Origin of the sequence: Fischerella thermalis PCC 7521 (assembly GCF_000317225.1) — a bacterium.
Taxonomy (GTDB): Bacteria; Cyanobacteriota; Cyanobacteriia; order Cyanobacteriales; family Nostocaceae; genus Fischerella; species Fischerella thermalis.
The window spans coordinates 1-52,193 of the sequence record NZ_AJLL01000104.1; the positions used below are offsets into that span (position 1 = coordinate 1).

Sequence of the window (52,193 nt, forward strand, 5' to 3'; positions counted from 1 at the left end):
TGGAGTGCGTAGGTAGTTCATAGAAAGCCGTGTCACCTGTGGGAATGGAAAATTCTTGAAAGTTATGGAATAAGTTGCTACCCGCTTGGGTTCCGCCTGTGATGTTGAAGGTGTTACCGTCTTTGGTGACGTTGGAGTTGTTTGGTAAAGTGCGATCGCCAGTAATTTGACCAAGGGCATAATTTGCAGAGAAAAGGTGGGTAATAGCGATCGCTACACCCAAAAACTGATTCCAACGACTACTCCCAAAACCAGTCATTTTCTCTCCCTAGCTCCATAGCAGTAGTATCAGTATTGAGTACTATCTAGGATATCAAAGTCAAAGTATTGATTTTATAGGATAGTAAACTATGGAAAAGCCTGCTAATTCCCAATATCCAATTCATCAGTTGCTACAAAAACGCTGGAGTCCTCTGGCATTTTCTCAACAACCAGTTGAAAAAGAAAAGCTTTGTAGTTTACTAGAAGCTGCGCGCTGGGCTGCTTCTTCTTATAATGAACAACCTTGGCATTTTATTGTGGCGACTCAAGAAAATCCCGAAGAATTTAAACGTTTGCTGAGTTGTCTAGCGGAAGGAAATCAAGTCTGGGCGCAACATGCACCTGTGTTGATGCTGTCGGTAGCAAAACTTTACTTTGAGAAAAATCACACTGAAAACCGTCATGCATTTCACGATGTCGGTGCAGCAGCTTGTAGTTTAGCAATTGAAGCAACTTCTCTCGGTTTATTCATCCACCAAATGGCAGGATTTGATGTGTCTAAGGCACGGGAGTTGTACAATATCCCTGAAGGCTATGAACCAGTAGCAGCGATCGCAATTGGGTATCCAGGTGAACCGGAAGCGCTGCCTGAAAAGTACCAACAGCGTGAGTTTGCTCCCCGTCAGCGCAAGCCTTTAGAAACTTTTGTGTTCACTGGTAGTTGGGGAAAGACTTCGCCTGTGATTTCGCTTGATGAAGCAAAGTAATGTCTGATGTGAATTGTTGCTATGGCAATAATACCTATCAGAGATTATACTTTGGTATTAGGGGTTGCAATAATTGCAATTCACTGGTTCGGCGTATTCACTTCCATCTGGAAATAATTCTTCTTGAGTGAAACCACATTTTTGACATTGATATATGACTGCGCGAGTTAGAGAAGTTGGCATGTAGCATAAAGCACAGGGCAACCCCCTAATTCTGCTTGTAATTGTAAAACCTGGCATAGAACATTCTGGACAGCAGCTATTAATTTTTCTTAATAAATCGCGCGTGGCTTTTTCAATATTTTTCATGCGTGTAGGGTTATGCATTGCCCGCATATCTGTTTCTAGATGTGCTTTGCCAGTGGGTGAATTTTTCAAAACAAAATTTACAGCTTCTATGAGTTTTTCTTCTGAAGTAATTCCTTTAATTACTTCAGTTTTATCATTTGGTAATTCGTCAAACATGACCACTAAACCATGTTCAGGAAAACCAACTTTTTGAGCAAATTGAAAAGCTTGCTCAACACTCTCCACAACTAAATGATTATGATTAGTGTTTGCAGATAATTCTTCACCAACAATTTCTAAATTATGTATTTGATCCAATAAAAGAACAACTTCGCGATTGCTAGAAATAAAAGGAATTTCAGGGTGAGGGCCAAAACTACCTTCACTCGCGATCGCTAAACTTTCACCAGTTAATTCTAAAGCTTTTTTTGCTTTCAATCTCGCAGCTTCAACTTGATTTCCTGGACGTTTCACTTCTCTAGTAAACGTACCAAAAACATCAGTATCAAAATCCTCCGGTACTACCACCTTCATTCGTAATTCTGCTTCCAAAATTGGAGCAATTACTCTTTCTTTTTGATGTTTAGTAGCAAGTACAGCAATTCTGTTGTTAAATAACGCCTGCTTTAACATTGCTTACCCCATAATCATAAATCAAGGTGCGTCACCTTGCCTCAAGGCACGCCAGAAAATGCAAAAATCACCAATTACCACTCAGTCTCCAACGGAAGATTTCTCTGTGTCCCCTGAAAAAGCTACCATAGATCTCCTGCCTGAATCCTAAAATCTACGCCTGATTTTTAATTCCTTGCCCTTGAAAGCCACGTCCCCATCTCTGTTGTCCTACTTTCGGGGTAGACACAGTTGTTGCACTCTTTGGGGAAGTCGTCTACACATTTGCTGCAACGTTTGTGGCTGCAATTGTTGCCAAGCAAATAATCCTACTGTTGCACCTCCTAGCAACAAAGCCAGTAATCTCAGCAGTAAAACCAAAGGTTTACGCTGACGTTGGGTTGTATTAGAAGTTTCGCTGATTGGTGAAATGTCTAACTCCAGCAATACTTGCGAACTTTCTGCTAACTCAGATTCTTCTAGTTGTGGTTCTTCTGGGACAATTTCTACTTGTTTTTCTTCGACAAGTTCTATTTGCAATTTCTTTTGAGTAACTGGAACCAAATAATCTGGAGAAAGGCGATAATGGGCAAGCACTACAGATACATTGTCACGACCATTTTTCTGATTTGCCAGTTTAATCCAAGCATGAACTGCCTCTTCTAAAGTCAGTTCCCCTGTGAATACTGGTGCAGAGTAATCTCGCCAAGCTTGTTCTACTAAATTATTGTCACTCAAGCCATCGGAACACAACAATAATATACCGTCTTCTTCCAAAATAAAGCGCTGAACCAAAGGACGAAGTAATTCACCATGTTTTGTTCCTAAAGCTTGGGTGAGGGCAGTAGCATCTGGGCGTTGCAACGCCTGGCGATAGAGACTGCGAGCATGGCATACTTCCCGTGTTGCTACATCATCATCAACTGTGAGTAGCTGGCAGTAGTTACGGGTAATCCAGTAAGCACGACTATCACCCACATTAACTAAATAAAGTTCGTGGGCATTGTCTGATTGCCACCCAGCAGTAGTTTGAATGCGTTGCGGGATTTGGGCAGCCATAACAATGGTTGTAGCCATGCGTTGAGTGCCTGTACGTTTTTGTTCGTCATTACAATTGCAAATAATGTTGTTGATTACCCGTAAACTCGCTTCTAACTGTTGTTGCAATAAATCTGGCGGTACAATCTCGGCTTGTTCGGTAACTTCTTGTAATAAAGCCCGAATTTGCAGTTTCACTGACTGTACTGCTAATTGACTGGCAACTTCACCGCCTTCATGCCCGCCAATACCATCGCAAACGATCGCTACTCGTGGTAATAATGAATCGGCGATCGCATTGTTGTTATGAGGATAGCAAGTATCTTCATTTTGTATCAGTGCTTCTGGCCCTTTATCGGTTGCACCTGCTACTTTGATGCTTAAAGGTAATTCCGCCGCAGACGCCAATAATAAACCATTCAGTTGAGCAGCAATATCTTTTAACTCTGCCTCACCACTACACATTTGTTGGACTATTTTTTGCAAGTCTCTTGCAACTTGGCTTTTGGCAGTAACTACCAAAGGCTGCCAACACTCTCCCAAATGCTTTATACTTGGCTGCCCTGACTGTTGAAGTTGTAACAACCGCACACACCAACCTTGCACCCTTAAATTATTTGGTATTAGCAAACTAGTTGCTACTCCCAGTTCTGACAAAGGCTGCCACAATTGCAGAATTTGCCATAGCCAATAAACTTGTCTAACTGCCGTTGCTTGCTGCCATGCTTTTGTTAATGCTGAGTAAAGGTTTCCTGCTTCATCTATAGGCACATTTTCCAGCAAGAGAATATCATCTGCTGCTTCTGTTTGAGAACGAACAAATCCATAAACCTGAGGTAGGTGTAACCGTTGTTGATGTAACCGCAGGTAAGGAATAATTTCTTTTGGTATTGTGCCAGGTATGTCTGGTAACTTTCCTGGTTGAGTATCCAGCCAAATCCGAGGTGCAATCACCTCATATCTATCAGCTACTTTTTCTCCTTGCAAAATTGTACCTGCTGATGAGCCAATTACCCAAAGATAACGGTGAATGAGGGGAGTTTGACAATTTGCACAAACACGGTTACCCACAGGGTTGGTTGGGTGAGTACAGATAGGATTAGGACAATTAATGATCCGTTGAGTCGAAATCATGCAAGTGTAAATATCTAGGTAAATTGATAGGTGAAGTTCGATTAAATTGAGCTGCCAAAAATTGAAATGTTAGACTAGACTAGATTTATTGGTTTACTTTTAACACTAGTTAATTAAAAGTTGAAAATTTTTACGTAAAAAATTTTAGTACATCACAAGAAATAATTAAATAAATATAATGTTTAGGATGGCGCTATGCCAATTTCTACCGCAATGTGGTTGTCGAGTTCTACCCTCATCTGGCTGCTGGTAGGAGCAGGTTTGTGCTTAATAGAACTGTTTTTGCCAACGGCTTTTGTAGCTTTGATGATGGGAATTGGCGCCTTTGTAGTGGCGCTACTATCTCCAGTGATTTTAGGAAAATTATGGCTGCAATTAGTGGTTTGGCTACTGCTTTCTGTGGTGCTAATTGTGCTTTGTCGTCGTTTAGTGACACCAGTGCGAGGCAAGTCCAAACTTCAGGATGCAACCACTGCTGAAACTTTAACAGAAATACCACCTGGAAAAGCAGGAAGAGTATTATACGAAGGCAACTCTTGGCGGGCGCGGTGTTACGATGACCATTTAGCGATCGCACCTAATCAAAGAGTATATGTAGTCAGGCGCGAAGGGACAACTCTAATTGTCATGCCGGAATATTCTTCAATTCAATAGTTAGTGGTTGTTAGTTGTTTGTTGGTGGTTAGTAATCACTGAACATTTAACAGTAGTTAATAAAATTTGATAACTGATAACTGATTTATTCATGCCAACTTACTTAAAATTTAGGAGATAAATCATGGAACCTTTGTTTTTTATTATAAGTTTAGTTTTAGGTGGTTCTGTAGTTGCAAGCTCTGTGAAAGTAGTCAATCAGGGCAACGAAGCTTTGGTAGAACGTTTAGGTAGCTATAATAAAAAGTTAGAACCAGGACTGAACTTTGTTGTTCCTTTCATGGATAGAATCGTCTTCCGTGAAACTATCCGAGAAAAAGTTTTAGACATTCCCCCACAACAATGCATTACTCGCGATAACGTCAAAATTACCGTTGATGCAGTAGTTTATTGGCGCATCGTCGATATGGAAAAAGCTTATTACAAAGTGGAAAATCTCCAAGCCGCGATGGTGAATTTGGTGATGACACAAATTCGTGCGGAAATGGGCAAACTAGAACTAGATGAAACCTTTACCGCTCGTTCAGAAGTAAATGAGCTTTTATTGCGAGATTTGGATATTGCTACCGATCCTTGGGGCGTAAAGGTAACGCGGGTAGAACTAAGAGACATTCTTCCATCCCAAGAAGTGCAGCAGTCGATGGAATTGCAAATGTCGGCGGAAAGACGTAAAAGAGCAGCAATTTTAACTTCTGAAGGTGAACGAGAATCAGCTATTAACAGCGCCAGAGGTAAAGCAGAAGCACAAGTTTTAGAGGCTGAAGCCCGTCAAAAAGCAGTGATTTTGGAAGCAGAAGCTCAACAAAAAGCCCTAATTCTCAAAGCCCAAGCCGAACGCCAGCAACAAGTTCTCAAAGCCCAAGCTATTGCTGAGTCTGCGGAATTGATCGCCCAAAAAATTAAAACCAACCCCACAGCGCCCAAAGCCTTAGAAGTTCTGTTTGCTTTGGGCTATTTAGATATGGGCACAATTATCGGTAAAAGCGATAGTAGCAAAGTTATGTTTATAGATCCACGCACAATTCCTGCTACCCTAGAAGGCATACGCTCCATTGTTTCAGATGTCCCAACAGATTCTAACCAAATTTTAGATAACCAAACGTCAAACATAAATACTAATGGTCTTGGCTGAGATAATTCCGAACAAGGTACAACTGGCCAGATTCCCCAATCCAAAATCCAAAATCGGATAACTATTCCATCGCAGCTTGAGCCATATGGCATTGTTTACACAAACCAAAAAACTCTAAGGTATGGTAAAAGATTTTAAAATTATGGGTGACTTGCAATTGTGTTTCTAGTTCATGGACTGGACACTGATTAATGGGAATCGAAGTACCACATTGCAGACAGGTGAGATGATGCTTATCTTGCTGCGCTAAGCTATAAAGAGCTTCACCGTTAGCCAATGTCCGCACTTGCACCATACCTTCCAGTTTTAAGGCTTCTAGAGAGCGGTAAACTGTTGCCAGACCCATACTTTGGTCGCGGTTACGCAGTTCGACGTAAATATCTTGGGCAGAAATACCTTGTTTGATGGATTTGAGAAGATTCAGAATCCGCTCTTGGCTGCGGGTACGTATAACTTTCATAGACACTATCTTGAAAATAGGAGCAAGGGTAAAGCTATGTCTTGGCTAACTTATAGCTTAACGTCGATAACTTGTAATCTTTATTGTCGCTGAAGTGCAACATAAAGATATAGTATGAGCGTAGCAGCATTCAGCGAAAGTCAGTGCAAAGAAAGTATCGAGCCAAAATTTTTGTCACACTCCGTCCTTCAGTTTTAGATCCTGCTGGTGTAGCAGTGCAATCTGGGCTGAAACAGTTGGGATACAAGAACGTGGAACAAGTGCGGATTGGTAAGTATATAGAAGTCACCCTGATTTCACCAGATGAAAATTCTGCGCGTCAAAATCTGGATCAGATATGTGATCAAATGTTAGCAAATCCAGTAATTGAAAATTATCGCTTTGAGTTGATAGAAGTGGAATCACAGACGGGAGTGATTTAACAGTAATCAGTTATCAAATTATATTAATCCTTGTGGCTGGTATTGTTCACTGTTTCCTCATGGCTAATACCTTTTCAGAAAATTTTGATACAAATCTTCCTCAAATCTCCCCATTCTGTTTGTTTCCTACCGCCGCCAAATGTATCAAACTTGTAGTGAAACGGTATAACTATTAACCTCTATCTACCAACTCTTGACTAAAAATGAAATTTGGTATTGTTGTTTTTCCAGGTTCTAATTGCGATCGCGATGTTGCTTACGTTACCAGGGACATCTTAGAGCAACCAACTCGCATGGTTTGGCATCAAGATAGGGATATCGCTGATTTAGATGTGATTATTCTCCCTGGTGGATTTAGCTATGGTGATTATCTGCGCTGTGGTGCGATCGCTCGTTTCTCACCCGTGATGCAGCAAGTCATCGAACATGCACAAAAAGGTAAATTTGTCCTCGGTATTTGTAATGGTTTTCAAGTATTAACTGAAGCAGGACTCTTACCAGGAGCCTTGACAAGAAATCGGGATTTGCATTTTATTTGCGATCGTTCTCCCTTGAAAGTCGAACGCAATGATTTAGCTTGGACACAAGCTTACTCTAGTGGTGAAATTATCACTTTACCGATTGCCCACGGAGAAGGACGATTTTATGCAGATAGACCGACATTAGCAGAACTAGAAGATAACGGTCAAATAGTGTTCCGTTACCAGGGTGAGAACCCGAACGGCTCGCTGAAAAACATCGCCGGTATTTGCAATGCTACAGGTAATGTCTTAGGGATGATGCCCCACCCAGAAAGGGCAGCAGATCCCGCCCTTGGTGGTACAGATGGGTTGAAGTTGTTTGCTGGTTTGTTAGAAAAAGCAGTCGTAGCAGCAGGAGTTTAGTACATTAGTACAAATTTAAGCCTGTGGATAGGGTATTCCTCGTGTTTGCGAATCTAAGCTGAGGTGTATTCAGTTACGCAAATCTAGGAAATTATAATGTCCAGTGGACACGCCAGCCATAAAGGCACTGCTGCTAAACCCAACATCAACGCCAGTGGACTCACAAATGCTGCTGACGATGCTACGGAAAATCCTCAAGAAGTTGTAGGAAATCGTACCGATTCTTCGAGTAGAACGGATGAAGCGACGGTAAATCCTGCTGCTATTGAGCGTCCGCAAGAATCGGATGAGCAAGAATAGGATTTGGTAAATTTTCGGTAGGGGCGCACAGCTGGCTGTGCGCTATTACACAACAGTTATTCTCAAAAAAATATTCAGATCCAAATTATTTTTTACACATAGGCGCAGCCTTTCCTAAGTAAATTGTCTTGTCAGCCGGATGAAGGATAATCCAATTTAGCTGTTTTAGACGAGTTGTCAGATTAGATATTGTTACACCTAAATCCTTTTGCATTGCATAAAGGTGAGACCATTTAGTTAAATCACGTTCTGCTACCATTTGTTCCAGAATATAACGAGGCATTAGCAAATAACTAGCAAAACTTTGAGCTTGCCGTTCCATTTTTTGTAATTGACCAGTAACAGCACGACACAAAAAAGGTTGCATATCTATTTCAATACTCTGTTCTATTCGTTCTTCAAACTTACCAGCAGCCTTCTGATCAATATGTAGTTCCCAATGTCCTAATTCATGCGCTACTGTCTAACGCTCTTGCATCATGGAGCCTTGAAAGAACCTCGCTTACCTATGCCACTCTATGGATCTGACCGTATGGCTTATCTGCGGTTACAAGGTATTCGTCCTAGCGTGATGGAAGGCGATCGCCAATTTTGGTTATAGTTCAATATATTTAACGCTAAATTGCATCTGGATCGATATTTAACTCTCGCAATTTAGCAGCCAATCTTTCTACTCTACTGAGTGCTAATTCTTTCTGTTGGCGTTCAAATTCAGCCTCTTCTTCAGGTGTTGGAACTAACTTGCTTTCAGGGGTAAAAAAACGCAATAAACCTTGATGAATACCTAGATATAAACCTAGCTGCTGACTCCATAAATGCCCTTGATTATTTGCTTTTAAGGGTTGATACTTGCCGTCTACTAAATGAAAACCAGCGAATTCTAATGTGTATGGATCGAACCAAAAATAATCGGGTGTGCGGAAGGTATCTTGGTAAAGTTTTTTCTTGAATTCTTTATCAGTATTGGCTGTGGATTCAGAGAGAATTTCCAGGATTACATTTGGATATTTGCCGTCTTCTTCCCAAACTACCCAACTTTTACGAGTTTTGCGTTCAGTGTCTAGCACAACAAAAAAATCTGGCCCCCGGAAGTCTTCTAATTTACTTTTATTGAGGCTGTAGTAAATAGTCAGATTGCCAGCAGCATAGAAATCAGTTCTGTCTCGCCACAACCATTTTAGACATTTAAGTAAGAGCATGATTTGCTCTAGATGCAGTTCACTTTCCAAAGGAGGCTCATCGCTGTATAAATCACTTGGGGGAAGGATAACATCTTCTGGGATGCCTTGAGGAGAGTCTAATTCTTTGGCGAGGGACATGGTTTGGGCATCAGGTATTTATGGATTTATTTTATCGTTGTCACGGTGGAGCGATCGCATTTGCTGCTCTAGTAGGTTGGAAAGCCACCCATAACTAAAGTTTTCATTGATATAGTATCACCTTCTGCCCTCTGCCTTTTTTTGTAAGAGTTTTGACATCAAAACAGTATTGTAAAATAGAAAGAGTAGGATTCGGAGGACCAGTTCACTGGTCAAAGACGCTTATCGAGACTATTTTCGGTAATCTTCAGGGTTTAAAGTCCAGCCAGCTCAAGCAACTGCAGCGGCTGTATCACCAACGCATTCCGAGCGATCGCATCACTACGCCGGAGTTTGCCCAGCGTTTGGCAGCTATTAGTACAGAAATCAATCAACCTGTATGTACCTATCTCAATCGTCGCGGACAAGTAATCCGTGTCGGGGTAGGTACTCCGCGTCAAACGCAAATTCCACCGTTGGAATTGCCCCGTTACGGTGCGGAACGACTCAGCGGTATCCGTTGTATCGCCACGCACCTCAAATCAGAACCGCCTAATGAAGCGGCACTGACATCGATGGCATTACAACGGCTTGATGCATTAGTTGTAATAAATATTACAGGAACAGGATTTCAAAAACGGGGTGGTGGGGCTACAGGATACGTCAAAGAAGCATATGTAGCACACCTGACATCACAAGAGTCCCGCGCCTTAATTACCAGTCCTTCTTTGAAGGTAGCAAATGGCAATGTCCCATCCCCAAGTTGGAACGTATCACCACCAATGAGTCTGGATGCACTGGCAAAACAGGATTTAATTGATTTAGTAGAAGGACTGGAAGAAGATTTCCGGCGGGAATTTGTCGCCCAAGAAGTAGACACTGACCACGATCGCGCGGTGATAGTTGGAGTGATGACCGATGATCTGTCATCCCAACAATTCCATGACATCGTGGCAGAATTAGGACGATTAGTGGATACTGCTGGTGGGGAGGTATTGCAGACTTTATGGCAAAAGCGATCGCGCATTCATCCCCAAACAGTAGTTGGTGAAGGTAAAGTACAAGAAATAGCCCTCACAGCCCAAACTTTGGGAGCTAATCTTGTAGTCTTTGATCGCGACCTTTCACCTTCCCAAGTCCGCAACCTAGAGACTCAAATTGGTGTCCGAGTCGTTGACCGCACAGAAGTAATTTTGGATATCTTTGCTCAACGCGCCCAATCTCGTGCTGGTAAATTACAAGTAGAACTAGCACAGTTGGAATACATGCTGCCACGGCTAAGTGGCCGAGGACAAGCCATGTCTCGACTCGGTGGTGGTATCGGTACTCGCGGTCCTGGTGAAACTAAATTGGAAACCGAACGACGTGCGATTAGTCGTCGTATTTCTCGTTTACAGCAAGAAGTTAACCAGTTACAGGCCCATCGAGAACGGTTGCGACAACGGCGACAAAATCGAGAAATTCCTTCTGTAGCTTTGGTTGGTTATACAAACGCAGGTAAGTCTACTTTACTGAATGCCTTAACAAATGCCGAAGTTTACACCGCCGACCAATTATTTGCTACCCTTGACCCTACCACACGCCGCTTAGTTGTTCCCCATGCAGCAACTAATGAACCCCAAGAAATTCTCATTACAGATACCGTAGGTTTCATCCACGAATTACCAGCATCGTTAATGGATGCTTTTCGTGCCACTTTAGAAGAAGTTACAGAAGCAGATGCCTTAATACATTTAGTAGATTTGTCGCATCCAGCTTGGTTAAGTCATATTCGTTCAGTAAGGGAAATCTTGGCTCAAATGCCAGTCACCCCTGGCCCAGCACTGGTTGTTTTTAACAAAATTGACCAAGTTAGTAGTGAAACTCTAGCTCAAGCAAGGGAAGAATTTCCTCTAGCAGTATTTATTTCTGCAAGCAAGCGCTTGGGATTAGAAACTCTGCGTCAGCGTCTTGGTCAATTGGTGCAATACGCTACTTCCTCTCGGTAAATATATAACTTTATCCCATGTTCAAAATTCTCACTGCTTTAAAACAAAGCTCAGGAGCCATATCATTTCACGTTGCTTATGTAAATGCTCTAGATGTAGAGCGGTTTTATTCGCGTCTCTACAAAACTTAATTTGTATCAACCATTTTGTGAACCCAAATTAGGCTAGGTCGAATATAAATATCTACTTTAAAAAAGTCCGCTGATGTGGACTTTTTTTATTAGTGTGAGTACTGAATTTTGCAATATTAACGGACTTGATATCAACTGATAATTTTTAATCTCGAATTTTTCTTGATATTTATTTGCTTTGTATCTTTATTAATTAAGTACTTTCACGGGAAGTAAATAATTGAAATATAAATTTTTTATATTTGCATTCATATCTATCAAATTTAAACAACTTTCAAATATATGAATTTGTCAACAAAATGTGGAAAAAACGGAAGCCAAAAGAACTAATAAACAAGATAATTGATTACGCCATAAAAATGGGGTGCATATGAACAAAGGGATTATTCATTGAAAAACTTGCAAGGAATATATACGATGCACAAGCTTTGGGGAAAAATAGTTTTTGGAATATCTACAGCATCACTAGTGGGACTTTATTGTTTAAGCTTTATGCCTTCAGCCTTAGCAAAAGGCAACGGTAATGGCAACAGTCAAAACAACACTACCACTAGTTCTAATAACGGAGGTGGTAACGGCAACGGTAACAATAACAACCAAAGCAACAATACCTCAACTACTACTAGTTCCACTACCACTAGTTCTAATAGTGGTTCTACTCAGTCTCCCAGTAGTACTTCCACTGCTTCCTCTGACTTTAGTTCTATAGTTTTTAACCTAGATTGCGTTATTTCTGGGACAGTGGGTAATAATAGCTATTCTGGCAGCAACTGTACTAACGCTGGTGTATCTTTTGGAACGTTAACTATTAAGCAAAACCCTTTTGATTCTACTAAAGTCGATGTAGTGATCGATTTAGCAGGAAATAACGTCCACAAGATTTTGGATGTTAGTTTAAATTACGACGATAGCAAGTTTCAGAACAATGCTTTTGAGGTGTCGTCATCTTCACCTTATGATGTAAAAAGTTTTAATGTTGCTGAAAACAGTATCAAGGCTGGCCCCTATAGTGGGTTAGACTTGAAGATTAGCCCAAAAGCAACTGGCCCAAGCAATGATGGCTTTACAGCTACTATCTCGCTAGATGCTTTTGATCTCAACCCGGAAGACTTCAATTTTCAAGATCAGCTCAATAAAATATTTGCGGCAGTTCATATAGGTAATTATGGGAATGACCCTGGAGTTTCCGGTGGTAATTCTATTTGGGTAGGGGCAAGTTCTTATTACAAAGCTCCACCTCCACCAGTAAAAGTACCTGAACCTGGTGTGACAGGCGCTTTAGGTTTATTTGCTGTAACTACTTTGGGACTGATGAAGAAAAACAAACAGTTTCGTCACCAAAATTAAATTACACTGTTTAATTTTGATGGTTTTAAATAACGTGAGTTGGATAGATTTCATGAGACTAACATCCCGCTCTCAAAAAAACTTGGGACGCAGGATGAAAACCCAATTTCACAGTGATCAGTGGTTGAAGCAGTTTACTTACAGACAAGTTGATTGCTTATTCTGAGAATATTTATCGAACTCATATTCAATATAGGCTTAGATATGCATTAGCATTTTTAAGCCTATTTTATTTTGTATAATTACACCTACTAGATAGTAATATTTCTTGGCTCAGTTTGATTTGTCTACTCTTACATTTGGACAAGTACTATATTTTATAATCCTTATTACTTTCATAAAGCTGATGTTGTGGATTACAAAAAAAATCATATTTGCAAGTTCTCTCTGCTAAGAGGCTCAAATGTAAGATGCTAAAGGCTAGCTTAGCTCATTACCTCTAGATTTATCTAGCGGTAAATACTGAAAATATTTTTTGTGGCTCATAAATTTATATCGGTGCAATTGCTGAGGTTGACTGTACTGAAACTCGAATATTATCAGTTTGTTACGCTACTAGATGCAATTCAATATAAGTTTTACGGGCTAAGTGTTTGGATGAGCTTGTTACTATTGTTTTAGCAATAAACTCACCAGCAAATGCCCTTATATAAATTATAAACTATAATGTAAGTTAAATATTTATAGCTATATTTTTAGTTAAATAGTCTTTTGAATTAAGAATATTCGTAGGTATTTGTCGATTAAGTTTTACTAAATTGAGAAATCAGATACCCAGATAAAACATTAATTAATTTCATGTATTAAGTTTCTACGATTCACAAAGTCTAAAATTCAAAATATTAGCCTTGCATCTGCTCTGAATTGACAAAAAACATGATGAAGCACCCAGAGCCAGCAATAACATTCTAAAATTTAAGAATTATTAAATAAAGTTGAGGACTTATGGCTGCAAAAGTAGAAATTTACACTTGGAGTACTTGCCCATTTTGCATCCGTGCTAAAAGCTTACTGAAGAGGAAGGGGGTCGACTTCACAGAGTACAACATTGATGGAGATGAGGCTGCACGGGATAAAATGGCTCAAAGAGCTAATGGAAGACGCTCTTTACCACAAATTTTCATCGATAATGTTCACGTTGGTGGTTGTGATGACATATACGCTTTAGATGCCCGAGGACAGCTAGATAATTTATTAGCTTCCGGCAATAGCGTATAGATGTAAGAGTTCGATGGTGTTTTGCTGGGGGCGATCGCAAAACTTGTTTAACCATCAGGGGATAGTCTAAATTAAGTGACTGTGGAATTTGCTGGCAATTGAGGCAGAAAGTGTGAAACTGGCTTTTATTATTGATCCCATCCAGACTCTTGACCCTTGTCACGACACAAGCGTCGCATTAATGGAAGCAGCCCATGTCATGGGACATGAAGTCTGGATAACTCAAGCGAATTTACTAAGTGTAGTAGCAGGAAAAGCTTGGGCCATTTTAGAACGAGTGGAACTCATGCCTATTGAATTAGTGGAAGGACGCTGGGTAGCAGCAAGTCCTTGGTACAAAATAGGCAAACGCATTTATGTTTCTTTAGAAACAATGGATGCCGTGTTTATGCGGACAGATCCACCTGTAACAGCTTCCTACCTCTATGCCACCTATATTCTGGACTACATTGACCAAAACAAAACCTTGGTAATCAATAGTCCCAGTGGCATCCGAGGGGCAAACGAAAAAATGTATGCCCTCCAATTTACTAAGGTAATACCAGAAACCATTGTCACTGCTGATAAACAAACTATCCGAGACTTTGTGGAAGCAAAAGGCACAGCAGTTCTCAAACCACTAGGTAATAAAGCTGGTGAGGGAATTTTAATTTTGCAACCGAGCGATCGCAACCTCAATTCCATCATCGAACTCAGTACTCTTCAAGGTCGAGTACCCGTCATGGTACAAAATTTTATCCCAGAGGCGAAAGAAGGAGACAAACGGATTATCCTCCTAGATGGCAAACCAATTGGAGCAGTTAATCGTCTTTCTGCTAGTGGTGAATTTCGTAATAACATGGCGACTGGGGGTACAGTTGCCAAAACCGAAATTACCCCAAAAGAATACGAAATCTGCTCCGAAGTTGCCAAAATATTACGTAAAGATGGCTTAGTTTTTGTCGGTATCGATGTAATTGGTGGCTATCTGACCGAAGTCAACGTCACTAGTCCTACTGGAATACGTGAAATTGACCGATTAGACGACACTCGTCTTGGTCATTTGGTTATTCGCTGGGTCGAACAGACAAAAAATTTATAAATTATTAATATGAATTATGAAATTTTTTAACGTTCATAATTCATCCTTCCTCTGTAATTTCCCTTGCACCCTGGTAAACCGAAACAATAATTACAAATAATATAGGGATTTACAGTAGCATTCGGTACTAAAATTCAGACTGCCAGTTAAAAATAGTTGTGTGCTGAAAGACTACAAAAGTTAAACAAGTCTACCATCAACAATAATTATCCCAACTCAAGACGATATTAAGAGACATTGATCGACAACCAAAACAAGTGCGATCGCTTTCGTTTTTGACAAACACACTGGGTATTTTAAACAAGCTGACTCTAGCCGAAGCTAATTTCAGTCTTTGGGATGGGTAGATGAATTGAGTGACTAATTGGCTGTAACAAAAATGGCAACTGAATTGCTGATTCCAATTCCTAGTATTAACTAAGGGAATTAGAAATAATACCAAATAGGGATAAATAGTGTTATTTGAGATTATTGGCATAGCCTTTTGGCAAAGACTCTCAATCCAAAATCCAAAATCTAAAATCCAAAATTGGTATGAGCAGCCAGAAAGCCAATCGCTGATCATCTTAATTACGTGGTGGTGTCCGCTTTCGCAGAAAATCAGGAATATCCAACACCGAACCTTTTTCTTTTGGTTCTGGAGTTTGTGTTGGTGGATTAGGCGCAGGAGGTTGCTGCATTGGTCTTCTTTGTGGTGGCGGTTGTACTACTCGTCCTTGGGTAACGTTAGGTTGTTGTGCAGCTGGGGCTTCACCAGTAAATCCAGTCGCAATCACGGTAAGTCTCACTTCACCTTGGAGTCTGTCATCAATCACCGCGCCAAAAATAATATTGGCGTTGGGATCAACCACTTCATAGATTGTTTCAGCAGCAGCATTCACTTCGTGCAGAGTGAGATCGCTACCACCAGTGATGTTAAAGACAACACCCCTAGCACCCTCAATTGAACATTCGAGCAATGGTGAAGAAATCGCAGCGATCGCTGCTTCTCTGGCTCTAGATTTTCCAGAACCAATACCGATCCCCATCAGTGCTGATCCTGCATCGGCCATAACTGCTCGCACATCTGCAAAGTCAACGTTGATCAAACCAGGAATGGTAATAATATCGGAAATGCCTTGTACCCCTTGCCGCAGCACATCATCTGCATAGCGAAAAGCTTCTTGCATCGGTGTTTGTTCCGGGATAACTTCTAGTAACTTGTTGTTAGGAATGATAATTAGTGTATCTACCCTACTTTTGAGTCCTTCGATTCCTTGTTCTGCTTGGCTGATCCGGCGGCGTCCCTCAAAGATAAAAGGACGTGTAACTACACCAACAGTAAGAGCGCCCATTTCTTTGGCTACTTCTGCCACAATCGGAGCCGCACCTGTACCAGTTCCACCACCCATGCCGGCGGTAATAAATACTAAATCAGCACCATCTAGAGCCGTCGCAATCTCGTCCCGTGATTCCTCGGCAGCTTTTTGACCAATAGCAGGATTACCACCTGCTCCCAGCCCCCGTGTCAGTTTCTGCCCTATTTGTAGTCGGCTGGGAGCTGCTGCCAAAGTTAAAGCTTGAGCATCAGTGTTGATAGACCAAAACTCTACTCCACTTACATCTGATGCAATCATGCGGTTAACAGCATTACTACCACCGCCACCGACACCAATCACTTTAATGTTGGCGACTCGACCAGGAACAATGTCACCTATTCGGCTTTCTTCACGCTCAATTTTCTTGCTGTCATTATTTTGCCCAAAGCTCAGCCCTGAATGATTAAACGGATTGGTGGAATTAACAGCCAGTGAGAAAGCAGACTGTCCTGAAGATTGAGAGTTTTTATAGGTAAGTCCTTGGTTATTATCAAGTGTCATTGGATTCACAAAGGTAGATAAACGACTTTTTAAGGTGCTATTCACCTAAGAGTCAACTATAGTGTGACGCTGCCATCAACAATATGACATTGTTCTTTCTTGTTCTCCATACTTCCAACCCTTTCAGGATGAGAGTTAGGAAACTTTGTTATGGGATAAGCCATCAAGGCACCTGTTTGCACAACTAATTCTAGAGAAGTATACCTACTATTTACCTGAAATTGACCTGTGTAACTTCCACCAGACATTAATATATTCACTGCTTTTTTACCGATTTGACTCGGTATACCTTTGGTAACCCCAATAACTTCTGCCTTTTGCTGCTATTGCTTTATATTGGTCATCAATTTTACATCTGTGAGCAGAATTTTTTTCTTCAGTTGCTGAAAATACTAAATCCATTTGGTATAAAATATTCAACATAAACAAAGAAAAACAATCCCAAAAGCTAGAAATAAATAGATGTAGGTTAACAAATTGCATGGATTTAAAGTTTTTAATTATACAATGGTTTAGGTTTAGCGATATTATATACGTAAAATACTGGGCTAATTGTGTTACCTGGCAACACGGGTCATAGCGCGTCTGTTCTGGGTTAGTGATATGTTTAATAGGATTCACCATTGGGGATAATTGCAACTTAAGACACAAAATTTGTCTTAATAATTTATTTATCAATGCTCAAAACAGAAACAACAGAAAATAATGTTTGTTGTGGTTGACTGAGATTTTGAAACATTTGATTGATTTACTGTTTTACTTAACCTTAATTAAAGCACCCACTCGACAGGAAATTGTCTAAGGGTGGTTAAAAGTAATACTTTACCCACATAAGTTAGCAGGTAGTAAAAAGAACTTCACTATAGCAAGTATTATGCTAAAATGAGGAGTAGACAGGTAAAAAATACTTTTAGGCAAGACGCCATAGGTAAACAACCTAACACCTTCCACCCATCATTTAGATGTTAGGCAAATAACCATGAAAGTTCTTACTGTCTAAAGAGAGGTTTTGCAACTAATCCTCCAATTCAATTAGAAGTTAATGCCGATTTTTACATAGACGTCTCGGAAAACCCAACTTAAATAGTAAATATATTTTTTTGAACACAAAACTTCTTTGTTGGCTAGGATGAATTTGATATCAAACACGCTGATTTTTTTTGGTCTGTTTGGAAATTGGTTTACTGTTTTTTTGGTTCATTTGTACTAGTAAATGTTCTGGATTTTTCAGATCAATGTACTCTATGTCATTGGGATTGAGTTGTGAGGGTAGATTGCGGATCTGGGCAAGCACCTTAATTTGTTCTGGTAACTGGGGACTTGGAGTACCAAGATGTACTAAACCTAGTTCTGTTTTTAAAATTAAATTTGTTGGATCTTGCCAATCTATTTCCGTTACTTTTAAGGAAGTTTGACTTATCGCTTCATAAAAATCACTCCAGTAGGGACGGTATTGTTCTGGTGATCCGATCACTTTTAAAGTAGGTAGTTTAACTTTAGAGTTGAGGGAAGTAAAATTCTCTAAAGGTATCCATACGCCATGGGCATCTATTAATCCCATGATTACTTTTGTATTGCCATTTTTACTTTTATCTTGTTCTCGGCGTACTTGAGCGATCGCTACTGGTGTTCTTTCCTGAAGTTGGACTACCAATCCAGGAGGAAACAAACGACGACTGACGGTGGCTTGGGCAATACTTGGCTGCTGCTGTAAAGAACGAGCAATCTTATAAGGTTCAATCCGCCACAAAGATTGAGGATAAGACAGCATCAGTAGAGACTGAACCTCCTCGTCTGACAGTAATTGATTTCCTGAAATCACCACATCTTTAGGAGTTTTGAGAACCCAAATAGGTTGAATTGCTATCCACAGCAAACCACCAGCCAAACTAGTCACAGCAATAGTTCGCCAAATTGCTTGAATAAATTTGATCTGGCGCTTTTTGCGTAACTTCTTACGGCGTCCTGCAAGGATTGTGCGGGAAATCGATACTATACCAGCCATTCAAACCTCTGCCACACTCTTAATCCAAGTCGTGATTGCACATCTGTAACATTCAATAATTTTAGTCAAAGCTGACTTTCCAACACTGTACAGCAACAAAAATAAGATTTTAGTAGTTAGCTATTGTACATTCATAAAATTTGGAATTTGGAATTATCTGCAAATCTGGACATTGAACTTATGTAGCCTTGTCTTACAGATAATACTCATCACTTCAGCAATAAGACTAAAAATAATTATTGACATTTTGCTAATTATATGTAACGAGCAAAATTCAGAACAAAGTGCGAAACCGAAATTATACTCTGATTTTGCATCTGCCAGAGAATTATCTACTATCAAGACTGCTATTAAAACAATCCTTCCTGGATAAACACGCTTTATGTTCATTTGTGTCTGGGAAAAGGTAAAAGATGAAGGCGCACTCGCCAATAGGGTGGTAGAGTGAAATGTTTCTCCCGATTTCTTCACTATCAAGCTTTCCCCTTTAACCAAAAAGTATTGGCTAATAAAGTGTTTACCAGTATAATATTTTACTTTAAAAGAACATTTGTTTTAATTATTGCGAAAAATAAAAATAGACATATATACTGTAATCTGGTTGACAAAACATAGTCAAAATAATAACTAGCTCATGAAATAACTGATTAATATACCTCTGTGACTATTTTTGAATACCTGTTGTCGCTGCTACAACTAAGGGCAAATTTGCTGTCTCGTTTATTTCACGCTAAAACTGGTGCATAGACTTACATTAGTTCACCCGTGAGCAAAATTAGAGATTGTCAAAATCTCAACAACAGGTGTAAAAAAGACAGAATACAATCAACCATCAGGGATGATAAAATTCCTACCATGCTACGGACTTACTGATGGCAAAACATGCAACAAAGAAGTCTAGTGCATACCTTTATAGGAAGGTAGGGATTATTTGTATCTTAATATACAAATAAGACTGCATCTACATGAAAACAGCACTCAATTTACAACGTTTTTATCAAGCCTGTAATCCTAGTAAAACCCTGGTAATGGGTGATGCGGCGGATCGGCAATACTACATAGACTTTTCTGATGTACGTGGTTGCAAAATTGTAGAGGAGCTACAACGCACAATAGTTCGTATTTCTCCAGACGACCCGACTTGTCAGTTGTTTACAGGTCACATTGGTTGTGGTAAATCAACGGAATTACAACGCTTAAAGACAGAACTAGAACTGGCAGGATTTCATGTCGTTTATTTTGAGTCTAGTCAAGATTTAGACATGGCGGATATTGATGTCAGCGATATTTTGCTGAGTATAGCCCGTCAAGTCAGCACTAGTTTAGAAGCGATTAATATCAAAGAGAAATCAGGTTACTTTAGCAATCTGTTTAGAGAAATTGGAGATTTTTTACAGACTCCGATAGAGTTATCAGCAGAAGCGGAATTGTCTTTAGGTATCGCGAAAATTAGCGCAAAAACAAAAGATAGCCCGCAATTACGCAATCAGCTGCGGCAGTACTTGGAACCACGCACCAATAGTATTTTGCAAGCAATCAACGAAGAATTGCTAGACAAAGCTGTTCAACAGTTGAAGCAGCGTGGTCAAAAAGGATTGGTAGTGATTGTCGATAACCTGGATCGAGTCGATATGCGCCCTTTAGCTTCGGGGCGATCGCTACCAGAGTATCTTTTCATTGACCGAGGCGAACAGTTACGCCGCCTCAAATGCCATGTAGTCTATACTATCCCCCTGGCATTAATTTTTTCTAATGAGTACGAAACACTCAAAAATCGTCTTGGGGGTGGTATCGCTCCGAAAGTCTTGCCAATGGTACTTGTGCGCCAAAGAGATGGTAGTGACTACGAACCAGGAATATCTCTATTACGGCAACTAGTACTGACAAGAGCTTTTCCTGAAGTTCCCTGGAATACAAGGCTAAGTTTAATCACAGAGTTATTTGATCACCCCCAAACTTTAGATCGTCTATGTCGCATCAGTGGTGGTCATATTCGTAACTTATTAGGGCTGTTGTACAGTTGTCTGCAACGACAAGATCCACCCTTTTCTCAGAGTTGTTTAGAAGCAGTCATCAAAGACTATCGTGATGACCTGCTATTAGCAATTGATGAACACGTCTGGGAATTGCTATTAGAAGTAGTTAATCAACAGAGTGTCAAAGGCGAGTCTGATTACCAGATATTGCTACGAAGTATGTTTGTCTTTGAATACCGTGATACTACAGGACGTTGGTTTGGTATTAGTCCAGCGTTAGCAGAAACAGAAAAAATTCTTGCTTGGCAGCAAAGCCAGTTTATTCACAACTCATAACTACACTTAGGGTGGGTGTAAAGGGATGAAGGTATGAGGGTGTAAGAGAAAAATTGTTCAGCAAAACTCAAAAATTCAATCATCCTCCTATACCCCCACACCCCTATACCCCTATTTCTTGACCCTAATTTGCAATATGACAGAGTGGAAATTCACAGCTGCTGAGAACGCCAGCGAAAATCAGCGTTCTTTGCAAAGGTTGATCCGGGCGATCGCACTCTCCAAAGGTCAATTTGCTCTTATTTTAGTGCGATGCAATTACAGGCAGCTAAGGGAACAAATGCTAGAGAATCTCCGTTCTCTAACTCAGGATATTTACTTACGAGAAATTTTTCTTTCGACCTCAGTTACTGCTCTGCACGCCACTATTGCTTCAGAATTATTTTTAGATAATCCTGCTGTCATTACAGATTGTTTACCATCTGCTGTGATGGTTTTCGGTTTAGAGACAGTCAGCGCTTTGGAAGATTTATTAATTGGTATCAACCAAGCACGAGATATCTATGCTGATAGTTTTCCGTTTCCTTTAATATTGTGGCTGAAAGACGAAGTAGCAACATTATTGTCAAAATTAGCACCTGATTTTAGGAGTTGGGCAGCAACTACGATCAAATTTGAAATGGCAAAAGAAGATTTGATTGCTCTAATTAAGCAGCAAACAGAATCTTTATTTGCCAATATATTAGCAGCAGGAGCAGAACAGTTTTTATCTAATGCCGCCCTTGATTTAGATCCTAAATCTCAGCAACGCCACGAAATAGAGTCAGCACGTCATGACTTGCAAACACGCTATGGTGTCAATTTAGAACCAGAGTTAGAAGCAAGTCTCGAATTTGTTTTGGGACGCGATCGCTATGCCAATGATGAAATTGAAGAGGCCTTAGATTATTTTCAACATAGTTTAGAGCTTTGGCAGCTTTCTTTAGATAGGGAGATGGGGAAAACCGGGGGTAGGGGTATCTCATCACCCCATCACCCCACCACCCCATCACCCCATCTTCTTCGTCAGGCTGTAGTACTCTTTCATCAAGGACTGTGCTATCGCCGGATGGCGGAATTACGTCCTGCACTCAACAGAAGGTATTGGCAAGACGCACTCTTTTGGTTTAGACAATGTCTGGAAGTCTTGGAAAAAGCAGAAAGACAAGATTTAGTAGCCAAATTCATTTTGTCAGCTTGCGAAATGTTACAACGTTTACAAGCTTGGAAGGATTTGAAAGAATTAGCTCTCAAGTCTCTAGAATTGCATCGAGTTTATGGTGATAAAGCCCAAGTTGCTCAAGACTACGGCTTTTTAGCTGCTGTGGCTGCTTCTGAATCGAATTGGACAGCGGCCCATGAATTAGCCAATTCTGCGCTTTCTATTGCCGAAGAAGCGCCAAAAGTTTCGCGTCAACAGGAAAGTTCCTATCTGCTTTTATTGGGACGCACCCAACGACAAATGGGTGAGTGGGAAGAAGCAGTCAATAACCTAGAGTGGGCGAAGGTTGTTTGTGAACCACAGTATGAACCATCGCTGTACTTGGAGATTGTAGATGAGTTGCGATCGCTATACTTTTTTGAACGCCATGACTATTTAGAAGCATTTAATCTCAAACAAGAAAAAATTAAAATTGAGCATCAGTATGGCTTTCGTGCTTTTATTGGTGCTAGTCAACTACAGCCACAACGTTACAGACTTAATTCCGCTTTCCAATCACAAACAAGCACGAACTTTCCCGAGGAAATCGCCCAAGAAATTGCTGCTTCCGGGAGACAGCAAGATATCAATCGTTTGATTGAAAGAATTACCCGCGCAGACTGTAAACTCACGGTTATTCATGGCCCTAGTGGTGTTGGTAAAAGCTCAATTCTCAAAGCTGGATTAGTACCAGCTTTAAAACAAACAACTATCGGAGAACGCAATCCTTTACCGATTGTTTTATCTGTGTATACAGATTGGCAAGCAACTTTAGGGCATAGTTTAAACCAGGCGATCGCCCAAACAGAAATTACTATTAGTAGTGAATTTTCACATAAAATTATTATTGAGCAATTGCAGTCTTTAACTGACCAAAATTATACTATTATTCTAATTTTAGATCAATTTGAAGAATTTTTCTTTGTCAATAAAAATAAATTGGCAAGAATAAAATTTTATCAGTTTTTTAGTGAATGTTTAGATATTGCATTTGTCAAAATAATTTTATCGTTAAGAGAAGATTATTTACATTATTTATTAGAATTAGAACGTCTGTGTAATCAGAATAATGAGTTTGGTTGTAAGTTAGACGTAATCAATAAAAATATTCTTGATAAAGATATTCGGTATTACTTAGGAAAATTTTCTAGAAAAGATGCAATCGGTGTCATTCAAAGTTTAAATCAACGTTCTTATTATGGATTAAGTCATGAGCTAATAAACCAAATAGTACATGATTTAGCAGGAGAATTTGATGAAGTACATCCGATTGAATTACAAATAGTCTGCGCGCAACTGCAAACAGAAAATATCACTACAATTGAAGAATATAAGCGTTGTGGTGGCTCTAAGAAATTAGTACAACGTTGGCTAGAAGAAGTCATCAAAGATTGTGGTCGGGAGAACGAACAATTAAGCTGGCAATTATTGTTTGAGTTAACTGATGAAAAAGGTACACGACCGATTAAAACAAAAGTTGAATTAGTAGCTACATTGGTCAAAGAAAAAGGTGGGGAGGTTGGGAAATTGGCAGGTGGGCAAAGAACTTCTCCCCGTCACCCCATTAGCCCAGATCGAAATTCCCACCATACCATAACCAATATAGAAATGATTTTAGATATATTGGTCGGTAGTGGATTAGTATTGCAGGTCAAAGAAGAATCAGGCGATCGCTATCAGTTGGTTCACGATTATTTAGTGGAGCCAATTCGTCAAAAAAAGAAATATGGGATGGTAGCTGAACTTGCCAAAGTCAGATTTGAAAAAACCAGAGCAGAAGTAGCCCAGAAACTCAGTCAAGAACAGCTGAATTTAGTTTTACAAAAACGACTACGAGAGGCACGTATAGCAGGTTTAGTCTTGGCCATGATGGCAGCAACAATTGCCGGGTTATGGTGGCAAGCTGACTTACAAAAAAGAGCAGCTATTCGCGAAACTAGGCGGGCAGAACGTAGCGAGACTAACTTGAAAATTAGTGCCATCACTGCTTCCTCAGAAGCTTTATTTGCTTCTAATAAAGAATTTGATGCTCTTTTGGAAAGTTTACGAGCATGGCGGAGGCTCAAGCAAGCAAATGGAGTAGAACCAGATACCCGAATGCGGGTAGTAACAGCTTTACAGCAGGCAGTATATGGAGTCACCGAACTCAATCGGCTAGAGGGACATAATGATATTATTTGGGGGATTGCATTCAGTCCTGATGGCAAATTGCTGGCATCAGGTAGCCGCGATCGCACTGTAAAATTATGGCGTCCTAATGGTACATTACTCCAAACATTAGATGCTCACAGTGATGCGATTACGGGTATAAGCTTTAGTCCTGACGGTAAAACTTTAGCCTCAACCAGCCGCGACAAAACAGTCAAAATTTGGCATCTTAATCCAACAACAGGAAAATTTGATCCACAAGCAGATAAAATCCTACAAGGACACAGAGATTGGATTTTTAGTGTTGCTTTTAGCCCGGATGGAAAATTATTAGCTACAAGCAGTAAGGATAGAACTGTTAAGCTATGGCATCGGGATGGAAAATTAATCAAAACACTGCTAGGACATCAAGGTTGGGTTAACTGGGTAAGCTTCAGTCCTAATGGTCAGTTTCTTGCCTCAGCCAGTGACGACAAAACAGTCAAAATCTGGCGACGAGACGGTAAATTAGTGAAAACTTTGTTAGCAAATGAAGAAGGAGTAACAGCCCTAGCTTTCAGCCCTAACGCTCAAGTACTAGCAACAGCAGGTCGAGACAAAACAGTCAAACTTTGGCGTTTGGACAAAAATGGTAAAAATGGCTATAATTTCCATCTTGATAAAACTTTGCAACAACACAATACAATTGTTTGGAATCTCAACTTTAGTTCTGATAGCCAACAGCTAGCTTGTGCCGGTGATGACAACAGTGTATACCTTTGGAAAATCAATGAAAAAGGTGAATTTGAGAATCGACCTTACAAAACCTTTAAAGGACACAGTGATGCTGTGGTGAGTGTAGTTTTCAGCCCGGATCAAAAGCTCCTAGCATCTGCCAGTTATGACAAAACAGTGAGATTGTGGAGTCTAAATGCGCCAACATTGCCAGTCCTTCAAGGTCATAAAGACCGAGTTTTGAGTGTCGCTTGGAGTCATAGTGGCGAACTGTTAGCTTCTGGTAGTAAGGATCACACTGTCAAACTCTGGCAACGTGACCCCAATAGCGGTAGAACTCGCTTGTATAAAACTCTAGCTGCACACACTGATAGAGTTCCTAGCGTCAGTTTTGACCCCAAAAATCAAATGCTAGCCTCTGGAAGCTATGATAAAACCGTGAAATTATGGAGTCTAGATGGTCATCTACTCAAAACCCTACATGGACATAGTGATAGTGTCATGAGTGTTAGCTTCAGTCCAGATGGGGAGTTGTTAGCATCGGGTAGTAAAGACCAGACAGTGAAACTTTGGAACCGTGAAGGTCGCTTGGTTAAAACCCTAGTAGGACATCACGGTTGGGTCAATAGCGTCAGTTTTAGTCCAGATAGTCAGATTCTCGCTTCAGCTAGTGATGATCAAACAGTGAAGCTTTGGGGAAAAGATGGTAATTTGTTGAAAACCTTCTCACCTCATGACAGTTGGGTTTTAGGTGTAAGTTTTAGTCCTACTGATCATTTACTGGCTTCTGCTAGCTGGGATAACACTGTCAGACTATGGCGTTCTGACGGTAGATTATTGAAAACCTTGTTAAAGGGTTATAGCGATAGTGTTAACTCTGTGACTTTTAGTCCCAATGGTGAAATTCTTGCTGCTGCTGGTTGGGACAGCACAGTGAAACTCTGGAGTCATGATGGCAAATTGATTAAAACTCTCAATGGACATCATGCTCCGGTATTAAGTGTTAGTTTTAGTCCTGATAGTCAAACATTGGCATCTGCTGGTGATGACAACACCATTATTCTGTGGAATTTGGACATGAATAACTTACTATCGCGTGGTTGTAACTGGGTAAATAATTATCTTCGATACAATCGCAACGTAGATCAGCACGATCGCTCCCTCTGTTATGGGGTCAAGAGTTAGTTGTTAATAGTTGGTTGTTGGTTGTTAATGGGTGGTAGTTAGTGGCTCACTACTCCCCATCTCCTCACACCCCTCCACTCCCCCACTCCTCTTCAGGAGCAATCTCTGGTGGTAAATTTGCTAAAAATTCTTGCAGTCTCATCCGTTCTATGTAAGGCCAGCCACCCTCTGACTCAATATCTTTAAGTAGTGAGTAAAGGGCTTGACGGTTATTTGGTAAATTCTCCTGAAAAGCCCCATCTCGAATCTCTCGGTGTAATTGTTCTAACTGTCTTAATAAAGCCAAAAGAGCGATCGTATCTCCTTGACAAAAGGCTACTGCTTCATGTACTACCCTGACAATGTCTTGGAGCTTATAAGAAAATTTCTCTGACTCAAAAATTTTGCCTTGGTTCATGCCAACTTCTGTAAATGAGACCAACTCAAATTTACCGAAGATTTTCTACTTTCATTGTTCGCTAAAAGACCTGTTTACGGAAAACAAAGGAAATTAGCCTTGAGATAGCATATTTATTCCACATTTGTATCTGGGAAAAGGTAACAAGTGAAGGGGTAAAGGATGTTTCTTCCATCTCTTGCTCTTTTTCCTTTCCCTTTTAACCAAAAAGTATTGCATAGTAAATGTGAGATCGCTTTGATTTTGAGTTAAAAAAAATCGTATGATCTGGCTGATCTACCCATAAAAATATGGGCTGTATGTAGTGGCGGCACACATATCACAAAACGACAAAAGCGACACTGCGAAAGTAAAAATACTGGCACACTCACGGACACTGGGTGATGACCCAAAAAGTTGTAGCAACAATACTTACAGTAGCTATCAACTTGGGAAAGCCGTCCGGAAGTTGGATACAGTATCTTCTTTCAAGTAATCTGCTCAAGTTACTGTGTATCGAGGCGTACTCATCCATAAACACGCCCTAGCTTTAACAAATGCCGCCAACAATAAAACTGCTAGCTTTTGCTTGCCTTTAAGATGCCTTCCTCGTTGAATGCATCTTGACTAGTCTGGTGTTTTAACTTCAGACTCTAAAAGCAGAACTTTGAGTAAGTCGCAGTTTTACAACTTAAGATATCAATTTTTGACATTGAGGTTGACCATGAGGTTTCGCGCTGTAATTGTTGCACTCTTGGCTTTGTGCTTGGGGTTACTAACTGCTTGTAGTGAGGGTCCTACTGCTGGTAGTACAGACTTACTCACCTACGATCAAATTAAAGGTACTGGTCTGGCTAACAAATGTCCCCAACTCACAGAAACAAGTCGTGGTTCTATTCCCATTGATGCTAGCCAATCCTACGTCATAAAAGAACTTTGCTTAGAACCAACTAATTTCTTTGTAAGAGAAGAACCTGCTAATAAGCGCCAAAAAGCAGAATTTGTTGCTGGCAAATTAGTCACTCGTAAGACATATTCACTAGATCAAATCGAGGGCGACCTGAAAATCAATCCAGATGGTAGCCTTACCTTTGTGGAAAAAGATGGCTTTGACTTCCAACCTACCACCGTGCAATTGCCTGGAGGCGAGCGAGTGCCTTTCTTGTTTACCATCAAAGGTTTGGTTGCTCAGTCACAACCTGGTATGACCAGCATCAATACCTCAACAGATTTTGAAGGTACTTTTAGAGTTCCTTCCTATCGTGGTGCTACCTTCTTAGATCCCAAAGGTCGCGGTGTTGCCAGTGGTTATGATAATGCTGTGGCTCTCCCTGCTCAATCTGATGATGAAGAACTTCTGCGCGCTAACGTCAAGCGTGCTGATGTAATGAATGGTAAAATTTCCCTCTCCGTAGCCAAGGTAGATAGTTCTACTGGTGAAATTGCGGGTACATTTGAGAGCGAGCAACCCTCTGACACTGATTTAGGTGCTGGTGAGCCGAAAGAAGTCAAAGTTCGTGGTATCTTCTACGCTCGATTAGAAAAAGCTCGTGGTTAAACAATTGTAAGTATAAAACTTGACTACGACTTAAGATAGCTATTGTTATCGTCTTCTGTAGCGATCGCACTAGCTAACCTCGAATCACCCTTGTAGATACTCGTCACAAGGGTGATTCTTTTTGATAGTCCTTCCATCCCTTTCACCGATAAGTTCTGGATACACATCTCAGAGTTATGAGAGCGCACGGTTATCTGGTCTAACCGCGTATTGCATTCATACGAAAATCACTTTAAGTATTTTTTCTGATACAAATTTTCTTTATCTAATTGCTATGTCTTGAATTTCGGTTTTTATCTATACGCCAAAACTATCCTAATTTACTTAAGTTAAGTACAATCTCGGTTTTAAATAAAGTAAAAAATTTTATATGTTTTGTATGTGTTTTCAAAAACTGTAATTCATACCAAAGTTTACTAATCAATTACTCTCAATTACTCTTTTCGCTGATTTAAATCTAGGCTGAATTGTCATACTCCTGATAGTAGATACTTCCATCACGACTCTTGTTGTCTCCTATGGGAGTTACTTTCTATGTCCATATTTTGAAGATATGTGATATGTACATTGGAGCTTGGTTTAACAGCGAGTAGTTGACTGTTTGTTTGCCAAAAGAAACAAAACGGTGCTATGCCAACTACACTCACCCATGAACTGAAGCATGAAATTTTACAGCTGCTACGAGAATATCAGCAATCTCGCTCGGCAAATGTTCGCAATCAATTGGTAAAACTCAATTTTGGGCTGGTGAGAAAAGAAGCTCACTACTGGATAAATCAGTGCCATGAAAGTTATGAAGACTTACTCCAGGTGGGCTGTCTGGGTTTAATTCGAGCGATTGAAAGATTTGAAATATCTAAAGGTCATGCCTTCAGTTCTTTTGCTATTCCCTACATTCGGGGTGAAATTCAACATTACCTCAGAGATAAAGGTGTGACCGTAAGAATTCCCCGACGCTACTTAGCGCTGCAACAGCAGGCTATAGGAGTTTCGCGTTCTTTGCGGGAAAAATACAATCGTCAACCAACCGATGCAGAATTAGCCGCAGCACTGGAAATTTCCATCCAGGAATGGCAAGAAATTAAATTGGCATGGATGAATCGCGCCCCTTTAAGTTTGGATGTACCAGTTCAGGATGGAGAAGAGGGGGCTACTTGCTTGGGAGAGTTGGTTGTTGATCATCGCTATCGTAGTTTTCAATTGGCACAAGAAGATCAAATTCGCTTACAACAAGCGCTGTTCCAACTCGAAAAACGTACCCGTGAAGTCTTAGAATTTGTGTTTTTACACGATTTAACACAAAAACAAGTAGCAGAACAGCTAGGTATCAGTGTTGTCACTGTTTCTCGTAGAGTCAAAAAAGGGCTGGATTTGTTGAAACAGTCAATGAGTGTAGCAGAAGATTAAATGTGAAAAGTTAGGTTATAACGGTATCAGATTTCACACTTGCTTTAATGTATAAGCATGTTGATTTTGATACATAAAAATCAAGTATAGAGAGGGGCTGATGGGTATAAATTTAAAAATATTAATTGCAGCCATTTCAGTTTTGGTGATCGCTGCCTGTGCCTCTGAAGGTGAACAACAATCTAGTAATCCAACACCACCACCTCCTAATACGCCAGCGCAAACACAAAAAGCGCCAGCACAAGCATTTAATAATCCTGTAGTGCCTGGTAAATCGACTTTAGCCACTTCTGCAACTGCTAGCTTGATTCAACCCACCAATGCCAAAGAACGGATAGATATTGTGTCGAAAGGACGTAACGATCCGTTTGCTCAAATTATTGGACAATCGTCGCTAGGAGTGCCGAGTACCACTGCGGGAATGCGACCTGTTCCCAAGTTACTACCTTTGCCAATTAACAACACCAGAGGTAGAGGTACATTAATAACGACAAGAACACCGCAAAAAAGTAGTTTAGTGTTAGGTGCCAAATTAAGTAAATCAAAAAACAATATCAACAAAGGAATTTCAAACAAAAATCTTCCAAAATTAACTCCTGTCTTACCTAGAGTTATGCCCCAAGTTGTTCCCGAACAAGGTTTGGCATCTGTATTACCACCACAACCACAACCAGATTTAGCCAAGGCAGTTTTTGTTAGTGGTGTAGTTATGATTGGTAATCAACCTCAAGCTATCATTAAAGTACCAAATGAGCCAACCAGCCGTTACGTACAGGCAGGACAACGGCTAGCAAACGGAGTATTAATCAAACGAATTGAAATGAACGAAGGTTCAGAACCGATCATAATTCTGGAACAATATGGTATTGAAGTTACCAGAATGGTTGGTGAAGCACCTGCTAGCAGTCCACCAACAGCTACAACAGCTAATACAGGTAATCCTGTTTCAGCAGTATCACCAGTCCCAAACCCAGTTAATATTGGATCTTCTTAAATAAAGATGAAGACAAAAGAAAAAGTAGAATTTCCTGGTTTACCTCTGGCAGTTTATCGCGAGGTGGCGGCGCATCTACGGCAAGTAGAAGGAGTCGAAGTAGAATTAATTCCCCAATCTTCCCCACAGTTCGATTACAATCAAAGCCAAATTGCTGGCTTGTGGATTTCAGTGTCTCCGGACTCTGGTTCTATGAGTCGACTCATAGTGGAACAAATTTTGGCTTATTATCGCGATCGCTATATCATCTAAGTTAAATAAAAAACACACAGATAACATCATCTGTGTTCATCTGTGTGCATCTATGGTCGTATTTTTTGATTACAACGGACGATAAACGCGATAGTTAATATTAGGGAATATATTATCCATTAACTCAACTTTTTCTAGCCAACCGCTATCGATTTTACCGATATTTATATCTTCGTAGAGTTTGTTAAACCGCATGAGGTGCGATCGTGTCCTTCTCACAGCGTAAGGAACCATCGTGCCTGTCCGCATAATAAACGCCCAATCAGAAGATTGTGCTAAAAGCAACTCTCTTGCAGCCTGGTTAAGTGCTTTCCACTCCAGTTCATCTGCTGCTTCTCTTTTAGACAGTTCAATCATACGTTCAGCAGCTTTATGTAAATGTGGGTAAATCCACGCATTGGTTTCGTTCAACCAATACTCATGGAAGCCCTTAAAACCCCAACTTGATTGAGATGGACGGCAAACTTGCTGATTTGGATGGGCGCGTAAATAATCCGCTAAGTGAGTCATTTGATATGTTTGTTGGTCATACCATGACTTGCGGAACAAATAATCAATAAACCAAGGTCCTTCATACCACCAATGTCCAAATAATTCTGCGTCATAGGGTGAAACTACAATTGGCGGACGCTGCATAATACCGTAGAGGTGCCCTACTTGCTGCTCACGGTTATACATAAAATTACCTGCGTGTTCGGCAGCTTTTTCTCTTGCCCAGTAGGGATCGTAGAGGGCTTTATCTGCTAGACCTAAACCACGACCAGTTATTTTATGATACTTAATGCCCGTATTTTTTCGCTGACCGTTGGGCATAATATAGGGCTTGATGTATTCGTATTCAGCTTCCCAACCCAAATCTTTGTAGAACTCTCGGTATTCTGGCGCACCAGGATAACCTACTTCAGAAGACCATACCTGTTGAGAGGATTCATGGTCACGTCCAAAGGCAGCCACACCGGTTTCTGTAAAAATAGGGGCATAAGTGCCAAAGCGGGGGCGGGGACGGGCGTAAAGGATACCGTGTCCATCAATCAGAAAATAGCGCAAACCAACATCTGCCAACATCCGCTCTAAGCCTTCATAGTAGGCACACTCAGGTAGCCAAATTCCTCTCGGCGGACGTCCAAAAATTTCCTCATAGTGTTCACAGGCTACCTTCAACTGCGCCCACACAGCTTGGGGATACATTTTCATCAGTGGTAAGTAACCGTGGGTAGCACCACATGTAATAATTTCAAGATTATTAGTGTCTTGGAACTGCTTAAAAGCTGTTACTAAGTCACCTTTATATTGCTCCCAGATTTTTCTCGTGGCGTTAAATTCACTGGCATAATGTTCGGCTAAATATTTGATGTGACCGTTGTGAGCGTTATGCTCAATTTCAAGCTCTACGAGTTCTTCCAACTTTGCTAAGTGTTCGTCGTAGCGTTCTTGTAGTAACGGATCACGCAGCATTGACACCAGAGGTGGTGTCATACTCATAGTGATTTTAAAGTCTATACCGTCTCGCTTTAAGCCTTCAAAAACTCTTAGTAAGGGGATATAAGTTTCTGTAATGGCTTCATAAAGCCATTCTTCCTCCAGCACATAGTCACTTTCTGGGTGCCGGACAAAGGGTAGATGGGCATGGAGTACTAGCGCAACGTAGCCGATAGCCATAATGATTTCAGATATATATTGAAGGTCGGGGATTTGGCAGAAGTTAACAATATTTTAAGACTTTCTGGGGATCGTAACAGGCTTTAGTCAATTCTTTATGATGGCTGATACTCCACACTCAAACAAGATAGCTATGGTCAAGTTGATGGTTAAACTTCTTAGTCAAAGGGAAATGTTACAAGTGAAAAGGCAAATTACTTTAATGTTATCTATTTTGACCAGTGGTGTTTTTGCAGCAATTCCAGTTCAAGCCGTTCCCTCTGCTGATATACCCAAACAAACAACTTCCCCAAATTTACAAAAAAAGCACCAACACAAACCACTACACTTACGCTTCAAGATTTGCCATCTGGTTATAGGGAAATTCCACCCCAACTCAAAGAAGCGATCGCTGTTCAGCTGGAACCTTTGAAGTCTGGCTTGTCCTCCTTGTCTCCGCTCCCCAATCGCTATTCTTCACTCTCTCGATACAACTCTTGCAACTCTTGTAACTGTGTCCGTCGAGATTTCTGGCGATATTTTTTACTTTCTAACTTCGGTTCGTATTGATGCTTACCTTTACCTTTTGTTTTGACCTTAATAGTGGATTCTGGATCAGCTTGCTGATTGAGTTGAGATTGACGGGCGATCGCTTCTTCTAAAAACTCTAAATAATGCTGATAACGCTCCCAATCTCCCCTTACTGCACAATCAGGTTCGTCTCGATGCAGACAATTACTAAACCGACACCTAGCAACAGCTAATCTCTGCCTAGCTTCTGGGAAATAAGCAGCTAATTCTTCTGGTGTACAATCCAAATCAGGTTGATTAAAACCGGGCGTATCCGCTAACAAACCACCATTAGGCAAATCAAACAACTCTACATGGCGAGTAGTGTGACGACCACGGGCAAGTTTACCAGAAATTTCACCTACTCGCAGATTAATGTTAGGAATCAAAGCATTGATTAAACTAGACTTCCCTACACCCGAAGGACCAGCGAGAACAGTGATATTGTCTTTGAGTAGATTTGCTAAATCGTCAATATTTATACTTTTATATACACTGATAAATATTGGCTCATAACCCCAATTTGTCAGATGTTGGTTTATTTCCGCCTGCTGTTGGGTTGTAATTAAGTCGCTTTTATTTAGACATAAAACTACATCTAAACCTGTAGACTCAGCTTTTATGAGAAAGCGGCTGAGTTGATAGGGTTCTAGAGGCGGATCAGCAACGGCAAATACCAAAAGAATTTGATTGACATTAGCGATCGCCGGACGATCCAACTGATTTTTTCGGGGTAAAACATCAGCGATCGCACCTCTTTGACCAGTCCAATCTGGTTCTTCTACTAAGACGCGATCGCCTACCATTACCTGTTGACCAATTTTTTTTAAGCGCGTTCTACGGGTACACAACAGGAGTGAGGAATGGGAGGAATTTAATCTTGTATTCTCCCCATCTCCCAAACTCGCCATCTCCCCATCGGAATCTAGCCGTACTCGATAATAATTAGCCTGCACGGCTAAAACCGTACCCAACAGCCTACAAGAATCTTGTAATACTTCCTCTGTCATGAGGTGCTAAGGGGACGGCGTACTAACAAAGAAAAATAGCCAGCGCAGTCTGTGATTTGTTCTACCTGATAACCAGCCATTGTCAGACTATCAGGAACTTGCTCAATTGGCTCGCCAGCGTCTAGCCAGACTTCTAATAAAGCTCCGGGTTGCATTTGTTCTAAACGAAGCTTTGTACGCACAAAATTAATCGGGCAAGGGGTGCCGCGCAAGTCAAGTTGAGCATCAGGAGTTGAAACAGAAGATAGACTCATCGTGGATGAAATATATTGCCCAGAAAACCTTCTATACCGCCTTTACCAGTTCGGTCTCCTCTAATTTTAGCTAGCTTTTCTAACAATTCTCTTTCCTCTGGCGTAATCTTGGTGGGAATATCTATCAATACTGTAATCATGTGGTCGCCTCGACTCACCGGGTTTCCTAGACGTGGCACACCACGATTTTCTAACTTCATTACTGTATTTGGTTGGGTTCCAGGTGGAATGGTAAGTTCTACAGGCCCATCTACTGTATTCACTTCTATGCGAGAACCCAAAATGGCTTGGAGATAGCTAATTTTTATTTCTGAAATAATATTAATGCCATCCCGTTGGAATTCCTGGTCTTCATTAACAAACAAGTAGACGTACAAATCTCCAGGCGGACCTCCACGTTGACCTGCATCTCCTTCTTGAGATATCCGTAAGCGTGTACCATTATCTACCCCAGCAGGAATGGTAATTTTGAGTTTCTTAGTAACTTGATTTGCGCCCTTACCGTCACAAGCATCGCATTTGTCTTCTATGACCGTACCTGTGCCATTACAGGTGGGACAAGTCGAGACTTGAGTAAAACTACCAAATGGCGTTCTCGTCACACGGCGTACTTGACCCGAACCACTGCAAGTTGAACAAGTGCGAGGACGAGTACCAGGTTTTGCACCAGAACCACTACAAACTTCGCAGGTCTCTAAATGCGAAATGCGAATTTCCTTTTCACCACCAAATACCGCTTCTCGAAAGTCTAACTTCAGGTCTAGCCGTAGGTCATCACCCCTAACTGGGCCACTGCGTCGTCTTTGTGCTTGAGCGCCCATACCACCAGCAAAGCCACTGAAGATGCTTTCAAATATATCGGCAAAGCCACCCATATCAACATCTTGGTAGCCTACACCGGCTCCACCTGAAACTCCAGCTTCACCGAAGCGGTCATAACGAGCGCGAGTTTCGGGTTCTGAGAGGATCTCATAGGCACGGTTAATTTCCTTAAAGCGCTCTTCGGCTCCCGGTTCCTTGTTCACATCTGGGTGATACTTCCGGGCTAAGCGGCGATAGGCATGTTTGATTTCTTCTTTATCGGCGTCACGAGAGACACCCAGAATTTCGTAGTAGTCGCGGGCCATATAGCAAAGGTGAAAGTTAAAAGGTAGAAAGCAGCTATGCAGGGATAATTTCGTAGACGCACAAGAATCAAAGCGTCAACTCAATTGAGTTGCAACTTCCCTCAAGGATTTTGGGACGGTTTACGCCCCTAAGAAGTTCGGACAGGTAGAAGGGGTTCTCGACCAACTCGCGGAATCGCGAATTTGTGTAAGCCCCGCAGAAGGCAGAAGGCAATGATTAAATTTTATTAATATACTGATTTTACCTTTTACCTTTTATATAAATCAGCAGCAAGTTTACAGCAACAGGTGCTTTCTTCGTGAAGCAGCGCATTGCGGAGCCAGTACTAACTTGGAGGTTTCCAAGGCTGAACGCTCATAGGGGTTAAGAGCGTTGTCACACCTGCTAGTCCGTTGTCGCGACTGCCGTCAAAGACGATAAAAGCTTTGATCTGAGGCTGTCTCTTTTACAATTGTGCTACGTATAAGAGAAAAACTCTGCCTATTAGTTAGAGGGGCTAGCCGCACTTATAGGTGTGGAAAACCCCCCATGAGTCTAAAATTATGTATTTTTGAATTTTGGTTAGTGGTTGTAGAGACGTGCCATGGCACGTCTCTACATTGGTTAGTGGTTAGTAGTAAAGATTAACAACAACTAACAACTAACATTTTTAATCTATCGTCTCATAATCAGCATGTAGAGTATTTTCCTCTTCAAAATCAAAATTAAATTGTGGTGTGAGAGTGCCATGCAATGATCCAGATTGTTCTGGTGTAGGCGAACTATCTTCTGCACAGGAGGGAATATCATCCCCTTGACCATCGTTAACACGGTTGTAGACTTCAGCACCAATGTTAAATAGAGTTTGCTGGAAGTCTTCTAAGCGCTGTTTGAATTCTGCAACAGAAATGCTGGATTCAGAAATAGCTGCTTTGAGGTGGGCAAGTTTTTCATCTGCCAAACCTTTCATCTGTTCGCCGATCAAGTTGCCATTATCTTTGAGTGTTGATTCGTAACTGTACAACAAATTATCCGCTTGGTTTTTCAATGCTGCCAGTTCTATACGTCTTCTATCTTCTTCGGCGAACATTTCAGCTTCTTGCCGCATTCGTTCAACTTCGTTGCTGCTTAAGCCACCTGTGTTGGTAATGCGAATACTCTGCTCTCTGCCTGTACCTTTGTCTTGAGCAGAGACTTTCATAATACCGTTAACATCGATCTCAAAACTGACTTCGATTTGCGGTACACCACGAGGCGCTGGAGGAATTCCTGTGAGTAAAAATTTACCCAAGCTTTTATTATCTTTTGCCATGGCCCGTTCACCTTGGAGGACATGAATTTCCACCGAGGTTTGCCCATCAACAGCTGTGGAAAAAACTTGGGATTTACTTGTAGGAATTGTAGTGTTGCGTTCAATGATTTTGGTGAAAACTTCTCCTAGAGTTTCAATTCCTAGTGACAGAGGTGTAACATCCAATAACAGGAGATTGTCAACTTCGCCACCCAGTACCCCAGCCTGGATAGCAGCTCCTAATGCTACTGCTTCATCTGGGTTAATAGAACGGTCAGGTGTTTTGCCATTAAAAAATTTAATTAAGGCATTTTGGACAGCGGGGATACGAGTAGAACCGCCTACCAAAATAATCCGATCAATGTCTTGTGGTTTCAGTTCTGCGTCTTTGAGTGCCTGAACCATTGGTTCTATGGTGGCTTCTATTAAATGACCCGTCAATTCTTCAAATTTGGCACGGGTGAGTTCCATTTCTAGATGTTTTGGCCCTGTTTCATTGGCAGTAATAAATGGCAAGTTAATTGAAGTACTCACCATAGTTGAAAGTTCAATTTTTGCCTTTTCTGCTGCTTCTCGTAAGCGTTGCAGGGCCATTTTGTCTTGGGAAAGATCTATTTTTTCTTGCTGGAGAAATATGTCGATCATCCAACGGACGATACAGTTATCAAAATCGTCTCCACCCAAGTGGTTGTTACCACTGGTTGCTTTAACTTCAAATACACCATCCCCTAATTGCAGGATGGATACATCGAAAGTACCGCCCCCTAAATCAAACACTAGAATTAGCTGTTCTTGGTCTTGCTTATCTAAACCAAAAGCTAAAGCGGCTGCGGTTGGCTCGTTAATGATCCGCAATACTTCAAGCCCAGCGATGGTTCCAGAGTCTTTGGTTGCTTGTCTTTGAGCATCTGTAAAATAAGCAGGTACAGTAATTACTGCTTTTGTCACCTGTTCACCCAGAAAGTTTTCCGCATCCTGTTTGAGTTTTTGCAGGATCATTGCGGAAATTTCTTGTGGGGTATAGTTTCGTCCACGAATTTGAACATCAACAGTATCATCTCGACCTTTGACACAGTTATAAGGTACGCGCTCGCGTTCTGCATCTGTGTCATCCCAGCGACGACCGATGAATCGTTTGATGCTGTAGATTGTGTTTTCGGCATTCGTGACAGCTTGGCGCTTTGCCAGTGGACCAACCAAGCGCTCACCGCTCTTGCCAAAACCTACGATACTAGGAGTGGTTCGTCCGCCTTCTGAATTGGCAATAACAATTGGTTGACCACCTTCCAAAACTGCGACGCAACTGTTGGTAGTGCCTAAGTCGATCCCAATAACTTTTCCCATCTGTATCGGTATTTTTACTGAGTACTTTATTTCTCGAAGTATAGGCGGCAGCTTCCGGAGGACAGTTTTTCCAGTGGTGTTTATCCACTGGGAACCGTCCCTCCGTTGGCGTTTCCACTAGGGAAAGCGGCAAAACTTCGGGCGTTATATTTCGCGGACTACCTTTTGTACGTTTTTATACGCGATGCTCGCCTAGTTAGTCAATGGTCAATGGTTATTGTTGGTAGTTGGTGGTTGGTTGTTGATAGTTGGATGTTTCAAACAACAAACAACAAGCAACTATTTAACCATTTGCTGGAGGAGACTGGTTTTCCTCTGAAGATGGGGTATCTTCTTTAGGAGCAGCCACTTTAACCATTGCATGGCGTAGCACGCGATCGCCCAAGTAATATCCGCGTACTAACTCTTCTAACACTGTTCCTTCAGGATATTCATCCGTAGGTTCCCGCATTACTGCTTCGTGAAGGTTGGGATCGAATGGTTGACCTTCGGGACGCATTGGTGATACACCTAAGCGCTTCAGGCTATCTACTAGTAATTTGTAAACTCCTTGATAACTTTTATGGATTCCCATTTCCCCATCGTTTTGGGGTTTGATTTGCGATCGTGCCCGCTCGAAATTATCAACTACTGGTAGCAATTCAGTAATAGCATTCCGCTTTGCCTGCGCCTCTAGATCCTCTTTTTCTTTAATTGTGCGTTTGCGGTAATTCTCAAAATCTGCCGCAATTCGCATATATTGACTGCTACGTTCTTCTAACTGAGCTTTGAGAGACTCAATTTGTTGACTCATCTGTGCTAAAGCAGCTGTATCAACTGTCTGAGTAGCAGCAACCCCATTTTCTTGAGTGGGTATCACTGTGTTTTCAGGTACGCTAGTAGCGTCTGCCACTTGCTCTGTCACCTCGCTGCCAGGTTCGTTGGCATTCATTGGAACTGGGGAGTCACTGTTCATTGCTTGTTTGACCTCTGTTGGTTCACCCAATTGCTGACTCGTGTTGTTTATTTGTTTATCTTCGTCCATCATTATGTACTCATCCCAGATACTTGATACGACAATTTATCGCTATATTTCCAGCCATAGCATTAGACTTTTTGTAGAAATTGAGAAAAGAGTAAAGTTTGTTGTAGGAAAAAGATCAAAGAAACTGGAAAAAAGAATTGCTCAATCAAATTCCTTTAACCTTTACCCTTTACCCTTTACCCTTGCCTCACAAGAGTGCAAGAAGTCCATGGCTAGCTGGCAACAATAGGCGTGTTTTGTTGCCGACATTTTCCTGGAAGTGATGTCACCGTCATCTATTTTGACAAATGCTGGACATCTTAGTGCAGACGCTAACGCGAGATAAAAGCTAATAACTCTGGTTATCTTAAATTTTGGCGATCGCCACTTTTTCTAGTCTCCTGTTCTCAAAAGGCAGGAGGCTCCTAGTATGTGTATTCAGACCCCAGCCAATCGTAGACACTGCTTCGAGGTGGGGTTTTAAATCCAGTTGGCGACTACCAGAGGCTTCACTAAAAGATATATTTTATACCTTTTACAATCAAGCTTCTTCCTGCCGTATCAGCCGGATAAGCACTTTTGCAACCAATGAGCAAAATACAAAGGACTAATTACTTAGTATAATTTTTTAAAACTTCTGTCCTCTGCCTTTCTTCAGCGACTATGTAAATTCTTGTTCACAGCTTGGGAATACTCTATTCAGAGGTTCCCGGTATTTATAGCTGATATATGACTAACTCGTCACCACAACGGCGTAGTACAGCTCTGTCTACCAGAGCAGAATTTTCACCCTTCGGTAACAAACTTGTACAATCTGGCTTTGTCAACAGCGAACAAATGAGACAGGCGCTGATTGAAAGCCGCAAGTCTGGTATCCCTTTAACAGAAGTACTGGAATCAGTATCGGGGCGAAAATTATCACCAGAGTTACTCAGGCAGTACAAAAAACAGCAGTTATTTGAACTTAAAATACTTTACGGCGTAGAATCCCTCGATCCGGAAATTAGTTCAGTAGGCAGCACCACAGTAGCCCACCTGATTGATACCCTCATTCCAGTAGATGTTTGTCGTCGTCACCGCTTAGTACCACTGTCGAAAAACGAGGATCAAAACCCGCCCTCTGTTCTAGTGGCGATGGTTGATCCAGATAATCTAGAAGCTTCGGATGACTTAAACCGGATTTTGCGCCCCCAAGGCTTAGCCTTGCAGCGTATGGTAATTACCCAAGAAGATTATCAACTGTTAATCAATGTATATCTGGATGATTTAGCCGTTCGGCAAAAGCATTTAGAACAAGAAAAATATACAGACATCAATCAAGATTTAGAAAATCTAGAAAATCTTAACCTAGATGACGCCCCAGAAGAATCGGAGGCTGACTTGGGGGCGGCGATGAAGGGTGCTGAAGATGCACCTGTGATTAATCTGGTTAACAGAATCCTTGCTAAAGCACTACATGATAAAGTATCTGATATTCACATAGAACCGCAAGAAGAAAACCTCCGCATTCGCTTTCGTAAAGATGGGGTTTTGCGCGAGGCTTTCGACCCTTTGCCAAAAAAAATCATTCCTGCTGTGACAGCGCGGTTTAAAATCATCGCCAATTTAGATATTGCTGAACGACGCCTACCTCAAGACGGACGGATTAGGCGGTTGTTCGAGGGGCGTAAAGTTGACTTCCGTGTAAATACTTTGCCGAGTCGCTACGGGGAAAAGGTAGTACTGCGGATTTTGGACAACTCTGCCACGCAGCTGGGTTTGGATAAGTTAATTACCGATCCAGAAACGTTGCATATTGTTCAAGAAATGGTTAGCCGTCCTTTTGGCTTAATTTTAGTAACCGGGCCAACAGGTTCTGGTAAGACAACTTCGCTGTATTCAGCACTAGCAGAAAGAAACGAGCCGGGAATTAATATCAGTACTGTAGAAGATCCAATTGAATATAGCTTGCCGGGAATTACTCAAGTACAGGTGATTCGGGAAAAAGGGTTAGATTTTGCGACTGCATTGCGGGCATTTTTGCGACAAGATCCAGATGTAATACTGGTGGGTGAGACACGAGATAAGGAAACGGCAAAAACAGCGATTGAAGCAGCATTAACTGGTCACTTAGTATTGACTACTTTACATACTAATGATGCCCCTGGTGCGATCGCTCGTTTAGGAGAAATGGGTATTGAACCTTTCATGATTTCCAGTTCATTGATTGGTGTCTTGGCCCAGCGTTTGGTACGGCGTGTGTGTCCTGACTGTCGCATTCCCTACACACCCACTGTAGAAGAACTCGCTCGTTATGGTTTGTCGGCTTCCCAAGAAGTTGGAATAACCTTTTATAAAGCTAATACTTTGACCGCAGAGCAAATTCAAGCAGCCAAAACTCAAGGTCATATTTGTCCCACCTGTAATGGCGTAGGCTACAAAGGACGTTGTGGTGTCTATGAGGTAATGCGAATTAGTGAAAATCTGCAAACCCTCATTAACGAAGAAGCACCGACAGAACGCATTAAAGAAGTAGCAGTAGAAGAGGGTATGAAAACCCTACTGGCGTACAGCTTGGACTTAGTACGCCAAGGTTCAACCACCCTAGAAGAGGTAGAGCGAGTCACCTTTACTGACACAGGCTTAGAAGCAGAACTAAAAGCCAAACGCAAGACTAGTCTGACCTGTCGGACTTGTAATGCTGGGTTGCGCCCAGAATGGTTGGATTGTCCGTATTGTATGACGCCTCGTTTTCAAGATTAGTCAATAGTCATTGGTCATTTGAAAACAACTAACCACTAACCACTAACAATCAACAAATAACAATCAACAAATAGCAAAGGAAAAAACCATGGAAATGATGATTGAAGATTTAATGGAGCAAATGATTGAAATGGGTGGTTCGGATATGCATTTATCCGCTGGTTTGCCCCCTTATTTTCGCATCAGTGGCAAACTGACGCCCATTGGCGAAGAGCCTTTGTCTGTGGATCAGTGTCAAAGGTTGATTTTTAGTATGCTCAATAACTCCCAACGAAAAACATTAGAGCAAAACTGGGAATTAGATTGCTCTTATGGTGTCAAGGGATTAGCACGTTTCCGCGTCAATGTTTATAAAGAACGCGGTTCTTATGCAGCTTGTTTGCGGGCATTAAGTTCTAAAATACCTAATTTTGATAAATTAGGTTTGCCCGATGTAGTCAGAGAAATGTCGGAAAAGCCTAGAGGACTAATTCTAGTTACAGGCCCTACTGGTTCTGGAAAAACAACTACTCTGGCGGCAATGATTGATTTAATTAACCGCACACGGGCAGAACATATTTTGACAGTTGAAGATCCAATTGAGTTTGTTTATGAACCAATTAAAAGTCTGATTCATCAAAGGCAATTGGGTGAAGATACAAAGAGTTTTGCTAATGCTTTGAAAGCTGCTCTTAGAGAAGATCCAGATATTATTCTGGTAGGAGAAATGCGGGACTTAGAAACTATTTCCTTGGCTATTTCTGCTGCTGAAACTGGTCACTTAGTATTTGGTACTTTACATACTAGTTCGGCAGCACAAACTATTGACCGAATTATTGACGTTTTTCCCCATGAAAAACAAACTCAGGTACGAGTACAGTTATCTAACTCGTTAGTTGCGGTATTTAGCCAAACTTTAGTTCCGAAAAAGAATCCTAAGCCAGGTGAATTTGGTCGGGTAATGGCACAGGAAATAATGATAGTTACTCCAGCTATTTCTAACTTGATTCGTGAAGGCAAAACAGCACAAATTTACTCATCTATTCAGACAGGTGGTAAATTAGGTATGCAAACTCTGGAGAAGGTTTTAGCTGATTTATATAAAGCGGGAACTATTTCTTTTGAAGCAGCAATGTCTAAAACTTCTAAGCCAGATGAAGTGCAACGTCTGATTGGTCCTGCTGCACCACCTGCTGCTGGAAAAGTCGGTACTGCTGGAACTGTAAAAGCACATTAAAAATTTTGGGCGTTGCAGAGAAAGCGGGATGATTTTATTTTCTCTTTTAATTGAAAAACTCAATTCTTGGCATCTTGGTGGTTCATTATACCCTGCGGGAAGCCGCTACGCGTCTACATCCCCATTTTATGCAACGCCAAACTTTGTTATTAGTTGATAGTTCATTGTTGCTTGAATGTTTCAGTATTTCTCAAACAACTAACAACTAATAACCAACAACTAAATTATTAACTTTCATACGGATAGAGGAAATTATGCCTACATTCGTTGCCCGTGTTCGGGATGCACAAGGCAAATCCAAAAAAGAAAAAATTGTTGCTGAAAACTTGGTAGAAGCACGTACTACTCTTAGGCAGCAAGGATTTGTTGTCCAAGACTTGAAAAAATCTCAAGGTTTTGCAGACTTTGATCTGAAAAAGTTTCAAACATCATTAGTCAAAGTTTCTGTTAAAGACAAAGCTGTTTTTTCTCGTCAATTTGCTGCTTTGGTGAATGCAGGAGTAGCCATAGTTAGAAGTTTAGGAGTACTGTCTGAGCAATGTACTAACCCTAAACTTAAACAATCCCTCTTGGATATTAGTAGTGAAGTCCAAAATGGGGTAAACCTTTCAGAAGCAATGCGTAAGCATCCTGATTGTTTTGATGGTTTATATGTCAGTATGATTCAGGCTGGCGAGGTTGGTGGCGTTCTAGATGAAGTCCTAAATCGCTTAGCTAAGTTATTAGAAGATGTTGCCCGTTTACAAAACCAAATTAAATCAGCACTTGCTTACCCAGTTGCTGTTAGTATTATCGCGATCGCTATTTTTGTGGGGATGACGGTTTTTCTGATTCCTATCTTTGCCAAAATTTTTGAGGAACTAGGAACAGAATTACCACCCTTGACTCAATTCATGATGTTTTGTAGTGAAGTTCTGCGAAGTTGGCGAATTTTTGTGTTTGTTGGATTTTTGATGGCAGTAGCATTTGCTTACAAGCAGTACTATAAAACTCGTGTTGGGAAGGAAACTATTGATCGTCTTTCCCTCAAAATGCCATTATTTGGTGACTTAATCCAAAAGTCATCGGTTGCTCGTTTTAGTCGTACTTTTGGGGCTTTGACTCGTTCAGGTGTACCAATTCTTACTTCTTTAGAAATTGTCCGAGATACTTCTGGTAATCAAGTAGTTTCTAATGCTATTGATGCAGCACGTGCAGAAATTCAACAAGGAGGTATGATTAGCATTGCCTTACAAAAAGAGCAAGTTTTTCCTCCTATGGCAATTCAAATGATCAGTATTGGTGAGGAAACTGGTGAATTAGATGGCATGTTGATGAAAATAGCTGATTTCTATGAAGATGAAGTAGAACAAGCAGTGAAAGCACTGACTAGTGTTTTAGAACCAATTATGATTGTAGTTTTGGGTGGAATGGTTGGTACTATTTTGATGTCGATGTATTTACCTTTGTTCAAGGTGTTTGAAAAGCTGGGCTAATAGAAAATAAAGGATAAAGGATGAAAGATTAACATGATTTTTTCATCCTTAATTCCAAACTAAAAATAATAATTTATCATTCTTTATATTGATCATGATCCTCAAAAAATCACATTATGAAACTAGTTTAGCCGAGTACAGTAATAATATTGGTGCGATCGCTTTACTCAAGCAACATCGTCCATACTTGGAAATGATTCCTAGCCTGCGTCGTCCAGACGAAAGCATCATTACCATTCCTTTGCCAATTGTGCGTTTGCGTAGGGAAGCAATAACTGCGGGTAAGACTATTTCTCTACCCTGCGATATAGCTGTTTTAATGTGTGATCCTGAATGGAAAATCAAAACAGGTAGCGAAATTATTGTTTTTATTCATCGCCCCCATGAAGACTTTTCAGATTTTTTGGGACGCTGGCGACAAACACAAGTTTGTTTGGATCAAGATTATGAATGGTTAATGTCCCCCCGCTACCAACATATTTTAAGCGAGGGGAGAAATACTATATATCCTCTGTTTGTGGTTTTTCCAGAGACACTTGAGCGGATCAAGCGGGGTATATTAGGTGCTGATTTACCGTTTGTGGTGCAAACACCAGAATTAATTTTGGATGAGGAAGAAGAGGGATTGGGGATCGGGGATTAGGTGGTGTCGCTAAGGGTTCAAACCCTTAGCTTATAGTGAAATTTGTCTGGAGAGACTTAAATAAATCAAACAGTCTACAACTACGAAATAAAGTAGGCGATCGCTTATATGCATTTGCTCAAGGTAGTACAGAACCTAAACCAGAAGGAAAAGATTTTCTCCGTAGATTTATTCCGGTGTATAGTCGAGTTATTTTCTCCAAACCAGAAATAGAGAATGAAATTTCTCGTGTTGTGATCGAAGGTCACACGAGTTCTGAAGGAGATGATAAAACCAATATGGAATTAAGTGTAAAGAACTTCAAAATGGTAACAACAAAATAAAACAAATTTAAAGGTTTGTAGTCAGCGGCTCTAGCCGCTCAAATTTTAAGCACTAAAGTGCTGACTACAAACTTATTTCACAAATTGCGGCATAATCTCGGCAGCAGTGAATATCCCGTGGATACCGCGTTGATATAGGTTTATTCCTGCTTTGAGATAACCGAAAGCTGGGCCACAAACGTTTGCAGCCATGCTGGTTTCATCTCCTAATGTGAAGGTGTGGGTGGAAATTTTACCTTCAAAGGTGCGACCTGTTACCTTGACGTTGGTGCTGAGGGGCTTTTTGGGATTTCTGGTATCAACGACACCGCCAACAGTAACGCGATCGCGCGAACAAATCCCTGCTAACTCTAACATCACGTCGTCGGCGTGTTCCATATTTTCTAATATCAACACACCATTAGTTTTATCCAAAAGTGCTTCTACTTCTGCATCTGTCATCGCCCTGGCTGTTTCTACGTTATGACCAGGTATATGGGCAATATCTTCGCGGATAGTGGCGCGGTAAGCTTCCCAGTTTGCAATACCTACTCCAAAGGTGATTTCTACTCGATGAATTTCAGCATAGCTTTGGGCTGCGATCGCTGCTGCTGCTGTTAATAGTCCTGGTGTCGCCCCGCATCCGGTCATGTAGGTAATACCTGCGGCTTGTAGTTCTTCTTTCAGGGCTATTAGCTGTTCTAATGCACTTGTACGTTTAATGGCATCTACTAATACCCCACGCCAACCAGAATTAATAAATTGCTTGACGACAGTTGGAATAAAATCATTGGGTAAGTTTGGTAAAGCTAAGAAATATCCATCTACAGGCTGATTGCTTTCTAATAATTGCTGAATACTACGATTACTTAATGTGCCAAATGGTTCTAAATAACCTACTGAACCCTGAGACTTATATATGGCAATGCACTCGTCGGCATTTAAACCCTCGGTAGCATAAGCATAACCTTTATTGTCTGCTGCTGCTACTAAAATCATTTCTCGTTTGGGGGCAAGGACTTTAGCCGCAGCCTGCCCTAGTCCGCCAAAACCCAGTACTCCGATACGTATTGCTTTAGAAAAATTGGTAGAATCCATTACTTGGTTTGTATTCATAGAGTTAATTAGCTGAGTTAAATAATTAGCTTTCACATTCAGCCTCTATAGCAATTTTCCTACTCTTGATTGCTGGTTATGACTTTGTTTATAGCTAATAGCGATAAATTTTATCTTGATTTGTGATGCTAGGTTATGCCGTTGTGTAACTACCCTATAGACTGTGCTGGTTCTCGGTTAGGTGCACTACAGTTTTGACCCCTCTCCTACATCTCCTAGTGCGATCGCGCGCTGTCATTTAACCTAGACAAAATTAATCATAATGATAAATTTTTTCAATAAAAACCATAGCTTTTTAGCTGATTTTGCTGGCTCTACTACGTCTAGCACTGCTTTTCTAGGCTTTATACAATTTTATTACTAGTTAAATTTTGAGCTTGACTTCTCGATCAGGTTAAGAGAAACTTACATGTAATAGATGTGTTGACTAATAAGACTAATAATTTTTGTAAATTTTCTGAGATATATATTTTGAGAGATGGAACATTAGTTAACAAATGGCTAATTTTGTAGCTAAGGAAAAATGCTGTTCCCTGAAGCTACATTTTTAGCCACTTGCTAGAGCAGTACAATCCAAGCGTACTATTTGTGGTTGGCCAAAAGCATGGAGACATTAGAATTCATCATTTATCCAGATGGTCGGGTACAGGAAAAAGTCACTGGTATCGTGGGTAATTCCTGTGCCGAAGTGACAGCGGCTATAGAAGCACAGTTGGGACTAGTGCTTAGTCAAGAGCCAACCTCAGAATTCTTCGCCGCCAAGGTGCAGCAATCTGGAGTGGTGAACACCCAAACCGCTTATAGCGATTGGTAAATTTGCAAACCGAACATTTAGTTTAGTCGATTCATAACCGCCATGTCACACTTTAGCCAAATTAAAACCCAAATTCGTAATCTTGAATCTTTGCAAGATGCTCTCTCTGACTTGGGTATAGACTGGAAAAAAGGCCCGCGTGAAGTGCGTGGCTATCGTGGTCAGACTCACAGTGCCGAGATTACTATCGAGCAAGATAATGGCTATGATGTTGGTTTCAAATGGAATGGTAAAGAATACGAATTGGTAGCTGACTTACAGTATTGGCAACAAGACTTGTCTGTAGAGGGATTCTTACGCCAGGTAACACAGCGCTATGCTTATCATACAGTAGTAAAAGAGACAGCACGTGCAGGCTTTCAAGTTGCTGAACAACAAAAAAATGAAGATGGTTCCATTCGCCTGGTAGTACAACGCTGGAGTGCGTAAATGTCTGATTTTTTGCCGTCGCTGGAAGAGAAGGAAAATAACCGCTCCGGACTAGAACCAGAATTAGGCGGCTTTTTGCGGGATGCCCCAGAACGTTCCGGTCTAGAGCCGGAATTAGGGGGTATGCTACGCCAAAAAGGCGTGTATGTTGATGAAATCACCTGTATTGGCTGTAAACACTGCGCCTTTGTTGCCCGTAATACTTTTTATATAGAACCTGATTATGGGCGATCGCGCGCTATACGTCAAGATGGCGATCCAGAGGAAGTAATTCAAGAGGCAATAGACACTTGCCCTGTTGATTGTATCCACTGGACTGATTATACCGAACTAAAACGGTTAGAAGAGGAACGTAAATATCAGGTCATACCTGTGGTGGGTTATCCTGTGGAAGGTGCAGTTGCAGCTGCTGAGCGACGACGCAAAAAGCTAAAATCAAAACAAAAAAAATCCCGTTATTAAAAACCACTGGTTCCAAAATATTAAGAGGAGGTAGGGCTGGATTTACCAGCCTTTTTGTTTTTTTAGTTAAATTTTTGGTTTTTTTGGCTTGGTTGCTTCATAGTCTTTTTATAAAGATTCAGTATAAAAATCATGAAATTCTTGTTAAATCACCTTAGAACTAGTGTGATTTAGACTTTCTTGCTTTAAGATTTTTAATTAATGCTTCACGAAAAAATATTTAGTTGTCAGATTGTGAGTATGTGCGAATGGTAGCGCAACTCTGAAACAAAATCTCAGAGGATACCCTTATGTTCAAGCTAGGTTCAACTAAATCTATCTTCCTGGCTCACATCCAGCAAGCACTGCTAGGGGGTAATCTTTTCATTGAATATGATCTTGTGCTTCAGAGTGTCCCTGCTGTGAGAATTCCTGGCGGTTTGACTCCACCCTGAGTATATGGTTTGAATGCCTCTCTCTGTAGCCGTAAAAAGTAGTAATGAAACTATTCTCTTCAATATTGCTGGAGAGAGATTCTACACAGCACAAGAGACATCTATTCTATATCTACCTAAATTAACCATCTAAAGTTTTAGTTAATGCTTAATTTAGCTCCGTGGAGTGTAAATACTTTATCAATGCAATAACTCAATCAGTGTAATCAAGGGCTTATCAAAAATTAGGGATAAAGTCTTATTTTTCACCATCCCTGGAAAAATTTACCCAGTAAAGGTGGCTGGAAAAATATTGAAAGTCGCCTAGTGTGGTGGCGCTTATTTGCCAGAAGGAAGCTTGAGACAACAGTTTAGTTGACCTCACGAAAGATAAAGTCATAAAACTTTGCACCAGCACAAATGTAGTAAGACAAACTTTATCTCTGCAATCAGTACTGAAACTTAATTGGTAATGACTTAACTTTGTTGCTGCTCTTCAGCGTAATACAACAAAAAACTATTTTCAGTTGTAGGACTAGATTTGATTATGACTTCAATGCCAAAATTCCCCTCAGTTGCCGTATGTATTCCCACTTATAACCAAGCCCAATACTTGATTCAATCTGTAAGTAGTGCTTGTTGTCAAACTTATCCAAATGTGGAAGTATGGGTTTCAGACGATGGCAGTACTGACGAAACCCCTCAGGTGATGGAACAGTTATGTCAGCAGTTTCCCCAAGTACGTTACTATCGGCAACCCAAGAACTTAGGTATTGCTGGCAACAATACTTGGTTGATGAGTAAGCCAAAAACTGACTTTATTGTACGTTTGGACTCAGATGATGCTTTAATGCCAAATTATGTAGAGAAACTAGTCTCACTGTTACAAAAATATCCAGAAGCTGGTTATGCTCATACCGCTATTCAAGAAATTGATGAGCATGGGAAGAATCGTTCAATAGGACGAGTTGTCAGAAAAAAAGAGTTTCAAAACTCTGATGAAGCACTAATGGCAGCGGTTTCTGGCTATAGAGTGGCAGCAAACATTATCATGTTTAGAACTAAGGCACTCCAAGAATTAAGATATTACGAAAATCGTCCTGAATATGTTGAGGATTATGATTTATCTGTGAGAATCGCAGATGCTGGCTACGGGAATGTTTATGCAGATGAAGTGCTAGCAAAATATCGCGTTTGGACTGATGTGCAGAAAACACGTTCCAAGCGTAAGCATTTGCAATTGAGAGGATATATTCGGATTTTTGAAGAGAGTTTTTTACCAGCTTTTCAACGGCGCGGCTGGGATGTAAAAGTGCTAGATAAACAGAGACGGAAGATGGCAATCATACATTCAGCCTATTGTTTTCTACCTATTTTTAATCAAGAAGAACGAGCAGAACTTGTAGCTTTATTAAAACAATTGGGTGATTCGCCTCTATTACGGCTGCGAATTGTAGCACTATCTTTGGGTTTTGCTCCTTTCTTTGAGTGGCAACTCCACACAGAACTTAAGTTAAAAGGCTTTGTTAAAGACTGGTTAAGCAAACTGAAAAGTATATCATTAGTCAAAGCTGTAGGATAAGTTTTTCAGGTGTGAAGGTATAGTTAATTAGATTTTTAGCTATACCATACCTAAACTAAAATTTTAAACGCAAAAAGGCGCAAAGGCTGCGCAAAGGTACGCAGAGTTTTTTCCAATAAATTGGCTCCAAATTAATTAGAGGCTGAGAAAATAATTAAATATATCGCTCATTTAGTTAAAGTATCATGTTGAGCAAGCAGCCTTTCTACTTTCGCTTCATCTATCCTGGCTGTCAGCTTTTTGGATTCATGTAAATCCCTCATGGTTTTCGCCAAAGAAAAACTAGAACCTATTGAAAAAGCCATACCCATACCCATAAAACCTTTCACCCAGTTATCTACGGGTAAGTTAATAATACCGACGGTAGTCATAGAAATGGCAAGCAAAAAAGCAGCCCATGTTTGAAAAATCCAAGCTACACTTTCTTTTTGCTGTGGCCCCAGTGTTTGCATATTCTCAACCTTTGAAAGGACTAACTAATCGTCATTGTAATCAGCGTTATTGTGATGGGAATATTTTAAAAAGACAGTTTGATAACTGGACTTAAATAGTGTTACTGCTAAAGGTTAAAGGGCAAAGAAAAAGGACATAATCTTAATCCTTTAATCTTTACCCTTTAACTTTTCAGCTTCATTTTTTGTCACAGTTTGGTAACTGGCACAGAAGCAATATGAGCAATTAAAGCTATCAGTTACAAGTTATAAGGGATTCATCAGTCGGGTAACGTTTCCCCACTATATCGGCGTTAACTGATAACTGTTTACTGTTCACTGAATTTAATCCCTCTCTTCAAAAGTTTTTACCTTACCATCAGGACTGTAAACAGCTCTAATGGTGACAGTTTGCCCATTAGGATTGGGAGAAATAAAAGGATCACCAACTAAAGGCATTCCTGTGCGATCAATATATATTCTTGAAGCTTTTCCTAAAGGAAATATACGTTCAATAGTGCCATCAACACCCACAACCAAACTATATTCTAGTGTTTGGTTGAAGCCAGAAGGTGGCTGCCAGCGCTTTGTTAAAACTTTTCCAGCTTCGGACACTTGAGCAGTTGCGTCAAATAAAGGATTGCTGTTTCTAGTCGCGACTTGGTTAGAATTATTATCCTTTCGTAATCTCTCAATTAATTGGGAAGTATCTTCTGCATCAACTGAGTTATTAGTTGGTAATTGATTTTTTTGGTTGAGAGTGCTACTACGGTTATTGGGTGCGGTAGCAATAGTCGGTGGAATCCCAGGCAGATTAGAAGGTAGGCTAGATTCTGTGGTGGATGAATTTGGTGAATTTAATGAAATATTTTCATTTTGGGCAACAACTCCACTATTAGAACTAGAGGCGATACTGTTCTGTTGTGAGGGATTGGGTTGAACACGAATTTGTTGCCCAGGATTTGTTAATGTCCGTGGTAAGGTTGTAGTGGAAAGTTTGGCTTCTGGTGGAACTGTGGGGAATACGTTGTTCCCGGAAGATGATTGGGAAGGTGGGGGGAATGTCGATGTAGAGGTAGAGGGGGGAACAGCTTGAGAAGGTGCGCTAGGTAATATGGGCGCTGTGGGAAATCCTTGGGCTTGGGGAGAGATTGGGGTAGGTGAAGCTAAGGTAGAACCAGGTATTGACAAACTATTAGAACCAAAGGGTAGGGGAGGTAGTTGATCTGTGGGGGTGATTGCAGGTGTGGGCGAAGCTAAAGGTGATGGTTCTAAGGCAAGTTTATCTTCAGTAGCAGTAGGTTTTTGCTTACTCTGAGTCACAAATTTATCGTAAGTAAAGGGTACTAAACCAATAGCTAATACTAGTACTGCTACCGCAGGTACCCAACCAGGAATAGCAAAAC

At 40.8% G+C, this 52,193-nt stretch carries 45 protein-coding genes and 1 pseudogene; 27 read left to right on the plus strand and 19 right to left on the minus strand.

Going from position 1 to position 52,193, the window contains the following annotated elements; all coding sequences use genetic code 11:
* On the minus strand, nt 1-259 hold a 259-nt coding region (locus UYK_RS24480; RefSeq protein ID WP_040469540.1), incomplete at its 3' end, for a two-partner secretion domain-containing protein.
* Between the two features lie 91 nt (nt 260-350).
* Here UYK_RS24480 and UYK_RS0122585 point away from each other — a divergent pair.
* Nucleotides 351-968 carry a nitroreductase family protein gene (locus tag UYK_RS0122585; RefSeq protein ID WP_009456828.1) on the plus strand — a complete coding sequence of 206 codons (618 nt, stop codon included), beginning with the start codon at nt 351-353 and terminating at the stop codon, nt 966-968.
* A gap of 57 nt (nt 969-1,025) precedes the next feature.
* Here the strand turns inward: UYK_RS0122585 and UYK_RS0122590 are convergent, their stop codons facing one another.
* The gene (locus UYK_RS0122590; RefSeq protein ID WP_016872210.1) at nt 1,026-1,889 is read right to left on the minus strand and encodes a DUF6671 family protein; all 864 of its coding nucleotides are present in this window, start codon (nt 1,887-1,889) and stop codon (nt 1,026-1,028) included.
* 210 nt (nt 1,890-2,099) lie between these two features.
* Entirely contained in the window at nt 2,100-4,040 is a 1,941-nt protein-coding gene (locus UYK_RS0122595) for a protein phosphatase 2C domain-containing protein (protein ID WP_016872211.1), read from the minus strand.
* Between the two features lie 195 nt (nt 4,041-4,235).
* On the opposite strand from UYK_RS0122595, the gene UYK_RS0122600 reads away from it, so the two are divergent.
* Together UYK_RS0122600 and UYK_RS0122605 are read left to right on the plus strand one after the other, a co-directional pair.
* Nucleotides 4,236-4,694: an NfeD family protein gene (locus tag UYK_RS0122600; RefSeq protein WP_009456826.1), complete on the plus strand. Its 459-nt coding sequence runs from the start codon at nt 4,236-4,238 to the stop codon at nt 4,692-4,694.
* A gap of 124 nt (nt 4,695-4,818) precedes the next feature.
* Nucleotides 4,819-5,826 (plus strand): SPFH domain-containing protein, encoded by a 1,008-nt coding sequence (locus UYK_RS0122605; RefSeq protein ID WP_009456825.1) that lies wholly within the window; start codon nt 4,819-4,821, stop codon nt 5,824-5,826.
* 61 nt (nt 5,827-5,887) lie between these two features.
* Here UYK_RS0122605 and UYK_RS0122610 read toward each other — a convergent pair whose 3' ends face one another.
* Nucleotides 5,888-6,286 (minus strand): Fur family transcriptional regulator, encoded by a 399-nt coding sequence (locus UYK_RS0122610; protein WP_009456819.1) that lies wholly within the window; start codon nt 6,284-6,286, stop codon nt 5,888-5,890.
* 143 nt (nt 6,287-6,429) lie between these two features.
* On the opposite strand from UYK_RS0122610, the gene purS reads away from it, so the two are divergent.
* From purS to UYK_RS0122625, 3 genes are all read left to right on the plus strand, one after another.
* On the plus strand, nt 6,430-6,708 hold the full coding sequence (gene purS / locus UYK_RS0122615) for a phosphoribosylformylglycinamidine synthase subunit PurS (protein ID WP_009456818.1): 279 nt from the start codon (nt 6,430-6,432) through the stop codon (nt 6,706-6,708).
* A 203-nt stretch (nt 6,709-6,911) separates the two neighbouring features.
* On the plus strand, nt 6,912-7,592 hold the full coding sequence (gene purQ, locus UYK_RS0122620; RefSeq protein WP_016872212.1) for a phosphoribosylformylglycinamidine synthase subunit PurQ: 681 nt from the start codon (nt 6,912-6,914) through the stop codon (nt 7,590-7,592).
* Between the two features lie 96 nt (nt 7,593-7,688).
* The gene (locus UYK_RS0122625) at nt 7,689-7,892 is read left to right on the plus strand and encodes a hypothetical protein (protein ID WP_016872213.1); all 204 of its coding nucleotides are present in this window, start codon (nt 7,689-7,691) and stop codon (nt 7,890-7,892) included.
* An 85-nt stretch (nt 7,893-7,977) separates the two neighbouring features.
* Here the strand turns inward: UYK_RS0122625 and UYK_RS24485 are convergent, their stop codons facing one another.
* The gene (locus UYK_RS24485) at nt 7,978-8,259 is read right to left on the minus strand and encodes an ImmA/IrrE family metallo-endopeptidase (protein ID WP_016872214.1); all 282 of its coding nucleotides are present in this window, start codon (nt 8,257-8,259) and stop codon (nt 7,978-7,980) included.
* A 250-nt stretch (nt 8,260-8,509) separates the two neighbouring features.
* Nucleotides 8,510-9,211 (minus strand): Uma2 family endonuclease, encoded by a 702-nt coding sequence (locus UYK_RS0122635; protein ID WP_009456811.1) that lies wholly within the window; start codon nt 9,209-9,211, stop codon nt 8,510-8,512.
* Between the two features lie 224 nt (nt 9,212-9,435).
* Here UYK_RS0122635 and hflX point away from each other — a divergent pair, with 224 nt between their 5' ends.
* From hflX to gshB, 4 genes are all read left to right on the plus strand, one after another.
* Nucleotides 9,436-11,178 (plus strand): GTPase HflX, encoded by a 1,743-nt coding sequence (hflX, locus tag UYK_RS0122640; protein ID WP_026086562.1) that lies wholly within the window; start codon nt 9,436-9,438, stop codon nt 11,176-11,178.
* 548 nt (nt 11,179-11,726) lie between these two features.
* Entirely contained in the window at nt 11,727-12,656 is a 930-nt protein-coding gene (locus UYK_RS0122645; protein ID WP_009456808.1) for a hypothetical protein, read from the plus strand.
* A gap of 945 nt (nt 12,657-13,601) precedes the next feature.
* Nucleotides 13,602-13,874, plus strand: a complete 273-nt coding sequence (grxC, locus tag UYK_RS0122650; protein WP_009456807.1) for a glutaredoxin 3 — start codon at nt 13,602-13,604, stop codon at nt 13,872-13,874.
* A gap of 112 nt (nt 13,875-13,986) precedes the next feature.
* Nucleotides 13,987-14,955 carry a glutathione synthase gene (gene gshB, locus UYK_RS0122655; RefSeq protein ID WP_016872216.1) on the plus strand — a complete coding sequence of 323 codons (969 nt, stop codon included), beginning with the start codon at nt 13,987-13,989 and terminating at the stop codon, nt 14,953-14,955.
* Nucleotides 14,956-15,521: 566 nt separating this feature from the next.
* Here gshB and ftsZ read toward each other — a convergent pair.
* From ftsZ to UYK_RS0122675, 3 genes are all read right to left on the minus strand, one after another.
* Nucleotides 15,522-16,814 (minus strand): cell division protein FtsZ, encoded by a 1,293-nt coding sequence (ftsZ, locus tag UYK_RS0122660; protein WP_009456805.1) that lies wholly within the window; start codon nt 16,812-16,814, stop codon nt 15,522-15,524.
* 56 nt (nt 16,815-16,870) lie between these two features.
* Nucleotides 16,871-17,074 (minus strand): hypothetical protein, encoded by a 204-nt coding sequence (locus UYK_RS0122665; RefSeq protein WP_231936197.1) that lies wholly within the window; start codon nt 17,072-17,074, stop codon nt 16,871-16,873.
* An 881-nt stretch (nt 17,075-17,955) separates the two neighbouring features.
* Nucleotides 17,956-18,819 carry a cell division protein FtsQ/DivIB gene (locus UYK_RS0122675; RefSeq protein WP_009456802.1) on the minus strand — a complete coding sequence of 288 codons (864 nt, stop codon included), beginning with the start codon at nt 18,817-18,819 and terminating at the stop codon, nt 17,956-17,958.
* Nucleotides 18,820-19,784: 965 nt separating this feature from the next.
* On the opposite strand from UYK_RS0122675, the gene UYK_RS0122680 reads away from it, so the two are divergent.
* The gene (locus UYK_RS0122680) at nt 19,785-21,131 is read left to right on the plus strand and encodes an ATP-binding protein (protein ID WP_009456801.1); all 1,347 of its coding nucleotides are present in this window, start codon (nt 19,785-19,787) and stop codon (nt 21,129-21,131) included.
* 136 nt (nt 21,132-21,267) lie between these two features.
* A complete protein-coding gene (locus tag UYK_RS0122685) occupies nt 21,268-26,358 on the plus strand; it encodes a WD40 domain-containing protein (RefSeq protein WP_009456800.1) in 5,091 nt (1,696 codons plus the stop codon).
* Nucleotides 26,359-26,422: 64 nt separating this feature from the next.
* On the opposite strand, the gene UYK_RS0122690 is transcribed toward UYK_RS0122685, so the two are convergent.
* Entirely contained in the window at nt 26,423-26,755 is a 333-nt protein-coding gene (locus UYK_RS0122690) for a hypothetical protein (RefSeq protein WP_009456799.1), read from the minus strand.
* A 703-nt stretch (nt 26,756-27,458) separates the two neighbouring features.
* On the opposite strand from UYK_RS0122690, the gene psbO reads away from it, so the two are divergent.
* From psbO to UYK_RS0122710, 4 genes are all read left to right on the plus strand, one after another.
* A complete protein-coding gene (gene psbO, locus UYK_RS0122695; protein ID WP_009456798.1) occupies nt 27,459-28,292 on the plus strand; it encodes a photosystem II manganese-stabilizing polypeptide in 834 nt (277 codons plus the stop codon).
* Nucleotides 28,293-28,922: 630 nt separating this feature from the next.
* Nucleotides 28,923-29,699, plus strand: a complete 777-nt coding sequence (locus UYK_RS0122700) for an RNA polymerase sigma factor SigF (RefSeq protein ID WP_009456797.1) — start codon at nt 28,923-28,925, stop codon at nt 29,697-29,699.
* 100 nt (nt 29,700-29,799) lie between these two features.
* Nucleotides 29,800-30,693, plus strand: a complete 894-nt coding sequence (locus UYK_RS0122705) for a hypothetical protein (protein ID WP_009456796.1) — start codon at nt 29,800-29,802, stop codon at nt 30,691-30,693.
* Nucleotides 30,694-30,699: 6 nt separating this feature from the next.
* Nucleotides 30,700-30,945, plus strand: a complete 246-nt coding sequence (locus UYK_RS0122710) for a hypothetical protein (protein ID WP_009456795.1) — start codon at nt 30,700-30,702, stop codon at nt 30,943-30,945.
* Between the two features lie 69 nt (nt 30,946-31,014).
* Here the strand turns inward: UYK_RS0122710 and UYK_RS0122715 are convergent, their stop codons facing one another.
* The gene (locus UYK_RS0122715; protein WP_009456794.1) at nt 31,015-32,604 is read right to left on the minus strand and encodes a glycoside hydrolase family 57 protein; all 1,590 of its coding nucleotides are present in this window, start codon (nt 32,602-32,604) and stop codon (nt 31,015-31,017) included.
* 133 nt (nt 32,605-32,737) lie between these two features.
* Here UYK_RS0122715 and UYK_RS24495 point away from each other — a divergent pair, with 133 nt between their 5' ends.
* Nucleotides 32,738-33,016: a hypothetical protein gene (locus tag UYK_RS24495; protein WP_235182376.1), complete on the plus strand. Its 279-nt coding sequence runs from the start codon at nt 32,738-32,740 to the stop codon at nt 33,014-33,016.
* A gap of 37 nt (nt 33,017-33,053) precedes the next feature.
* Here the strand turns inward: UYK_RS24495 and rsgA are convergent, their stop codons facing one another.
* From rsgA to grpE, 5 genes are all read right to left on the minus strand, one after another.
* The gene (rsgA, locus tag UYK_RS0122725) at nt 33,054-34,163 is read right to left on the minus strand and encodes a small ribosomal subunit biogenesis GTPase RsgA (RefSeq protein ID WP_009456793.1); all 1,110 of its coding nucleotides are present in this window, start codon (nt 34,161-34,163) and stop codon (nt 33,054-33,056) included.
* Entirely contained in the window at nt 34,160-34,417 is a 258-nt protein-coding gene (locus UYK_RS0122730) for a sulfurtransferase TusA family protein (protein WP_009456792.1), read from the minus strand. The genes rsgA and UYK_RS0122730 overlap by 4 nt, the downstream gene beginning before the upstream one ends.
* Complete coding sequence (gene dnaJ / locus UYK_RS0122735; protein WP_009456791.1) at nt 34,414-35,544, minus strand: molecular chaperone DnaJ; 1,131 nt, start codon at nt 35,542-35,544, stop codon at nt 34,414-34,416. Before dnaJ ends, UYK_RS0122730 begins: the two co-directional genes overlap by 4 nt.
* A gap of 650 nt (nt 35,545-36,194) precedes the next feature.
* A complete protein-coding gene (dnaK, locus tag UYK_RS0122740) occupies nt 36,195-38,159 on the minus strand; it encodes a molecular chaperone DnaK (protein WP_009456790.1) in 1,965 nt (654 codons plus the stop codon).
* Between the two features lie 283 nt (nt 38,160-38,442).
* Entirely contained in the window at nt 38,443-39,183 is a 741-nt protein-coding gene (grpE, locus tag UYK_RS0122745) for a nucleotide exchange factor GrpE (protein WP_016872218.1), read from the minus strand.
* A gap of 708 nt (nt 39,184-39,891) precedes the next feature.
* Between grpE and UYK_RS0122750 the strand changes: the two genes are divergently transcribed.
* The 5 genes from UYK_RS0122750 (at nt 39,892) to UYK_RS0122770 (ending at nt 45,561) form a co-directional block, all read left to right on the plus strand.
* Entirely contained in the window at nt 39,892-41,904 is a 2,013-nt protein-coding gene (locus tag UYK_RS0122750; protein ID WP_016872219.1) for a GspE/PulE family protein, read from the plus strand.
* Nucleotides 41,905-41,992: 88 nt separating this feature from the next.
* Nucleotides 41,993-43,120: a type IV pilus twitching motility protein PilT gene (locus UYK_RS0122755; protein ID WP_009456787.1), complete on the plus strand. Its 1,128-nt coding sequence runs from the start codon at nt 41,993-41,995 to the stop codon at nt 43,118-43,120.
* Nucleotides 43,121-43,374: 254 nt separating this feature from the next.
* On the plus strand, nt 43,375-44,595 hold the full coding sequence (locus UYK_RS0122760; protein ID WP_009456786.1) for a type II secretion system F family protein: 1,221 nt from the start codon (nt 43,375-43,377) through the stop codon (nt 44,593-44,595).
* A gap of 94 nt (nt 44,596-44,689) precedes the next feature.
* Nucleotides 44,690-45,238, plus strand: coding sequence for a hypothetical protein (locus tag UYK_RS0122765; RefSeq protein WP_009456783.1), 549 nt, complete (start codon nt 44,690-44,692; stop codon nt 45,236-45,238).
* A gap of 35 nt (nt 45,239-45,273) precedes the next feature.
* Complete coding sequence (locus UYK_RS0122770) at nt 45,274-45,561, plus strand: OmpA family protein (protein WP_009456781.1); 288 nt, start codon at nt 45,274-45,276, stop codon at nt 45,559-45,561.
* A gap of 72 nt (nt 45,562-45,633) precedes the next feature.
* Here the strand turns inward: UYK_RS0122770 and bioU are convergent, their stop codons facing one another.
* A complete protein-coding gene (gene bioU, locus UYK_RS0122775) occupies nt 45,634-46,656 on the minus strand; it encodes a (S)-8-amino-7-oxononanoate synthase BioU (protein ID WP_016872220.1) in 1,023 nt (340 codons plus the stop codon).
* A 604-nt stretch (nt 46,657-47,260) separates the two neighbouring features.
* Between bioU and UYK_RS0122780 the strand changes: the two genes are divergently transcribed.
* The 5 genes from UYK_RS0122780 (at nt 47,261) to UYK_RS0122800 (ending at nt 50,356) form a co-directional block, all read left to right on the plus strand.
* The gene (locus UYK_RS0122780; protein ID WP_009456778.1) at nt 47,261-47,470 is read left to right on the plus strand and encodes a DUF2997 domain-containing protein; all 210 of its coding nucleotides are present in this window, start codon (nt 47,261-47,263) and stop codon (nt 47,468-47,470) included.
* A 42-nt stretch (nt 47,471-47,512) separates the two neighbouring features.
* Entirely contained in the window at nt 47,513-47,899 is a 387-nt protein-coding gene (locus UYK_RS0122785; protein WP_009456777.1) for a DUF1257 domain-containing protein, read from the plus strand.
* Entirely contained in the window at nt 47,900-48,361 is a 462-nt protein-coding gene (locus UYK_RS0122790) for a ferredoxin (RefSeq protein ID WP_009456776.1), read from the plus strand.
* 290 nt (nt 48,362-48,651) lie between these two features.
* Nucleotides 48,652-48,795, plus strand: coding sequence for a hypothetical protein (locus UYK_RS26925; protein WP_009456775.1), 144 nt, complete (start codon nt 48,652-48,654; stop codon nt 48,793-48,795).
* Nucleotides 48,796-49,321: 526 nt separating this feature from the next.
* Nucleotides 49,322-50,356 carry a glycosyltransferase family 2 protein gene (locus UYK_RS0122800; protein WP_009456774.1) on the plus strand — a complete coding sequence of 345 codons (1,035 nt, stop codon included), beginning with the start codon at nt 49,322-49,324 and terminating at the stop codon, nt 50,354-50,356.
* Between the two features lie 167 nt (nt 50,357-50,523).
* Here UYK_RS0122800 and UYK_RS0122805 read toward each other — a convergent pair whose 3' ends face one another.
* Together UYK_RS0122805 and UYK_RS0122810 are read right to left on the minus strand one after the other, a co-directional pair.
* Nucleotides 50,524-50,808, minus strand: coding sequence for a YiaA/YiaB family inner membrane protein (locus UYK_RS0122805; RefSeq protein WP_009456765.1), 285 nt, complete (start codon nt 50,806-50,808; stop codon nt 50,524-50,526).
* A 324-nt stretch (nt 50,809-51,132) separates the two neighbouring features.
* Nucleotides 51,133-52,193 (minus strand): annotated as a pseudogene (locus UYK_RS0122810) (DUF4335 domain-containing protein); the annotation flags it as partial.

Excerpts from the sequence above, each read along its gene's own strand:
- UYK_RS0122700 (WP_009456797.1), top strand. The coding sequence starts at position 28,923 with ATGCCAACTACACTCACCCATGAACTGAAGCATGAAATTTTACAGCTG.
- UYK_RS0122600 (WP_009456826.1), top strand. The coding sequence starts at position 4,236 with ATGCCAATTTCTACCGCAATGTGGTTGTCGAGTTCTACCCTCATCTGG.
- UYK_RS0122590 (WP_016872210.1), bottom strand. The coding sequence starts at position 1,889 with ATGTTAAAGCAGGCGTTATTTAACAACAGAATTGCTGTACTTGCTACT.
- UYK_RS0122605 (WP_009456825.1), top strand. The coding sequence starts at position 4,819 with ATGGAACCTTTGTTTTTTATTATAAGTTTAGTTTTAGGTGGTTCTGTA.
- UYK_RS0122675 (WP_009456802.1), bottom strand. The coding sequence starts at position 18,819 with ATGGCTGGTATAGTATCGATTTCCCGCACAATCCTTGCAGGACGCCGT.
- dnaK (WP_009456790.1), bottom strand. The coding sequence starts at position 38,159 with ATGGGAAAAGTTATTGGGATCGACTTAGGCACTACCAACAGTTGCGTC.
- UYK_RS0122645 (WP_009456808.1), top strand. The coding sequence starts at position 11,727 with ATGCACAAGCTTTGGGGAAAAATAGTTTTTGGAATATCTACAGCATCA.
- UYK_RS24485 (WP_016872214.1), bottom strand. The coding sequence starts at position 8,259 with ATGCAACCTTTTTTGTGTCGTGCTGTTACTGGTCAATTACAAAAAATG.
- UYK_RS0122705 (WP_009456796.1), top strand. The coding sequence starts at position 29,800 with ATGGGTATAAATTTAAAAATATTAATTGCAGCCATTTCAGTTTTGGTG.
- ftsZ (WP_009456805.1), bottom strand. The coding sequence starts at position 16,814 with ATGACACTTGATAATAACCAAGGACTTACCTATAAAAACTCTCAATCT.
- UYK_RS0122685 (WP_009456800.1), top strand. The coding sequence starts at position 21,268 with ATGACAGAGTGGAAATTCACAGCTGCTGAGAACGCCAGCGAAAATCAG.
- bioU (WP_016872220.1), bottom strand. The coding sequence starts at position 46,656 with ATGAATACAAACCAAGTAATGGATTCTACCAATTTTTCTAAAGCAATA.
- UYK_RS0122690 (WP_009456799.1), bottom strand. The coding sequence starts at position 26,755 with ATGAACCAAGGCAAAATTTTTGAGTCAGAGAAATTTTCTTATAAGCTC.
- UYK_RS0122785 (WP_009456777.1), top strand. The coding sequence starts at position 47,513 with ATGTCACACTTTAGCCAAATTAAAACCCAAATTCGTAATCTTGAATCT.
- UYK_RS0122790 (WP_009456776.1), top strand. The coding sequence starts at position 47,900 with ATGTCTGATTTTTTGCCGTCGCTGGAAGAGAAGGAAAATAACCGCTCC.
- UYK_RS0122765 (WP_009456783.1), top strand. The coding sequence starts at position 44,690 with ATGATCCTCAAAAAATCACATTATGAAACTAGTTTAGCCGAGTACAGT.
- grxC (WP_009456807.1), top strand. The coding sequence starts at position 13,602 with ATGGCTGCAAAAGTAGAAATTTACACTTGGAGTACTTGCCCATTTTGC.
- UYK_RS0122595 (WP_016872211.1), bottom strand. The coding sequence starts at position 4,040 with ATGATTTCGACTCAACGGATCATTAATTGTCCTAATCCTATCTGTACT.
- UYK_RS24495 (WP_235182376.1), top strand. The coding sequence starts at position 32,738 with ATGGTCAAGTTGATGGTTAAACTTCTTAGTCAAAGGGAAATGTTACAA.
- dnaJ (WP_009456791.1), bottom strand. The coding sequence starts at position 35,544 with ATGGCCCGCGACTACTACGAAATTCTGGGTGTCTCTCGTGACGCCGAT.
- UYK_RS0122755 (WP_009456787.1), top strand. The coding sequence starts at position 41,993 with ATGGAAATGATGATTGAAGATTTAATGGAGCAAATGATTGAAATGGGT.
- UYK_RS0122625 (WP_016872213.1), top strand. The coding sequence starts at position 7,689 with ATGTCCAGTGGACACGCCAGCCATAAAGGCACTGCTGCTAAACCCAAC.
- psbO (WP_009456798.1), top strand. The coding sequence starts at position 27,459 with ATGAGGTTTCGCGCTGTAATTGTTGCACTCTTGGCTTTGTGCTTGGGG.
- purQ (WP_016872212.1), top strand. The coding sequence starts at position 6,912 with ATGAAATTTGGTATTGTTGTTTTTCCAGGTTCTAATTGCGATCGCGAT.
- UYK_RS0122805 (WP_009456765.1), bottom strand. The coding sequence starts at position 50,808 with ATGCAAACACTGGGGCCACAGCAAAAAGAAAGTGTAGCTTGGATTTTT.
- UYK_RS0122800 (WP_009456774.1), top strand. The coding sequence starts at position 49,322 with ATGACTTCAATGCCAAAATTCCCCTCAGTTGCCGTATGTATTCCCACT.
- UYK_RS26925 (WP_009456775.1), top strand. The coding sequence starts at position 48,652 with ATGTTCAAGCTAGGTTCAACTAAATCTATCTTCCTGGCTCACATCCAG.
- UYK_RS0122585 (WP_009456828.1), top strand. The coding sequence starts at position 351 with ATGGAAAAGCCTGCTAATTCCCAATATCCAATTCATCAGTTGCTACAA.
- UYK_RS0122715 (WP_009456794.1), bottom strand. The coding sequence starts at position 32,604 with ATGGCTATCGGCTACGTTGCGCTAGTACTCCATGCCCATCTACCCTTT.
- UYK_RS0122760 (WP_009456786.1), top strand. The coding sequence starts at position 43,375 with ATGCCTACATTCGTTGCCCGTGTTCGGGATGCACAAGGCAAATCCAAA.
- UYK_RS0122710 (WP_009456795.1), top strand. The coding sequence starts at position 30,700 with ATGAAGACAAAAGAAAAAGTAGAATTTCCTGGTTTACCTCTGGCAGTT.
- UYK_RS0122635 (WP_009456811.1), bottom strand. The coding sequence starts at position 9,211 with ATGTCCCTCGCCAAAGAATTAGACTCTCCTCAAGGCATCCCAGAAGAT.
- UYK_RS0122730 (WP_009456792.1), bottom strand. The coding sequence starts at position 34,417 with ATGAGTCTATCTTCTGTTTCAACTCCTGATGCTCAACTTGACTTGCGC.
- UYK_RS0122610 (WP_009456819.1), bottom strand. The coding sequence starts at position 6,286 with ATGAAAGTTATACGTACCCGCAGCCAAGAGCGGATTCTGAATCTTCTC.
- rsgA (WP_009456793.1), bottom strand. The coding sequence starts at position 34,163 with ATGACAGAGGAAGTATTACAAGATTCTTGTAGGCTGTTGGGTACGGTT.
- UYK_RS0122750 (WP_016872219.1), top strand. The coding sequence starts at position 39,892 with ATGACTAACTCGTCACCACAACGGCGTAGTACAGCTCTGTCTACCAGA.
- grpE (WP_016872218.1), bottom strand. The coding sequence starts at position 39,183 with ATGGACGAAGATAAACAAATAAACAACACGAGTCAGCAATTGGGTGAA.
- UYK_RS0122680 (WP_009456801.1), top strand. The coding sequence starts at position 19,785 with ATGAAAACAGCACTCAATTTACAACGTTTTTATCAAGCCTGTAATCCT.
- UYK_RS0122780 (WP_009456778.1), top strand. The coding sequence starts at position 47,261 with ATGGAGACATTAGAATTCATCATTTATCCAGATGGTCGGGTACAGGAA.